Genomic DNA, 57,671 nt, shown 5'->3' on the forward strand with positions numbered 1-57,671 from the left:
GACTTGACCTCGACCGCGGGGCGGATGTTGTCCAGGGCCTTCTTGAGGGTCTGCACGGGATCAACGCCGGTCTTGGCCCGCGTCCCCTCCATGGCGCCGTAGACGATGTTCTGAGCGGTGGTCTTCTTGCCGTCGAGCAGGATCTTGCTGACGAGCTGGGAGACCAGCGGGGACCCGTAGACCGGGTCGACGACGATCGGCCGCTTCGGGGCCGGACCCTTGCGAGGCATTACTTCTCCTTCTTCGCGCCGTAGCGGCTGCGGGCCTGCTTGCGGTTCTTCACGCCCTGGGTGTCGAGCGCGCCGCGGATGATCTTGTAGCGCACACCCGGCAGGTCCTTCACACGACCGCCACGCACGAGCACCATGGAGTGCTCCTGCAGGTTGTGCCCCACGCCGGGGATGTACGCGGTGACCTCGATACCGGAGGACAGCCGGACGCGCGCCACCTTGCGGAGGGCGGAGTTCGGCTTCTTCGGGGTCGTGGTGTAGACACGCGTGCACACGCCGCGGCGCTGCGGGGAGCCCTTGAGGGCTGGCGTCTTGCTCTTGCTGGCCTTGTCAGTGCGGCCCTTGCGGACCAACTGCTGGATGGTGGGCACCGGCTGGTACTTCCTTCGTTTCGTGTTGACCCCTCGTCGGAGTCACGCTTGGGGCACGGGGAGGAAGTCACCGGGAAGCGCGGGGCCCCTGGCGCAACCGATCCTCGTGGGGATTGCGAGCCCGCACCGCGCACCGCGAAGGGCGCAGGGGCGAGCAGGGTTCGTTCGGTCACCCGAACACAACGACAAAGACTAGTGGTTAGGCCTGATCGCGGTCAAAATCTTGAACCGCCCCGAGCCATGACTAGCCGAAGAACGTTACCGTCCCACTGTACCCGCCCGGCGCGGCTGACCCAAACCCGCGGCGTCCGGGGAACGCGGGAGCGCCCCCGGGACGGATCCCGGGGGCGCTCTCGATCACGGAGACGATTCGACTCAGCTGAAGTCGCCGAGGTCGAAGTCGTCGTGCGGCAGCGCGGGAGCGGCGCCCGCGATGTCGTAGTCGTACGCGTCGTAGCTGAGGTCGTAGGCAGCAGCCCGCGCCTCCGCCGTCGGCTCGACCCGGATGTTGCGGTACCGGTCCAGGCCGGTGCCGGCCGGGATCAGCTTGCCGAGGATGACGTTCTCCTTCAGGCCGACCAGCGAGTCGGACTTGGCCTGGATGGCCGCGTCCGTCAGGACCTTGGTCGTCTCCTGGAAGGAGGCCGCCGACAGCCACGACTCGGTCGCCAGCGACGCCTTGGTGATGCCCATGAGCACCGGACGCCCCTGGGCCGGCGTGCGGCCCTCGGTGATCGCCTTGCGGTTCTCGGCCTCGAACAGGCTCCGGTCGACCAGGTCGCCCGGGAGGATGTTCGTGTCGCCCGACTCGATGACCGTCACGCGGCGCAGCATCTGCCGAATGATGATCTCGATGTGCTTGTCGTGGATCGGAGCGCCTTGGGTCCGGTACACCGCCTGCACCTCGTCGACCAGGTGCTCCTGGACCTTGCGCAGACCATTGACGCGCAGGATGTCCTGCGGGTCGAGCGTGCCCGCGTAGAGCTGCTCACCGGCCTCCACGTGGACGCCGTCCCCGATGGAGTGCTTGACCAGCTGCTGATCCTCCCACTCCAGGCGGACGCGGCGCGGCAGCACGTACTCGAGGTCCTCGTCGCCGTCGTCGCGCACGATGACGAGCTTCCGGTTCCGGTCGCCGTCCTCGATGCGGACGCGGCCGGCGGCCTCGGCGATCGGGGCCTTGCCCTTGGGGGTGCGGGCCTCGAAGAGCTCGCCGACGCGCGGCAGACCCTGGGTGATGTCGTCGCCGGCCACACCACCGGTGTGGAAGGTACGCATCGTCAGCTGGGTGCCGGGCTCGCCGATCGACTGGGCCGCGACGATGCCGACGGCCTCGCCGACATCGACGAGCTTGCCGGAAGCCAGCGAACGGCCGTAGCACATCGCGCAGGTGCCCAGCGCCGACTCGCAGGTCAGCACCGAACGGACCTTGACCTCCGTCACGCCGGCGGCGATCAGGGTGCGGATGATCTCGTCGCCGAGGTCGACGCCGGCGGGCGCCAGCACCTCACCCTTGGCGTCGGTGACGTCGGCGGCGAGCGTCCGGGCGTAGACCGAGGTCTCCGCGCTGGGCGAGGGCACCAGGTTGCCGTTGCGATCCGTCGCGACGATGGACTTGGTCAGGCCGCGCTCGGTCCCGCAGTCCTCCTCGCGGATGATCACGTCCTGCGACACGTCCACCAGACGACGGGTCAGGTAACCCGAGTCGGCGGTCCGCAGCGCGGTGTCCGCCTGGCCCTTACGACCACCGTGCGTGGAGATGAAGTACTCCAGAACCGACAGGCCCTCACGGAAGTTCGACTTGATCGGGCGGGCGATGATCTCGCCCTTCGGGTTGGCCACCAGGCCTCGCATGGCGGCGATCTGACGCATCTGCGTCATGTTCCCTCGGGCGCCCGAGTCGACCATCATGTAGATGGGGTTGTCGGTGGTGAAGTTCTCCTCCATCGCCGCGGTCAGCTCGGCGGTGGCGTCGGTCCACAGCTGGACGAGCTCCTGCTGGCGCTCCTCCTCCGTGACCTTACCGCGCTCGAACTGGCGGGTGATCTTGTTCGCCTTCGCGTCGTAGGTCGCCAGGATCTCCGGCTTGCTCGGCGGCGTCTGGATGTCGGAGATCGACACGGTGACGCCGGAGCGGGTGGCCCACTTGAAGCCGATGTCCTTGAGGCGATCCAGCGTGCGGGCGACGTCCACCTTCTGGTAGCGCTCCGCCAGCTCGTTCACGATCGCGCCCAGCTGCTTCTTCCCCACCGAGTTGTTGACGTAGGGGTAGTCCGCCGGCAGCGCCTCGTTGAACAGGGCGCGGCCGAGCGTCGTCTCCAGCAGGAACGAACCGTCCTCGCGGGTCTCCACCCCGACGGGCGGCGTGATGCCGCGCATCAGGATCTTGATCTGGGAGTTGACGGCGATCTCGTCCCGATCGAAGGCCATGTAGGCCTCGTCCTTGCTGGAGAAGGCGCGCCCCTCCCCCGGCTGCCCGGCGCGGGCGGTCGTGAGGAAGTAGTGGCCGATGATCATGTCCTGCGTGGGCAGGGTGACCGGACGGCCGTCGGCGGGCTTGAGGATGTTGTTCGTGGACAGCATCAGCACGCGCGCCTCGGCCTGGGCCTCGGCGGACAGCGGCAGGTGCACGGCCATCTGGTCGCCGTCGAAGTCGGCGTTGAAGGCGGTGCAGACCAGCGGGTGGAGCTGGATGGCCTTGCCCTCGATCAGCTGCGGCTCGAACGCCTGGATGCCCAGACGGTGCAGGGTGGGCGCACGGTTCAGCAGGACCGGGTGCTCCTGGATGACCTCTTCGAGGACGTCCCACACGACGGGACGCTGACGCTCGACCATCCGCTTGGCCGACTTGATGTTCTGGGCGAGGTTGAGGTCGTCCAGACGCTTCATCACGAACGGCTTGAACAGCTCCAGCGCCATGGTCTTCGGCAGGCCGGCCTGGTGCAGCTTGAGCTGCGGGCCGACGACGATGACCGAACGGCCCGAGTAGTCCACGCGCTTGCCGAGCAGGTTCTGACGGAACCGGCCCTGCTTGCCCTTGAGCATGTCGGAGATCGACTTGAGCGGACGGTTGCCCGGCCCGGTGACCGGGCGGCCGCGGCGGCCGTTGTCGAACAGCGAGTCGACGGCCTCCTGCAGCATCCGCTTCTCGTTGTTCACGATGATCTCGGGTGCGCCCAGGTCCAGCAGCCGCTTGAGGCGGTTGTTGCGGTTGATGACGCGGCGGTACAGGTCGTTGAGGTCGGAGGTCGCGAACCGGCCGCCGTCCAGCTGCACCATCGGGCGCAGGTCCGGCGGGATGACCGGGACGGCGTCCAGCACCATGCCGGTCGGGTCGTTGCCCGTGGTCAGGAACGCGGAGACGACCTTGAGGCGCTTGAGCGCGCGCGTCTTCCGCTGCCCCTTGCCGGTGGCGATGATCGTGCGCAGGTTCTCGGCCTCGGCCTTCAGGTCCATGTCGGCGAGGCGGCGCTTGATCGCCTCGGCACCCATGAAGCCGGCGAAGTACTTGCCGAAGCGGCTCTTCATCTCGCGGTAGAGGATCTCGTCGCCCTCGAGGTCCTGGACCTTCAGGGTCTTGAAGCGCTGCCACACCGCGTCGAGGCGGTCCAGCTCGCGCTGGCTGCGGTCGCGCAGCTGCTTGACCTCGCGCTCACCGGCGTCCCGGACGCGCTTGCGCACGTCCGCCTTGGCGCCCTCCTCCTCGAGCTGGGCGACGTCCTCCTCGATCTTGCGCATGCGCGTCTCGATGTCGGCGTCGCGGCGGGCCGCGATCTGCTTGCGCTCGACCTCGACCTTGGCCTCCAGCGACGGCAGGTCGCGGTGGCGCGCCTCCTCGTCGACCGAGGTGATCATGTACGCGGCGAAGTAGATGACCTTCTCGAGGTCCTTCGGCGCGATGTCGAGCAGGTAGCCCAGGCGGCTCGGGACGCCCTTGAAGTACCAGATGTGGGTCACGGGCGCGGCCAGCTCGATGTGGCCCATGCGCTCGCGGCGCACGTTGGAGCGGGTCACCTCGACGCCGCAGCGCTCGCAGATGATGCCCTTGAAGCGCACCCGCTTGTACTTGCCGCAGTAGCACTCCCAGTCCCGGGTGGGGCCGAAGATGCGCTCGCAGAAGAGTCCGTCACGCTCGGGCTTGAGCGTGCGGTAGTTGATCGTCTCAGGCTTCTTGACTTCGCCGTGGCTCCACTCGCGGATCTGGTCCGCGGTGGCCAGGCCGATACGCAACTCGTCGTAAGCGTTGACGTCCAGCACGTTACTTCCTTCTCTCCCCTACACCTTGGGGATTGTTGTTCGGACCGGTGGCCGCCGATCCGGACGACAGGACCGACCGGGGCCCCGGCCGGCTGGGAGCTGAACTCCCGATGGGGTGGTCGCGCCGAACCGCTCGCGGGTCCGGCGCGACCCTCAAAGAATCAGACTTCCTCGATGTCGGCGAACGAGTCGGCACCGGGGCGGCGGGACAGGTCGATCCCGAACTCCTCCGCGCGGTGGTAGTCGTCCTCGGAGTCACGCAGCTCGACGACCGTGCCGTCGGAGCTGAGCACCTCGACGTTCAGGCACAGCGACTTCATCTCCTTGACGAGCACCTTGAAGGACTCGGGGATGCCCGGCTCGGGGATGTTCTCGCCCTTGACGATCGCCTCGTACACCTTCACGCGGCCCGGCACGTCGTCGGACTTGATGGTGAGGAGCTCCTGCAGCGCCCAGGCGGCGCCGTAGGCCTCCATCGCCCACACCTCCATCTCACCGAAGCGCTGGCCACCGAACTGCGCCTTACCACCCAGCGGCTGCTGCGTGATCATCGAGTACGGGCCCGTGGAGCGCGCGTGGATCTTGTCGTCCACCAGGTGGTGAAGCTTCAGCATGTAGATGTAGCCGACGCCGACCTTCTCCGGGTACGGCTCGCCGGAGCGGCCGTCGAAGAGCTGGGCCTTGCCGCCCGAGTCCACCAGGCGCAGGCCGTCGCGCTGCGGCAGCCCGTTCTCCAGCAGACCGGCGATCTCGGCCTCGGTCGCGCCGTCGAACACCGGCGTGGCCAGGTTCGAGTCGCCCTCGACGTGCGTCAGGCCGACATCCTTGAGGCGCTCGGCCCACGGCGCGTCCACATCGGTGATGTCCCAGCCGCTGTGAGCGATCCAGCCCAGGTGCGTCTCCAGCACCTGGCCCACGTTCATGCGCGACGGCACACCGAGCGGGTTGAGCACGATGTCGACCGGGGTCCCGTCCTCGAGGAACGGCATGTCCTCCACGGGCAGGATCTTGCTGATGACGCCCTTGTTGCCGTGGCGGCCGGCGAGCTTGTCGCCGTCGGAGATCTTGCGCTTCTGCGCCACGTAGACGCGGACCAGCTGGTTCACGCCCGGGGCAGCTCGTCGCCCTCGTCGCGGTCGAACACCCGGACGCCGATGACCGTGCCGGTCTCGCCGTGCGGCACCTTCATCGAGGTGTCGCGCACCTCGCGGGCCTTCTCGCCGAAGATGGCGCGCAGCAGGCGCTCCTCCGGGGTCAGCTCGGTCTCGCCCTTCGGGTGACCTTGCCGACGAGGATGTCGCCGGTGCCGACCTCGGCGCCGATGCGGACGATGCCGCGCTCGTCCAGGTCGGCGAGCATGTCGTCGCCGACGTTGGGGATGTCGCGGGTGATCTCCTCGGCGCCCAGCTTGGTGTCGCGGGCGTCGATCTCGTGCTCCTCGATGTGGATCGAGGTCAGGACGTCGTCCTGCACCAGCCGCTGGCTGATGATGATCGCGTCCTCGTAGTTGTGGCCCTCCCACGGCATGAACGCGACCAGCAGGTTGCGGCCCAGCGCCATCTCGGCGTTGTCGGTGCTCGCACCGTCGGCCAGCGGGGTGCCGACCTCGACGCGATCGCCGTCGTGGACCAGCGGGCGCTGGTTGATGCACGTGGTCTGGTTCGAGCGCACGAACTTGGCCAGCCGGTAGCTGGTCTGGGTGCCGTCGTCGTTCATGACGTCGATCAGGTCGCCGGACACGCTCGTCACAACGCCGGCCTTCGCCGCCACCGTGACCTCGCCGGCGTCCACCGCGCCGCGGTACTCCATGCCCGTGCCCACGTACGGGGCCTGGTTGCGGAGCAGCGGGACGGCCTGACGCTGCATGTTGGCGCCCATCAGGGCGCGCGACGCGTCGTCGTGCTCGAGGAACGGGATCAGCGCGGTCGCGACCGACACCATCTGGCGCGGGGAGACGTCCATGTAGTGCACGTCGGCGGCCGGCACCTCGTCGGCGTCGCCGTGCTTGACCCGGACCAGCACGCGGTCCTCGGAGAAGCGGCCCTCGTCGTCCAGCTTGGCGTTGGCCTGCGCGACGATGTAGCGGTCCTCCTCGTCGGCGGTGAGGTAGTCGATCTGGTCGGTGACCTGGCCGTCGACGACCTTGCGGTACGGCGTCTCGATGAAGCCGAACGCGTTCACGCGGGCGAAGGACGCCAGCGAGCCGATCAGGCCGATGTTCGGGCCTTCAGGGGTCTCGATGGGGCACATGCGGCCGTAGTGCGACGGGTGGACGTCCCGGACCTCCATGCCGGCGCGGTCGCGGGACAGACCACCGGGGCCGAGCGCCGAGAGGCGACGCTTGTGCGTCAGTCCGGCGAGCGGGTTGTTCTGGTCCATGAACTGCGACAGCTGCGAGGTGCCGAAGAACTCCTTCAGCGCCGCCACGACGGGACGGATGTTGATCAGGGTCTGCGGCGTGATCGCCTCGATGTCCTGGGTCGTCATCCGGTCGCGGACGGTGCGCTCGAGGCGCCCCAGGCCGATGCGGAGCTGGTTCTGGATCAGCTCGCCGACCGTGCGGAGGCGACGGTTGCCGAAGTGATCGATGTCGTCGGTCTCGACGGGCAGATCACCCAGGGTCTCCTTGCCCTCGTGCAGCGCCACGACGTAGCGGATGGCCGAGACGATGTCCTCCATCGTCAGCACCTGCTGGTCGAACGGCTGCTCCAGGCCGAGCTTCTTGTTGATCTTGTACCGACCGACCTTGGCCAGGTCGTAGCGCTTCGGGTTGAAGTAGTAGTTCTCCAGCATCGCCTGCGCGGCCTCGCGCGTCGGCGGCTCGCCCGGACGCAGCTTGCGGTACAGGTCGAGCAGCGCCTCGTCGGTGTTGGCGGTGTTGTCCTTCTCCAGCGTGAGCCGGATGGACTCGTACTCGCCGAACTCCTCCAGGATCTGCTCGTTGGTCCACCCCAGCGCCTTGAGCAGGACGGTGACGTTCTGCTTGCGCTTGCGGTCGACGCGGACGCCGACCATGTCGCGCTTGTCGACCTCGAACTCGAGCCACGCACCGCGGCTGGGGATGATCTTGGCGGTGTAGATGTCCTTGTCGGACGTCTTGTCGGGGGTCTCCTCGAAGTACACGCCCGGGCTGCGGACGAGCTGGGAGACGACGACACGCTCGGTGCCGTTGATCACGAAGGTGCCCTGGGGCGTCATGAGCGGGAAATCGCCCATGAAGACCGTCTGGCTCTTGATCTCGCCGGTCTCGTTGTTCACGAACTCGGCGGTGACGAACAGCGGCGCCGAGTAGGTGACGTCGCGGTCCTTGCACTCTTCGACGGTGTACTTCGGGTCCTCGAAACGATGGTCGCGGAAGCTCAGCGACATCGTCTCGGAGAGGTCCTCGATCGGAGAGATCTCCTCGAAGATCTCCTCCAGTCCGGACTTCGTGTTGATGTCGGTCCGCCCCTGCTCGAGCGCGTCGGCAACCGACTGGCGCCACACGTCGTTGCCGACGAGCCAGTCGAAGGAGTCGATCTGCAGATCGAGGAGGTTGGGGACCTCCATGGGCTCATGGATCTTCGCGAACGAGATCCGGCCACTGGGGGAAATGACGTTGGTGTTCTTCGACGCAGCGCGCGAGACGGCCAAGACTATGGTCCTTCCAAGAAACCCGGCAGGGAGGTTCTTTGCATGCAAAACGCCCCGCGTCAAATCGCCACGGGTCGTCAAATGAGGCAAAGCATGAGTATAGTCCGCTTCCGCGCGCAACGCAACCGCCGCGTCGTGCGCCGCCTGGGTGCCCGGGCCACGCTGCCTCGGACGCGAGCAGCATAACCCCCGGGACCCCGCGATGCACGCACCCGTGCCTCATCGACCCGGGCGCGTCCCTGCGCCGCCGCCGCGCCCGCCGGGCGCCCCTGCCCCGCCGGCGGTCGCCTCGCCGGCGGTGACGCTCGTCGCGCCGGCGCCGACCGTGACCGCGTACACGGTGCCCGCCGTCATCCCGGGCGCGGAGTGGACGACGTTCGCGAACGCCTTGGGCGAGGTGAACCGGACCGGCTCGGCACCGTCGGCGGCGATGGTGATCGTGTCGCCGGCGACGCCGCCGATGGCCGCCTGCAGCCAGCCCTGCGGGGAGTCCGCGTCAGGGGTCTCGGCCATGCCCGCCGAGCCCGCGGCGAGCAGCGTTCCTCCGCTGAGGGTGAAGGCGCCGTTGACGTCCAGCGCCCCGTTGCCGGCCCCTGTCGGCCCCCACACGACCACCGTGCCGCCGGTGATGACGGCGTCGCCGTTGGAGTCCAGGCCGTCGCCCTCGGCGTCGATGGTCACGGTGCCGCCGCTGATGGTGAGCCGCCCGTCGATGACGGTCTCCCCTCCCCCGCCCGGCCCGCCGCCCGCGCCCCCGGACGCCGCGGCGCCCTCGGCGGCGGACACGTTGAGACCGTCGTCGCGGCTCGTCACCGCGATGGTGCCGCCCGACAGGGTGAGGTCGTTGCCCTCGATGCCCTCCTCGGAGCGGGTGATCGTCACGCTGCGGCCCGCGATGGTGACGTCGGCCTCGGCGTGGATGCCGTCGTCGCCGCCGGCCAGGAGGAGGGTGCCGTCGGCGATGGAGACCACGGAGTCGGAGTGCACGGCGTCGTCGGCCGCGTCGAGGGTGAGGCTGCCGCCCCCGATCACCACGTTGCTGCCCGCCTTGAGGCCCTTGGCCGAGGCGTCCGTGGCGAGAGGGGTGTCCGCGCCGCCGCCGGTCGTGGCCCGCAGCGCGCCCCCGGTGACGATGACGTCGGTGGTCGCGGCGAGGCCGTCGCCGTCGGCCGTCAGCGTGATGTCGCCGCCGGAGACCTGGATCCAGCCGGCGTCCGCGTCGGTGTCGTTGTCGGACTTCAGGGCGTCCCCGCCCGCGGTGACCGCGAGGGTGCCGCCGCTGATCACCAGCAGGTCTTTGCCGCGGAGGCCGTCGTCGGCCGCGTCCACGGTGAGGGTGCCGCCCGCGATGACGAGGTCGTCCTTGGAGGCGATGCCGTCGAGGCTGGGGGCGCTGACCGCCAGCGCCCCCGTGCCCCGATGGTCAGGTCGGCCATCGAGAACAGCGCCGCGTTCGGGGCGTCCTCGCCCGTGGCGGTGGCGTACTCGGCGGCGGAGGCCAGCGAGTTGCTGGTCCCGTCCGCGAGCACGACCGCCACCGCGTCCGCCTTCGACACCACCAGCGCGGCGCCGGTGGCGGAGGCGATCGAGGCGTCGGACAGCAGGAGCGTGACCTGGCCCTCGGCGTCCGCGGCCACGACGACCTGGCCGCTGAGCCGCCCGGTGAGGACGTACGTGCCGGGCGCCGTGATGGTCACGTTCGCGCCGTCGACGGTGACGCCCTCCCCGTCGGCGACGGCCGTGTCGCCGAGCAGGGTGATCCGGACGCCGCCGGTCGGGTCGGCGTCGAGCGCCGCCGAGGTGGGCCGCTTGTTGGCGGCGACCGCCTCGGCGACCGAGATGGCCGCCGTACCCGCGGCCGCCGAGGCGGCGTCGGGGACGGATGAGCCCGGGGCGGACGCGCCGGGCGCGGCGGAGCAGGCGGTGAGCGAGGCGACCACGGCGAGCGCGGCGAGGGAGGCAGACAGGCGGGAACGAGGGGTCATGGGGGTCTCCAGGATCAGGTGGTGGTTCAGGCGGCCAGGAGGCGGTGCCAGCGATTGCGGGCAGGTCGGGCCGCAGCAGGGCGAGCCCGCAGCCGTACTTGGACAGGGGGATGGGGCGATGGCCGGCGCGCCACAGCGCGCGCTCGACGTCACCCGCGGGGCCCGACGTCTTGGTCTCCACCACGATCGAATCGCGCCAGGCGAGGCCCCCGTCGCCCGCGGGCGGCGTCCAGGTCAGGTCGAGGTCGATGGTCAGTCGCGTGGGGCGTCCGGGAAGCAGGATCGTCGCCCGGCGGTAGCCGGTCCGCAGCTGCGGGGTCAGGCGTCGGACGTCCGGGGCGAGTCCGGTTTCGCGCAGGCACTGCTCGACGAAGTCCCCCACCGCGCCCTGCAGCGGCCCGCCCGGCCAGGGCAGTCGCCGCTTCCGGGTCAGCGAGCCGGATCGTGTCTTGACCTCCAGGAAGTGGAGGTCCGAGGCGACGTAGCTGCGCGTGCGAACCTTCCAGCGCCGCCCGCGGCGGAGCGCGGTGGCGAGGTAGGCGTCCAGATCGGGGGTGTCCAGGTAGACGGTGTCGTACAGCGGGGTCCGCTCCCCGTGGACCTCCAGCACCCGGCTCCCCGCGGGGAGCGCGCCCACCACCTCGTCGAGCGCGTGTGCCGGCAGCAGGTACTTGCGGTCGACGCGGGTCAGCAGCGAGGCGGTGGCGTTGAGCTCCTCCAGGCCGATCGTCGGCAGGTCGGTCAGGGCTCCGGGGGCGGCGAGAACCGTCATCGGACCGGCTCCGAGACACGGGCGCCGGGCAGGGCGCGGGCGCGCACCTCCACGGTCGTGGTGTCGTTGACGAGGTCGAGCCGCTGCACGGAGAATCCCAGGACGGTGGCTCCGAGCTGGGACTCCAGTCGGGCGCGCAGGGCGGTCGGGTCGGCGAGGGCACGGTCGAGCACCACCACCTGGCGGGTGTAGCCGCGCAGGACGCGGGGGTGGTCGATGACGGCCAGCGCACCGACCAGCGCAGCCATCAGGGCTGCGACCAGCGCCAGGTCGCCCCCCAGCCCGGCGATCAGGCCGAGGGCCAGGGCGGCGAAGTAGTAGGCCACCTCGCTCTGGGCGAGTTCGTCGGAGCGCAGCCGGATGATCGACAGGACGCCGAACAGCCCCAGTCCCAGGCCGGCCGCGACGGCCGACGTCTGCAGCGCGACGCTGACCGCGAGCACGCCGAGGTTGACGCCCAGATAGGCCACGGCGAGGTCGCGGCGGTGGTGGCGCGGGAAGTGGACGCCCAGGACCAGCACGAGGATCGCGACGAGATCGAGGGCCAGGAAGGGCAGCACGGCTGACATGGGGACTCCAGTTTCGGACGGGGACGTTCCCATTCAGTCCGAGTGGGCTGTGGCGTTCCTGTGACCGCTCCCGCGCCTTCCTGTGAACGCGTTCCGGCCGCCCGCACGCGGCCCCGTCCTCACCGCCGTACGGGACCTACGCGGCAGTGACCGCCCTCGTCAAGCGGGGTTCCCCGTCGTAGATTGGACGTCGGGAGGGACCATGTCTCGCGTACGCGTCCACAACTTCTCCGTCTCGCTCGACGGGTTCGGCGTCGGCGTCGGCCAGCGGCTGGAGGCCCCGTTCGGCCACGCGGGCGGCCGCCTGCTGGAGTGGGCGCTGCCGACCCGGACGTTCGCCGACATGGGGCTGCACGGCCCGGCCGAGGCGACCGTCGGCGTCGACGAGGCCTTCGCGTCGGGCTGGAACACCGGCATCGGCGCCGAGATCATGGGCCGGCACAAGTTCGCGCCGGCTGACGCGGCGTGGCCCGACGAGTCGTGGCACGGCTGGTGGGGCGACGACCCGCCGTTCCACACCCCCGTCGTGGTGCTGACGCACCACCCGCGCCCGCCGCTGCGCATGCAGGGCGGGACGACCTTCCACTTCGTGGACGCGGAGCCAGCCGCGGCGTTGACGCTCGCACGGGACCTGGCGGATGGCCGCGACGTCCGCATCGGCGGCGGGACGACCACCGTCCGGTCCTTCCTGGACGCCGACCTCATCGACGAGATGCACGTGGTGCTCGTCCCGATCCTGTTGGGACGCGGCGAGCGGCTCTGGGACGGCCTCGAGGGACTGGAGGAGCGCTTCCGTATCGAGGCCACCAGCTCGCCGAGCGGCGTGGTCCACCTGCGCTTCTGGCGGCGCACTCCCCCGGTGTGAGCGCGGCCGCGCAGCCCGTCGACCCCGGACGCAGGCGAAGGCCCGCAGGATCAGATCCTGCGGGCCTTCGTGGTTGCCGATCGTGATCGGCGGGGAGTCACTTGACGGTGACGGTGGCGCCGGCGGCCTCGAGGGCCTCCTTGGCCTTGGCGGCGGCGTCGCGCGCAACCTTCTCCAGGACGGGCTTGGGCGCACCCTCGACGAGGTCCTTGGCCTCCTTCAGGCCGAGGGAGGTCAGGGCGCGCACCTCCTTGATGACCTGGATCTTCTTCTCGCCCGCGGACTCGAGGATCACGTCGACCTCGGAGGACTCCTCCTCGGCCGGGGCCTCGCCGGCACCGGCCGGAGCGGCGGCGGCCGCGACGGCGACCGGGGCGGCGGCGGTGACGCCGAAGGCGTCCTCGAACTGCTTCACGAACTCGGAGAGCTCGATCAGGGTCATCTCCTTGAAGGCGTCAAGGAGCTCTTCGTTGGTGAGCTTCGCCATGTTGGGCGTTCCTTTCGTTATTCCGCAGCCTGCGGCGCGGCGTCGTCTGCCTCGGCAGCGGGCGCTGCGTCGGTTGCCGAGGCGTCCTCGGCGGTGTCGGGCTTCTGGTCCTCAGCGGGGGCGGCGACGCCGGCCCCACCGATGAGAGCCGGGTTCTCCTCGGCGGCACGCTCGAGCGCACCCAGGACGCGAGCGGCCTGGTTGAGCGGAGCGGCGAGGAGGTAGACGGCCTTGCTGAGGTTGGCCTGCATGCCGCCGGCCAGCTTGGCCAGCAGAACCTCGCGCGACTCGAGGTCGGCGAGCTTCTTCACCTCATCGGCGTCGAGGACGCGACCGTCCATGACGCCACCCTTGATGACCAGAAGCGGGTTGTCCTTCGCGAAGTCGCGCAGACCCTTCGCCACGGTGGCAACGTCACCGCGGATGAAAGCGATCGCCGTGGGGCCGGTGAGCTGGTCCTCGAGTCCATCGAGGCCGGCCTCGCGGGCGGCGATCAGGGTCAGAGTGTTCTTCGCGACGGCGTACGAGGCATCCTCGCCCAGGGAACGGCGCAGATCGCGCAGCCCCTTGACGGTGATCCCACGGTACTCGGTCAGAACAGCGGCGTTGCTGGAGGTGAAGGCTTCCTTCAGCTCCTCAACAGCGGCTGCCTTGTCCGGCCTCGCCATGAGTCTCCTTCCCACTTCTTCTCGTGAGCCCTGACATGAAAAAATCCCCGTGCGCCTGGCGCACGAGGAGAACACACGAGGTGTCGACGTGACGCCTGCGCGGGATTTGCACGATCCGGGAGGATCGACACCAGCGGTCTTGGGCTTCGGGGAACCACTCTACGGGACGCCGTGGGCCGTCCCCAAATCGGGGCGACCCGCCGCTCACCGCTTCCGGTACAGCCGCCGCGACTGGTAGATGGGGTCGCTGGTGACCTGGACGCCGAGGTTGCGGAAGATCCCCTCGTCCACCGACCCGAGGATGACCGTCGAGTGGACGTCGCAGCCCTCCAGCTCCTCCAGCTCGGCGAGCGCGCGCCGGGCGTTCTCGTCGGCGTTGGCGCTGACCGACAGGGCGATCAGGACCTCGTCGGTGTGCAGGCGGGGGTTGCGGCTGCCCAGGTGCTCGGTCTTGAGGCGCTGGATGGGCTGGATGGTCTCCTCCGACAGCAGCTTCACCTCGGGGTCGATGCCGGCCAGGGCCTTGAGGGCGTCCAGCAGCATCGCCGAGCAGGCGCCCAGCAGGGGCGACGTCTTCCCGGTCACGATCGTGCCGTCGGGCAGTTCGATGGCCGCGGCCGGCGCCTTCGTCCTGGTGGCCACCTGACGCGCCGGCAGGACGACCGGCCGGTCCTCCCCGGCCAGCCCGAGCTTGCCCAGCAGGAGGGCGATGCGGTCGGACTGGAGCGGGTCAGCCTCGTCCCGCTTCTCCTCCACCAGCGCCTTGTAGTAGCGCCGGATCACCTCCTGCCCGGCGGCCTCCCGGCAGACGGCGTCGTCGCTGATGCACAGCCCGGCCATGTTCACGCCCATGTCGGTGGGTGACTGGTACGGCGACGAGCCGACCAGCCGCTCGAACAGCAGGTTGAGGACCGGGAAGATCTCCACGTCGCGGTTGTAGTTGACCGCCTGCTCGCCGTAGGCGGCCAGGTGGAAGGGGTCGATCATGTTGATGTCGTCAAGGTCGACCGTGGCCGCCTCGTAGGCGACGTTGACGGGGTGGTCGAGCGGCAGGTTCCAGATCGGGAAGGTCTCGAACTTGGCGTACCCGGACGCGATGCCGCGCTGGTGGTCGTGGTACAGCTGCGACAGGCAGGTCGCCATCTTGCCGCTGCCCGGCCCGGGCGCCGTCACGATGACCAGGTCGCGCGACGTCTCGACGTATTCGTTCTTGCCGTAGCCGTGCTCGCTGACGATGAGGTTCGTGTCGTGCGGGTAGCCCTTGATCGGGTAGTGCCGGTAGACGGGGATCCCCGCCCGCTCCAGCTTCCGACGGAACGACTTGGCGTGCTTGTTGTCGTCGGTCCAGTGGGAGATCACCACGCTGCCCACCAGCAGCCCGTAGCTGCGGAACTCGTCGATCAGCCGCAGGACGTCCGCGTCGTAGGGGATGCCCAGGTCGGCACGGACCTTGTTGCGCGACAGGTCCAGCGCGCTGACCACGACCACGACCTCGACGTCGTCGACCATCGTCTCCAGCATCCGCACCTTGTTGTCGGGGGTGAACCCGGGCAGGACGCGCGAGGCGTGGAAGTCGTCGAACAGTTTGCCGCCGAACTCGAGGTAGAGCTTCCCCCCGAACTGCTGGCGGCGCTTCTCGATGTGCTCGGCCTGCAGCTTGAGGTACTTGTCCCGATCGAATCCGACTGCCTTCATCCCCACCCTCACGTTCGGCAACCTGACGATCATATCGGCCCAGCGGCGACGAGACGCCCGCCCCGAACCCTCGGACGCCGCCCCGCAGCCGGCCAGGACCCAAGGCCCCGCAGTTCCCCGGAGCAGCACCCACCGAAAGAGACGCACCACGAGCGCGCCGGCGCCCGGGCCGTCGAGACTCCCTCCCGACCCCCGGACCGGCATCAAGCACGACGGCGCCCGGACCGCCATACGTAATGTGCGTCCCAGCGCACATTCAGCAGGACGCACGTGTCACTCCTGGTTCACGGCGCGCTCGAACGCGAACGAGCGTTCCCGATGGTTCGGGAACGCTCGAAGAGTTGGTGTGGACGCCGCAGCTGCGGGAAAGCGGACCAGCGAGGGGGATCCTCATTGACCGTCGTTGGGTGGGGGTGGATATGGGTGTGCCCCCAAAACCATTGTCTGGTTTTGGGGCACTGTCACCCTTTGTCCTCAAACCGGTGAGGGTTTGGGGGGTGTGTTCGGCGGCGTCCTACTCTCCCACACACTCCCGTGTGCAGTACCATCGGCGCTGTGAGGCTTAGCTTCCGGGTTCGGAATGGGACCGGGCGTTTCCCTCACGCTATGACCACCGAAACAATCTTGAGTTGTCTTCCCACACCCGCGGGTGTGGGGGATCGTTCTGAACCTCAACCGCCTGGGTTGAAGCCCGGGTTGTTGTTTCAGATATCGTATAGTGGACGCGTAGTCATCGTAGATTTTTGCCCGTCTACACCGTTTTGTTTGGTGGTGTGACAAGCCCTCGGCCTATTAGTACCAGTCAGCTCCACACATTGCTGTGCTTCCACGTCTGGCCTATCAACCCCATGGTCTGTAGGGGGCCTTACCCACTCGAGGTGGTGAGAGTCCTCATCTTGAAGCGTGCTTCCCGCTTAGATGCTTTCAGCGGTTATCATTTCCCAACGTAGCCAACCAGCCGTGCTCTTGGCAGAACAACTGGCACACCAGAGGTTGGTCCGTCCCGGTCCTCTCGTACTAAGGACAGCCCTTCTCAAGACTCTAACGCGCGCAGCGGATAGGGACCGAACTGTCTCACGACGTTCTAAACCCAGCTCGCGTGCCGCTTTAATGGGCGAACAGCCCAACCCTTGGGACCGACTCCAGCCCCAGGATGCGACGAGCCGACATCGAGGTGCCAAACCATGCCGTCGCTATGGACGCTCGGGCAAGATCAGCCTGTTATCCCCGGGGTACCTTTTATCCGTTGAGTGACGGCGCTTCCACACGCCACCGTCAGATCACTAGTCCCGACTTTCGTCCCTGCTCGACCTGTCGGTCTCACAGTCAAGCTCCCTTGTGCACTTACACTCAACACCTGATTGCCAACCAGGCTGAGGGAACCTTTGGGCGCCTCCGTTACCTTTTGGGAGGCGACCGCCCCAGTCAAACTACCCATCAGGCACTGTCCCTGAACCAGATCATGGTCCGAGGTTAGATAACCAGAACGACCAGAGTGGTATTTCAACAATGACTCCACCCGAACTAGCGTCCGAGCTTCACAGTCTCCCACCTATCCTACACAAGTCGTACCGATCACCAATACCAAACTATAGTAAAGGTCCCGGGGTCTTTCCGTCCTGCTGCGCGTAACGAGCATCTTTACTCGTAATGCAATTTCGCCGAGTTCGTGGTGGAGACAGCGCCCAAATCGTTACTCCATTCGTGCAGGTCGGAACTTACCCGACAAGGAATTTCGCTACCTTAGGATGGTTATAGTTACCACCGCCGTTTACTGGGGCTTAAGTTCACCGCTTCGCCTTACGACTAACAGTTCCCCTTAACCTTCCAGCACCGGGCAGGAGTCAGTCCGTATACATCGTCTTACAACTTCGCACGGACCTGTGTTTTTAGTAAACAGTCGCTTGGGCCTGGTCTCTGCGACCCTCACCGCTTTCCACCGCAAGGATGGTCACGGATCAGGTCCCCCTTATCCCGAAGTTACGGGGGTATTTTGCCGAGTTCCTTCACCACGATTATCTCGATCGCCTTGGTATTCTCTACCTATCCACCAGTGTCGGTTTGGGGTACGGGCGGCTTAACAACTCGCTCACGAAGCTTTTCTAGGCAGCATAGGATCACCCACACCAACATCCGTAGATGCCAGTGCCATCAAGTCTCAGACATGGATCGTGCGGATTTGCCTACACGACGTCCTACACTCTTAGCCCACGACTACCATCGCGTGGGATGGGCTACCTTCCTGCGTCCCTCCGCAGCTTGTCTACTAACAGTTCAGGTCACAGACTCAACCAACCACGACCGGCAAAGCCGGCCGACGATTGATCTTGCGTGCTTAGTATCACTGTGCTCGACACGGGCGTTGTTACGCCGGTACCAGAATATCAACTGGTTGTCCATCGACTACGCCTGTCGGCCTCGCCTTAGGTCCCGACTTACCCAGGGCAGATTAGCTTGACCCTGGAACCCTTGGATATTCGGCGGACGGGTTTCTCACCCGTCTTTCGCTACTCATGCCTGCATTCTCACTCGTGTGCGCTCCACGGCTGGGTCACCCCGCCGCTTCACCGCACACACGACGCTCCCCTACCCATCCGCACACCTGGACCACAAGGGCCAAGTACACATGCGAATGTCACAGCTTCGGCGGACTGCTTGAGCCCCGCTACATTGTCGGCGCAGAATCACTTGACCAGTGAGCTATTACGCACTCTTTCAAGGGTGGCTGCTTCCAAGCCAACCTCCTGGTTGTCTTCGCAACTCCACATCCTTTTCCACTTAGCAGTCCCTTAGGGGCCTTAGCTGATGATCTGGGCTGTTTCCCTCTCGACTATGAAGCTTATCCCCCACAGTCTCACTGCCGTCCTCTCACTTACCGGCATTCGGAGTTTGGCTGATTTCGGTAAGCTTGTGGGCCCCCTAGACCATCCAGTGCTCTACCTCCGGTAAGAAACAGACGACGCTGCACCTAAATGCATTTCGGGGAGAACCAGCTATCACGAAGTTTGATTGGCCTTTCACCCCTATCCACAGCTCATCCCCTCGGTTTTCAACCCAAGTGGGTTCGGGCCTCCACGACGTCTTACCGTCGCTTCACCCTGGCCATGGATAGATCACTTCGCTTCGGGTCTAGAGCATGCGACTAAATCGCCCTATTCGGACTCGCTTTCGCTACGGCTTCCCCACACGGGTTAACCTCGCCACATACCACTAACTCGCAGGCTCATTCTTCAAAAGGCACGCCGTCACCCCACAAGAGGGCTCCGACGGATTGTAGGCGACCGGTTTCAGGTACTATTTCACTCCCCTCCCGGGGTACTTTTCACCTTTCCCTCACGGTACTTGTCCGCTATCGGTCATCAAGGAGTATTTAGGCTTAACGGGTGGTCCCGCCAGATTCACACAGAATTTCAGGAGTTCCGTGTTACTTGGGAATACACTCACGAGGGTTGCACATACGTTTACACGACTATCACGCACTATGGTCGGTCTTCCCAAACCGTTCAACTTCGCACAACCTTTATCACTCGTCGATCGATCAGCAGCCCGATCCGAATGCTCCCACAACCCCCAGCATGCAACGCCTGCCAGCTATCACACACGCCAGGTTTGGCCTCTTCCGCTTTCGCTCGCCACTACTCACGGAATCACTTTTGTTTTCTCTTCCTATGGGTACTGAGATGTTTCACTTCCCCACGTTCCCTCCAACACCCCTATACATTCAGGGTGAGGTCGCCGGACATAACTCCGGTATCTTCGAGGTTTCCCTATTCGGACATCCACGGATCAAAGCTCGTTTACCAGCTCCCCGTGGCTTATCGCAGGTTACAACGTCCTTCATCGGCTCTTGATGCCAAGGCATCCACCGATCGCCCTTAGTAGCTTGTCACCAAACAAAACGATCAACAACAAAAATCTACTTAAAGATGCTCGCGTCCACTATACAATTCTCAAACAACAACCCCGTCACCACCATCACCACCAACAACCGCCGGCGACGACCATGAGACAGAAAAACCCAGAAACCCCCACCCGGACACACAAAAAGAGTGCCCAGGGCCGGAAATTTCAGAACCCAACAACGTGCACACCCAAAACCCGCCTCCCCAACGCCCGCGTTTCACACCCCCAAGGGAGTAGTACTAGCCGGCGAGGACTCAACAAGCCTCGGACTCGATCAATGCTTCCACAAAATATCGCCTGGCATCCTGCGCACCACGAACGGGCACGAACAAGACAACAACCCCCCACCCCAGAAGGTGGTGGAGTGTACAGGCTCCCTAGAAAGGAGGTGATCCAGCCGCACCTTCCGGTACGGCTACCTTGTTACGACTTAGTCCTAATTACCGATCCCACCTTCGACGGCTCCCCCCACAAGGGTTAGGCCACCGGCTTCGGGTGTTACCGACTTTCATGACTTGACGGGCGGTGTGTACAAGGCCCGGGAACGTATTCACCGCAGCAATGCTGATCTGCGATTACTAGCGACTCCGACTTCATGGGGTCGAGTTGCAGACCCCAATCCGAACTGAGACTGGCTTTACGTGATTCGCTCACCCTCACGGGATCGCAACACTTTGTACCAGCCATTGTAGCATGCGTGAAGCCCTGGACATAAGGGGCATGATGACTTGACGTCATCCCCACCTTCCTCCGAGTTGACCCCGGCAGTCTCCCATGAGTTCCCGGCATAACCCGCTGGCAACATAGGACGAGGGTTGCGCTCGTTGCGGGACTTAACCCAACATCTCACGACACGAGCTGACGACAGCCATGCACCACCTGTAAACCGGCCAAAAAGGCACACCCATCTCTGAATGCTTCCGGCATATGTCAAACCCAGGTAAGGTTCTTCGCGTTGCATCGAATTAATCCGCATGCTCCGCCGCTTGTGCGGGCCCCCGTCAATTCCTTTGAGTTTTAGCCTTGCGGCCGTACTCCCCAGGCGGGGCACTTAATGCGTTAGCTACGGCACGGAGAACGTGGAATGTCCCCCACACCTAGTGCCCACCGTTTACGGCGTGGACTACCAGGGTATCTAAGCCTGTTTGCTCCCCACGCTTTCGCTCCTCAGCGTCAGGAAAGGTCCAGAGAACCGCCTTCGCCACTGGTGTTCCTCCTGATATCTGCGCATTCCACCGCTCCACCAGGAATTCCGTTCTCCCCTACCTTCCTCAAGTCTGCCCGTATCGAAAGCAAGCACAGAGTTAAGCCCTGTGTTTTCACTTCCGACGCAACAAACCACCTACGAGCTCTTTACGCCCAATAAATCCGGACAACGCTCGCACCCTACGTATCACCGCGGCTGCTGGCACGTAGTTAGCCGGTGCTTCTTCTCCAGGTACCGTCACATTCGCCCCTGGTGAAAGCGGTTTACAACCCGAAGGCCGTCATCCCGCACGCGGCGTTGCTGCATCAGGCTTTCGCCCATTGTGCAATATTCCCCACTGCTGCCTCCCGTAGGAGTCTGGGCCGTATCTCAGTCCCAGTGTGGCCGGTCGCCCTCTCAGGCCGGCTACCCGTCACCGCCTTGGTAGGCCATTACCCCACCAACAAGCTGATAGGCCGCGAGTCCATCCCCCACCAAAAAATCTTTCCAACAACCACCATGAGGTGAAAGCTGAATATCCGGTATTAGCTGAAGTTTCCCACAGTTATCCCGAAGTGGAGGGCAGGTTACTCACGTGTTACTCACCCGTTCGCCACTAATCACCCAACCGAAGAAGGGATCATCGTTCGACTTGCATGTGTTAAGCACGCCGCCAGCGTTCGTCCTGAGCCAGGATCAAACTCTCCATCGAAAAACGATGAGAGATGAAACCCAACCCTAAAAAAGGTTGTTACATCAATCTCAAAAGAAAACCAACCACAAGGGTTGGTCAACGAGGACACACAAACCATGAAGGTTGTGTGCAAAAAATATGAACCAAAACCACAACCCAGAAGGGTCGATCGTCTGGCCACTGGCATTGACCTAAGCACGCTGTTGAGTTCTCAAATTTCCGACACACACCGCCGGCTCCTCAAGTCCTTCGGACTTGAACCCCGGTGGGGCACTCGACCTACTCTACCAGACCCTCAGCCCCGGTGCAAACCGTGAACCCAACTGATCCGGCACACTCGGACGCGATCCCAACCTCCAAACGAAGGCCGAACTTAGTCCGTGTGACCCCCGGAACACCTCCGAACCGAAGTTCCTCAGTGCCCCGAGCGCTTGATGAACATTACACGAGGTCGCTGCCCGATCCAAACCGAGAGGTGTGCGCCAGGGGCTTACGCTCCATCACTAGGGGCAACGCTGTTGCCGTTGGCTCTTGACGCGCCCACCTCCGTGTGTTTGTCCGCCGGGAACCGCTCTCCGCCGTCTATCGGAGGGTGTCCTGGTCCGTCGGGCAGACCCAAACGGGCATCCGGATGGGTGCGTGCCTGTGGATATGTGACCGTCTCCGCGACCTCGCTCCCCCAGTTCGGTGGAGGTGAGTGCTGTCCACCTTCCAGGGTGGCCGCGACCTGGTGGCGCCTGCTCGGTGGAGGGGTGGGCGTCGCCTTCCTCCCTGGTCGATGAGACGGGGAACCGACCGGGCGGGCACCGCCGGACGCGCGAAAGGGCCCCCTCCCGGAGGAGGGGGCCCTTCTGTGCGCTGAGTCCGGCCGCGTGCGGCCGGCCGGGCGATCAGGCCTCGGCGCTGGCCGGCTTGGTGCGCCCGGCGTCGATCGAGACGCCCGGGCCCATCGTCGTCGACAGGGTGATCTTCTTCAGGTAGCGACCCTTCGCGGCCGACGGCTTCAGACGCAGGATCTCGTCCAGCGCGGCGAAGTAGTTCTGCGCCAGCTGGTCCTCGCTGAAGGACGCCTTGCCGATGATGAAGTGGAGGTTCGCGTGGCGATCGACGCGGAACTCGATCTTGCCACCCTTGATGTCGGTGACGGCCTTGGCGACGTCCATGGTCACCGTGCCCGTCTTCGGGTTGGGCATGAGGCCACGCGGGCCGAGGACGCGGCCCAGGCGGCCGACCTTGCCCATCATGTCCGGGGTGGCGACGACGGCGTCGAAGTCGAGGTAGCCGCCGGCGACCTTCTCGATGAGCTCGTCGGCACCGATCTCGTCCGCGCCCGCCTCCTCGGCGGCGGCGGCACGGTCACCGGTGGCGAAGACGAGGACCCTTGCCGTCTTGCCGGTGCCGTTGGGGAGATTCACGGTGCCACGAACCATCTGGTCGGCCTTGCGCGGGTCGACGCCGAGTCGCATGGCGACATCGATCGTCTCGTCGAACTTGGCCGTGGCCCCCTTCTTGGCCAGCGAGATGGCCTCTTCCGGGGAGTAGTTCTGCTCGGCGTCCGCCAGTGCTTCGGCGGCGCGGTAAGCCTTGCTGCGCTTCATGTCTGGTTCCTTCCTCGGCCCGAGGGCCTACCAGGGTGTGGTGCGGGCCGCGCAGGCCCTGCCACGTGAAAAGGGGGCTGTCAGCCTTCGACGGTGACGCCCATGGAGCGAGCGGTGCCCTCGACGATCTTCATCGCCGCGTCGACATCGTTCGCGTTCAGGTCGGGGAGCTTGGTGGTGGCGATCTCACGCACCTGGTCGCGCGTGATCTTGCCGACCTTGTCGCTGTGCGGCTTCGCGGAGCCCGACTTCAGGCCGGCAGCCTTCTTGATCAGCTCGGCGGCAGGCGGCGTCTTCGTGATGAAGGTGAACGTGCGATCCTCGTAGATGGTGATCTCGACGGGGATGACGTTGCCGCGCATGGGTTCGGTCTGGGCGTTGTACGCCTTGCAGAACTCCATGATGTTGACGCCGTGCGGACCGAGGGCGGTACCGACCGGAGGTGCAGGGGTTGCCGCGCCCGCGTTCAAGGCAACCTTGACGAGCGCCGCTACCTTCTTCTTGGGAGGCATGTTGGGTCCTTGCTACTTAGTGGCACAACCGGGACGTCGTGCCGTGTTGATGGCGGCCCGCACACGAGCGGGCCACGCGAACTCGAGCCTCAGACGTCCTTTTGGACCTGAGAGAACGTGAGGTCCACGGGGGTTTCCCGCCCCAGGATCTCGACCAGGGCCTTCAACCGCTGGTGGTTCGCGTTGATCTCGGTGATCGTGGCGTGGACGCCGGAGAACGGCCCCTGCACGACCATGACGGAGTCGCCCACCTTGAAGTCGGCGACCTCCACCTTGCGCTTCTTCGCCGCCACCGGGCCGGACGCCTCGGCGTTCGCCTTGGCCAGTGCGGCCGGGGCGAGCATCTTGACGACCTCGTCGATGGACAGCGGGACGGGCTGGCTCGCGTGCGCGACGAACCCGGTGACCGACGGCGTCTGCCGGACGGTCGACCAGGAGGCGTCGGTCAGGTCCATGCGGACCAGCACGTAGCCGGGGAGGACGGTCCGCGTCACGGTCTTGCGCGTGCCGTTGCGGATCTCGACGACGTCCTCGGTCGGGACGACCGACTCGAAGATGTAGTCCTCCATGCCCAGGGTCTGGATGCGGGCGTCCAGGTTCTGCTTCACCCGGTTCTCCATGCCCGAGTACGTGTGGATCACGTACCAGTCGCCGAACTGCCCCGACAGCTTGCTGCGGAGCTCCTCGAGGACGGCCTCCTCGTCGGTGTCCGACGCGGCGGGCTCGTCGGCGTCCTCCTCGTCGTCGTCACCGAGGTTCAGGACGATGTCGTCCTCGTCGTCGGTGTCGTCGCCGAAGTCGAGGTTCAGCTCCACCTCGGGCTCGGAGGTCTCCTCGATCGGACCCAGGTCGATCTCGACCTCGTCCATCGAGATGTCGTTCTCAGGCGTGTCAGCCATGGAAATCTTCTACCTTCCGTCTTCGATCAGCCGAACAGCTTCAGCAGCAGCGCGCCGAGGCCCAGATCGAGGAGGCTGACGTAGGCGATGATGACCAGCACGAAGACCAGAACCGCCCAGAAGTAGGACGACACCTGCTGCCACGTCGGCCATACGACCTTCTTCAGCTCGTCGACCGACTGCTCGGCGAACTTGATGGGGCCGACGCGCCCGCTGTCCTGCGCGCGGCGGTCGGGCCGCTTCGCGGTCGCCTTGCCCTTGCTCGGAGTCTCGGTCACCGCGGTGCGGCGGACCGGCCGGGAGCTGCGCGCCTGCTGGGCCACCGACTCGGCGGCGACCAGCTGGTCGGCGTCCTCGATCGGACCCTCGTCGGGGGCCGGCTCCTCGATCAGTTCCTCGGCCTCGGTCTCCTCGGCGGAGACCTCGTAGGGCTCGGGTTCGTTCAGGTCGTCGGCGAGGAACTCGCCGGGAAGGTCATCGCGGGCGGGTTCGTCAGGGGTCGCGGAGGAACCGTCGAACATGTCGCTCCTGGGTGCCACCTGCACGTCCTCACATCGCCGATCGATTCACCTTCCGGGCCACGACCGGCCCAGCAGGGCAAGAGGGACTTGAACCCCCAACCTGCGGTTTTGGAGACCGCTGCTCTGCCAATTGAGCTATTGCCCTTTGGTTCTCACCAAGGTGGTGACACCCATGCTAGCGGCCAGCCGGAAGGCTCGCTGCAGCGCGGTGAGTGCTACCAAGACGTCGAGTGTACGGGTTTTCTAGCCGCGCGTCGAACCGGGGCTCTCCAGGCTCACGCCCACGAAGACCGGCTCCGGCACCAGCCTCACCCCCAGGCTTCCTCGACGCCGTCGCGGATCTCCCGTGCCAGCGCGACGATGTCGGACGCCGACGCGCCGCCCCGGTTGGTCAGGGCCAGGACGTGCTTGGTGGACAGCGTGGCGGGCGGCGTCCCGTACCCCTTGGAGAAGCCGGCGTGATCGATCAGCCAGGCGGCGCTGCTCTTGACCAGGCCCTCGCCGGCCGGGAAGCGCGGCGCCTCCTCGGGCAGGCGGGCGGCGGCCTCGGCGTCCAGGATCGGGTTGGTGAAGAACGAGCCGGCGCTCCAGGTGTCGTGGTCGGCCGGGTCGAGCACCATGCCCTTGCCCCGGCGCAGGTCCAGCACCGTGTCGCGGACGTCGGCCAGCCCCGCCCGGACGCCGACCTCGACGCCCAGCCGGCGCGCCAGCTCGGCGTAGCGGACCTTCGCGCTGCGGGTGCCCTGGGTGAACTGGAAGGTCACGCCGAGCACGAGGTAGCGGTCGGGCTCGGCCTTGAACCGGCTCCATCGGTACCCGAAGCCGCAGTCGCCGTTGGCGAACACCCGGACGCGCCGCTCGCGGCGGTCCCAGGTGCGGACGTGCCACAGCGTCTGGGAGATGTCCTGGCCGTAGGCGCCGACGTTCTGGATCGGCGTGGAGCCGACCGCGCCGGGGATGCCGGCCAGCGCCTCGACGCCGACGAGTTCGTTCTCGACGGTCCAGTCGACGAAGTCCCCCCACGGCTCGCCCGCCGCCACCGTCACCATCACGCCGCCGCAGGAGGCGTCGGACAGGTCGCAGGACGAGCCCTCCGCCGTGACGCCGCGGGTCGCGACGTGCACGACGGTGCCGTCGAAGCCGCCGTCGGCGACCAGCACGTTCGACCCGCCCGAGAGCACCAGGACGGGCTCGCCCGCGGCGTCCGCCTCGGAGACGGCGGCGATCAGGGCCTCGTCGGTGTCCGCCTCGACCCAGCGCCGGGCGGGCCCGCCGACCCGCAGCGTGGTGTGGTCGGCCAGCAGCTCAGTCAACGCGCACCTCCGCCACGGCGGAGCCCAGCACCCGGGTCTCTCCGAGCAGGGCCTCGAGCGCGACCGTGGCCACCCCATCGGCCACCTGAGTGACCTTGGCGGTCACGACCACCTCCGCGCCCGCGTCGTCGTCGGGCACCGGGACGGGCTTGGTGAACCGCACCGCGTAGCTCCGGACACGGCCGGGGTCGCCCACCCAGTCGGTCACGACGCGCAGCGCGCGTCCCATCGTGAGCATGCCGTGGGCGATGACGCTGCCCAGCCCCAGCTCGGCGGCCCGCCGGTCGGACCAGTGGATCGGGTTGAAGTCGCCCGAGGCGCCCGCGTACCGGACGAGGTCCTCGCGGGTGAAGGTGAGCGTCAGGGGGGCCAGTTCCTGGCCGACCTCGGCGTCGATGCTCATGCGTCCTCCTTCGGCCAGGTGTGCAGCAGGGTCGAGGTGGCGGTCACGACGGGCTCCCCGCCGTGGTGTCCAGGGCGACCGAGACGGTGATGAACGCGGTGTTCGCCCTTGCGCGCACCTTGTCGATCGTGAGCGTCGCGATGACCTCGTCGCCGGCGCACAGCGGCCGGGTCCACGCGAAGCGCTGGTCGGCGTGGATGGTCCGGGCGAGCTGCAGGTCGAGCTCCGGGTCGGCGAACAGGCCTCCCCAGGCCTGGGCGGCCAGCACGGCGGCGAAGGTGGGCGGCGCCTGCGGGGCGTCCCCGGCGTAGGCCGGGTTGTCGTCGCCCAGGGCCGCGGCGAACTCCGCGATCTTCTCCCGGCTGACCCGGTAGGGCTGCGTGGCCGGGTAGCTCCGGCCCACGTGCGCGTCGGTGATCGGCATGCGGCACAGGCTACCGGTGCCGATAGGGTCGCGTCCGTGACGCTTCGGCTGCTGTTCGTGTCCATGCACACCTCCCCCGCTTCCGCCCCCGGTGCAGGCGACGCGGGCGGCATGAACGTGGTCGAACTGCACCAGGCGCGCGCGCTGGCCGACCTGGGCTACACCGTCGACATCGCGACCCGGCGGGCCGAGCCCGACGAACCCGACGTGACCGATCTGGGCGGCGGCGTCCGCCTGCTGCACGTGAACGCCGGCCCCACCTCCGACCTGGCCAAGAGCGCCATCGACGAGCACATCGGGGAGTTCTCCGCCGGCCTGGCCGCGCTGGAGCCCTACGACCTGATCCAGTCCCACCACTGGATGAGCGGGGTCGCGGCGCTGCCCGTCGCCCGCGCCTGGGACGTGCCGCACGTGCAGAGCTACCACTCGGTCGCCGCGCACCCCGGCTCGCCGCTGTCGGCGGGCGAGCCGCCCGAGTCGGACGCCCGGGTCGCGGGCGAGGCGCTCATCGCCCGGGAGTCGGACGCCATCGTCGCGGTGAGCACCGCCGAGGCCCGCACGATCATCGAGCGCTGCGGCGCCGACCCGCGGCGCGTGACCGTCATCCCGCCCGGCGTGGACCTGGCGATGTTCCGGCCGGCCGCCCCGAGCGATCGGCGTCCGGCCTGCCCGTGGTGCGGCTCGGAGGCCGGTTACGTGCTGATGGCGGCCCGGCTGCAGCCCCTCAAGGGCGGCGACCTGGCGATCCGCGCGATGGCCGAACTCCCCGAGGCGGTCCGCCCGGACCTGATGATCGCTGGCGACGTGTCGGCCGACTTCGCCGACTACCGCGCCGAGGTCGAGAAGCTCATCGACCGGCTCGGGATGCGCAACCACGTCCACTTCGTGGGGGCGCAGTCGCGCTCCGACCTGGCGGCGCTGATGCGGCACAGCCAGGCGCTGCTCGTGCCGTCGCACTCGGAGACGTTCGGGCTGGTGGCGCTGGAGGGGGCCGCCAGCGGCGTGCCGGTGCTGGCGTCCTCGACGGGTGGCCTGCGCGAGGTGGTCGTGCACGAGGAGACCGGGTACCTGATGCACGACCGCGACCCGGCGGCCTGGGGCGCCCGGCTGGCGTCCCTGCTGCGCGACGAGCCGTTGCGGACCCGGATGGGCGTCATCGCGCGGGTGCACGCCCGCCGCTTCGACTGGCCCGACATCGGCGTCCGGCTGGCCGCGGCCTACGAGCGGATCGCCGCCGCGCACGGCTCCTGAGCCACCGCCCCCACGGTGCCGTGGCTGCCCTGGCCTGCCGCGGCCCCGACGACGGCGTCCGGGCATGCGAAACGGGCCGCCCCCAGGGGGACGGCCCGTGACGTGCGGCTCAGATCAACGCGTCTCGCGGTGAGCGGTGTGCGTCTTGCAGTTGGGGCAGAACTTCTTCAGCTCAAGACGATCGGGGTCGTTGCGCTTGTTCTTCTTGGTGATGTAGTTCCGGTGCTTGCACTCGGTGCAGGCGAGGGTGATCTTCGGGCGGATGTCGCCAGACTTCTTGGCCATCTCAGCCACTCCATTCGTATATCCGTAGGTCGCCAGGTTGGTAGCGGGAACGGGACTTGAACCCGTGACACAGCGATTATGAGCCGCTTGCTCTACCGTCTGAGCTATCCCGCCTCACGCCCCCGGCCGTGACCGGAGACCCGAGCCCCCATGCGGAATCGAACCGCAGACCTTCTCCTTACCATGGAGACGCTCTGCCTACTGAGCTATAGGGGCAAGACCGCGGATCAACTTACCGCACACCGCACCACAATCCCAAATCGCCTGGGCCTCGTCGGCGACCCGGTTGCCGAGCGCCCCGGCACCCGCGCCGGAGGGCCCCAGCCGCGCCGCCGCTGCGGCGGCGACCCTGGGTGCGGAAACCGGGCTGTGACGAGGGAAGACGCCCGGGCGGCGGTCAGCTCGCGGCGGGCGGCGCCGTGGACTCCCGCACCACCAGCGCGGCCGCCGGCTCGACGGGCCGGCCGGGTCGGCGGAGCCAGGCGGGCGCCCGCCGATCAGACCCCGGTGCCCCGCTCGGCCGGCCCCGCACCGCCGCAGACACGGGGTCGCCGACGGGCCTCAGGCCTGCCGGGCGCGCCACCAGGCGACGGTCGCCGCGGCGGCGTCCGGCAGCGGGGTGGGACGCAGCCCCAGGTCCCGCTGCGAGCGGGTCGAGTCCAGGACGAACGGCGCGGTGAACTGGTAGGCGGTCTCGGCCAGTTCGCGCATGCTCGGCATGACCAGCCCCAGCGCGGTGAGCAGCGCGGCGGGCGTCCCCACCACGCGCGGCACCTCGACGCCCGCGGCCCGCGCGAACAGCGCGGCGAGTTCGGCCTGCGTGACCGGCGGGGCGGTGGGCGCGTGCCAGACCCGATCGCTCCCCTCCTGCGACGCCTCCGCGCGCAGGCGGTCGGCGACCGCCACCATGGCGGCCGCGAGATCGGGGACGTAGGTGAACGAGTGCGGCAGGTCCGGGCGCCCGATCACCTGGAGCGTGCGGCCGCCGAGGACCGCCGACAGCATGCGCTCGCCGCCGTGGGCCGACAGCACCCCGGGGCCGATGAAGTCGCCGGCCACCACGGACGCCGTCGCGGCCCGGTGCACGGCGCGTGCGGCCAGCAGCGCCGTCCGGACGCCGCGTTTGCCCCCGCGACGTCCCGGGGGCCGTCCTCGTCCATCACGAGGTCGGGGCGCGAGTAGGAGTAGAGGCTCTCGGGGAAGACGACCGGCGCCCCGGCGTCGGCGGCGGCGTCGAGGACCACCCGCTCGGCCGCCGGCAGGTCGCGGGCCCACACCTTGGCCGAGTACGCGGCGTGGGCGCAGTGGAAGACGGCGTCCGCGCCCGCGACTTGCTCGGCCACGGCGCCGGCGTCGCGGGCGTCCACCCGGTGTCGCTCGGTCCCCTCGGGGCCGGAGCCGGAGCGCGTCAGGACGCGGACCCGGGCGCCGCGGTCCCGCAGCAGCTCCGCGACGGTGGTGCCGACCGGGCCGGCCCCGGTGACGATGAACAGATCGGACATGAGTACCTCCGTGAGGGTGGAGCTCCCGACGGTTCGAGAGCACTGCTCTCCAAAGCATGGCCGACCCGGAGGCCCCGCGTCAAGAGCACTGCTCTCTTTCTTGACCAGCGCTCTCGGATCGGGCAGGGTCGCCCCATGAGCGATACGCCGCGCCAACGCGCCCGGGCCCGCACCATGGACGACATCGTGCGGATCGGACGCGCGCACCTCGCCACCGAGGGCGCGGCGGCACTGTCGCTGCGCGCGGTGGCCCGCGACCTGGGGGTGGTGTCGTCGGCCGTCTACCGGTACGTCGCCAACCGCGACGAACTGCTGACCCTGCTCGTGGTGGACGCCTACACCGAACTCGCCGACGCCGTCGACGCCGCGGTCGCCGCCGCGGCATCCGAGGGCGACCTCGGCGCCCTGGCCGAGTTCGGGGTGCTGGCGCGCGCCGTGCGGGCGTGGGCGCTGGCCGAGCCTGCCCGCTACGCCCTGCTCTACGGCAGCCCCGTGCCGGGCTACCACGCGCCCGCGGAGCGCACCGCCGAGCCGGGGACGCGCGTCCTGCAACGCCTCGTCGCGATCCTCGGCACCGCACAGCCGCGCGGGGGCGACGGGGAGGATCCGGGGCACGCGGCGTCCGGCGTCCTGGCCGACGACCTCGCCTCGATCGGCCGGGCGGCCGGCGTGCCGCTGTCGCCCGCCGCCGCCGCGACCGGCGTGCTGGCCTGGAACGCGGTTCTGGGCGCGATCAGCGCCGAGGTGTTCGGCTGGTACGGCGACACGTTCGACGCGTCCGCGGCGGCGCTCTTCGAGCAGCAGCTCGCGCTGATCGCCGACCTGCTGCGTCGCGTCGGCGTGGCGGAGTCCTGAACACGGAACGAGCGGCCTCCGACGTGGCTTTCGCCTTGTCAGAGGCCGCTCGCTGCGGGGTGGCAGGTGTAGGATTCGAACCTACGTAGGCGTTGCCGACGGTTTTACAGACCGCTCCCTTTGGCCGCTCGGGCAACCTGCCATGCTGATGTCTCAGCGGGAAAGTACTCTAGCAACTCATCGCCCGCGCGCCCAATCGAGAGAGGACAGCCCCGATGGCAGCCGACAGCTCCTTCGACATCGTCAGCAAGGTCGACCGGCAGGAGGTCGACAACGCGCTCAACATGGCCGCCAAGGAGGTGCGCCAACGCTTCGACTTCAAGGGCACCGACGCCGACATCCGGTGGTCGGGCGAGGCCATCGAGATGGAGGCCAACGGCGAGGAGCGCGTCAAGGCGATCCTGGACGTCTTCCAGGGCAAGCTCATCAAGCGCGGCATCTCGCTCAAGGCGCTGGACGCCGGCGAGCCCCGCCTGTCGGGCAAGCAGTGGAAGATCACCGCGACCATGGAGCAGGGCATCTCGCAGGAGAACGCCAAGAAGATCTCCAAGCTGATCCGCGACGAGGGCCCCAAGGGCGTCAAGTCGCAGATCCAGGGCGACGAGCTGCGGGTGAGCAGCAAGTCCCGCAACGACCTGCAGGCCGTGCAGCAGATGATCCGGGACGCCGACTACGAGTTCGCCGTCCAGTTCGTCAACTACCGCTGAGAGGGCCGCGCCATGATCGACCGCAAGGACGCCCCGCTCGCCGCCGCCCTGGGGGCGGCCTCGTTCACGTGGTACGCCATGCCCGACGTCGTGCGCTCGCGCGGCGTCCGGACGCTGCTCAAGGGCCTGCTGCTGGCCAAGATGGCCGCCCTGTACGCCCTGACGCGCCCGCCGCGTCCGGAGACGAACGGCCCGGACGCCGTCGACGAACTCCTCAGCGCCGCCAACGAGGCGCCCGGCAGGGCGCTAGCGGTCGGGGGATCGCGTTGGGCGTGGGGGTCGGGCTGACGGTGCTCGGCGAGAAGGCCGTGTTCGGCTTCGGCGAGCGGCGGCGGCGCCGCGGCGTCCGGGGCGCGCACGCCGTCCCGGCGCTGGTGCTCGCCGCGCTGGGCGGGCTCGGCGCCCTCCTGGAGCCCCCGCCCCGGCGGTGAACCGGCACCGCCGGGCGTCGGCCGACCGTCAGTGGTGCCGGAGCCGTTCGATCAGCTCGGCCTTGCTGAGCTTGGAGTAGCCGGTCATCCCGAGCTCCTTCGCGCGCCGGCGCAGCTCCGGGACGGTGCGGTCCTCGTAGTCCTCGGCCTTCGCGCCGCGGCGCCCCACGGTGCTGCGTCCCTGCGCCGCGGCCGCGTTCGAAATCCGCGCGGCCTTCTCCTTGGACGCGCCCTCGTCGCGCAGCTTCTCGTACAGTTCCTCGTCCTTGATGGATCCGGGCATCGCCGGCCTCCTTGGGTCCGCGGCGACACCGGGGGCGGCGCCGCCTGTCCCCCTCCACGGTACGCCGGTCCCGCGTCGCGGACGCCGGCGTTCGGCGCGCCCGGTCGCAGGCCCTCGGGCCGCGGCGGCTCAGGCGAACAGCGGCGCCCCGACGAACGACCCCTGCGCCGCGCCGGGCGGGATCGCCCACAGCCCCGAGCCCAGGTGCTTGAGGTACTCGTTCATCGCGTCGGTGGACAGCGAGCGCTGCACGGCGATGAAGTCCTCGGGGCGGCGCTGGTAGGACAGGAAGAACAGGCCGGCGTCCAGCTTGCCCAGCGCGGTGTTGCCGTCGACGTAGTTGTAGCCGCGGCGCAGGAGCTGGATGCCGCCGTTCTGGTCGGGGTGCGCGAGCCGGACGTGGCTGGCGACGTCGATCGCGGGCTTCCCGGACGCGCCGAGCGCCGCGAAGTCGGGGGGGTCGCCCTCGCGTCCGGCGGGGGCGGAGAGTGGGGCGCCCTCCCCCTTCGTGCGCCCGATGATCCGGTCCTGCTCCTCGAGCCGGACGCGGTCCCAGCTCTCGATGATCATCGCGATCTTGCGCGCCACCAGGTAGGACCCGCCGCGCAGCCAGGGCTGATCGTCGGCGCCGACCCAGACGTGGGCGTCGAGGGCGGCGGTGTCGTCGGCCAGGATGTTCGCCGTGCCGTCCTTGTAGCCGAACAGGTTCCGCGGGGTCTGCTGGTCGGCGGTCGTCCGGGACGTCCGCCCGAACCCGAGCTGGCTCCAGCGCAGCCGCGCGCGTCCGAAGGCGATCCGGGACAGGTTGCGGATGGCGTGCACGGCGACCTGGGGGTCGTCGGCGCAGGCCTGGACGCACAGGTCGCCGTCCGAGAGGGCCGGCTGCAGGTCCTCGCCCAGGAAGGCGGGGAGCCGGACCAGGCCGGCTGGCCGCTGCGCGGCGATCCCGTACCGGTCGACCCCGTCCGCCTCGAACAGCGTGGGCCCGAACCCGAACGTGATGGTCAGGCCCGCGGCGGGAAGCCCCAGCGCCTCCCCGGTGTCGTCGGGCGGGGCCTGCGGCGATCCGCCGACCGCGCCCTTGACGCTCACCTCCAGCCCGGCGACCATCCGGGCGGCCGCGTACGACCAGTCCTGCAGCAGCGAGATCAGGTCGTCGCGGTCGGTCCGGGCCATCATGTCGAACGCGGCGAAGTGCAGGTGGTCCTGCACCGGGGTGGTGATGCCGGCCTGGTGCGTCCCGGAGAACGGGTGGGTGCGCGCCTGCTCGACGGCGCCCGCCCGCGTCACCCCGAGCGTGCCGCCGATGCCCGCGCCCGCGCCGACCGCGCCCGCCCCGACGAGTCCGAGCATGCCGCGCCGCGACAGTCCGCGGCGCGGAGCCTGACCCACACCCGCGGACGCGGCGGGCGCGCCGGCGTCCGCGGAGGCCGACCGCGCGGGTGTCGGCGTCGGCCCGGGGGCGGTGGGGCCCTGCGGGCCGGACGCGGTGGCGAGACGTTCGTCGGGGTGACGCGGATCGGTCACGGGGATCACTCCAGGATGGTGGTGGTGAGCTGGGACAGCGGCTCGGCCAGGGCGTTGATCTCGTCGATCAGGGCGCGCTTGTCGGCGTCGGTGAGCGTCGAGAAGGCCGCATAGCCCTGCTCCGGCGACCCGTGCTCGGCCAGCGACGCCTCGAGCGCGGCGTAGCCCCGGTCGATGGCGGCGACGAGCTTGGTGCCCTCCTCGCCCTTGCCGGACGCGAAGTCGCGCACGAGCGAGAACGCCATCTTCGAGCCCTCGACGTTGGCGGCGAAGTCGTAGAGGTCGGTGCCGCTCCACCAGTCCTCCTCGCCGGTGATCTTGCCGGTGGCGACCTCGTCCAGCAGCGCGATCGCGCCGTTGGACAGCCCGGCGACGCCCTGCTCCTTGAGCGCGGCGGCGAACTCGTCGCCGTGCACGTAGTCGTACAGCTCCTGGACGTCGGCGACGAGCTGCGCGCCGAACGCGGCCCGCTCCGCGGGCGTGGAGGGCTTCCAGTCCTTCCAGGCCGGCTCGCCGTCGGAGTTGAGGGCGTCCTGGGCGGGCTGCCACAGGTCCTTCTCGATGCGGTGGAACCCGGTCCAGTCCAGCTCTTCGGCCACCGCGTCCACCTCGCGGTAGTCGATGCGCGGGTCGAGGGTGCCCAGCGCCTCGGCGACCGGCTCGATGCGCTCGTAGTAGGCGCGCACCTTCGGGAACGCCGCCTTGGCCTCGTCGTCGCGCCCGGCCGCGTAGGCGTCGGCGAACGACTGCACCTGGGGCAGCAGCTGGGAGACCTGGTCCTTGACGAAGGCGCCGTACAGGTCGACGGCCTGCTGCTTGCGCTCGGCGTCCTCGCCGGTGACCGCGACGGCGTCACCGGTCACGGTGAAGGCCGCCCGGCCGACGCCGGCGCCGACCATGCCCGGCTTGCACAGCGTGAAGTACTCCCCGGGCTGGGCCACGACGGTCAGCGTCCGGGACGCGCCGGGCGCGATGTTCTCCACCTCTCCGACGATGCGCAGGCCGTCGTCCGCGAGCAGGTAGAACTCGGTGATCTGGTCGCCGCCGTTGGTGACCTGGAAGGCCAGCGTCCCGCTGGGCGCCCGGTTCGCGGAGACGGCGCACGCGGCGGCGTCCGAGGTGACGGTGAGCGGGCCGCCCGCGGCGGCCACGTCGGCCTTGGCGACGCAGCCGGACAGGGCGACCGCGAGGGTCGGGACCGCGAGCAGGGCGGTCAGGGACGGACGGTTCACGAGGCTCCTTGAGCGAGAGAGGGGGACGGCTGCGGCGCGGGACGTGGCCGGCGCTGCACCCGGGACAGGAAGCGGCCGCCGACGACGGCCAGGTAGAGCGCCCAGCCCAGGACCTGGACCCAGGTCATGGCGGGCATGAAGCCGACGGTGGCCTGGAGCAGGGTGGCGAGCGTGCCGCCGGGCGCGACCGTCGCGGAGACGTCGAAGGCGTAGCCGAACGGGAAGCCGGCCGCCCCGATCCCGACCGCGCCGGTGGCGGGGTCGAGCGTGGCCAGCGCGCTGAAGGGGCCGGGCAGGACGCCGGCCTCCTGCAGGTCGTGCAGGCCGTAGGCGAGCACGCCGGCCGCCACGACGATGAGCAGCCCGCCGGTCCAGGTGAAGAACGTACCGAGGTTGAGCCTCACCATGCCGCGGGCGATCAGCCAGCCCAGGCACACCGAGATCGCCAGGCCGAGCAGCGCGCCGGCCAGCGCCTGCGGCGCCGCCCCCGCGGACTCGACCATCGACCACAGCAGCAGCGCCGTCTCGATGCCCTCGCGGGCCACCGACACGAAGCCGACGATCACGATCCCCCACAGCGAGCCGAGGGCCAGCGCCTTGTCGAGCTCGCCCTCCAGGGTGCGCTTGAGGTTGCGCGCCGCCTTCTGCATCCAGAAGATCATCCAGGTCACCAGGCCGACGGCCAGCAGCGACAGGACGCCGCCGATGATCTCCTGCGCCTGGGTCGTGAGGGCGTACGCGCCGAACGTCAGCACCGCGCCGACGGCGACCGCCAGCGCGACCGCCAACCCGATGCCCAGCCACAGCCGGGGCAGGACGTCGCGGCGTCCGAGCTTGGTCAGGTACGACACCAGGATGCCCACGACCAGGGCGGCCTCGAGGCCTTCGCGCAGGCCGATCAGGAATGCACCGAGCACGGGTACCCCTGTCCTTCACTTCGGGTTGGCCGCGGCGTGCGGTCAGGTAAGGCTTGCCTTACCGAGGATCGATGCTAGCCGATTCTCGACCCGCCGCGTCAATTCCGCACCGTTTTGGTCACCTAATTCATCGGCGGGCGGCGGCGTGGTGGCCTAGCCTGGCCGCGTGCTCCGGATCGCCTCCTTCAACGTGAACGGGATCCGCGCCGCCCAGCGGCGCGGCATCGACGCCTGGCTGGACGACGCCCGGCCCGACATCGTGGCGGTCCAGGAGATGCGCTCCCCGGCCGCCGCCGTCCCCGAGAAGGTGTTCGGCGACCATCACCTGTGCTACCACGAGGGCAACCTGGCCGGCCGCAACGGGGTCGCGCTGGCGAGCAGGGTGCCGCCGTCCGCCGTCCGCCACGGCTTCGGCCACCGCGCCTCGGACGCCGAGGGCCGCTACATCGAGGCCGACTACGAGGTCGACGGCTTCGGGGTGACGGTCGGGTCGGTCTACGTGCCCAAGGGGGCCACCTGGGCCGGGCCGGACGCCGACCCGGCGAAGTACCGGCGCAAGATGCGCTTCCTGGCCTCGTTCCGCGCCTACCTGACCCGGGCGCGGCGCGACGCGGCGCGTGCGGGCCGGGAGTTCCTCGTGATGGGCGACTTCAACATCGCCCACACCACCGCGGACCTGAAGGCCTGGAGGACCAACCAGCGCTCGGAGGGGTTCCTGCCCGAGGAGCGGGCGTGGTTCACCTCGATCCTGGGGCCACGCACGCTCGTCGACGTCGTCCGCGGCCTGCACCCCGACGCCGAGGGCCCCTACTCGTGGTGGAGCTGGCGGGGCCAGTCGTTCACCAACGACGCCGGCTGGCGCATCGACTACCACCTGGCCAGCCCCGGGCTGGCGGCGCGCGCGGTCGCGGGCGGGACGCACCGGGCCCCCACCTACGAGGCACGGATCAGCGACCACGCCCCCGTCGTGGTCGACTACGAGGTGTGACTCTCAGCGGAAGCAGGCCTCCACCTCGGCGCGGGTGACGTCCTCGATGCGGGCGTGCGACCAGCGCGGCCGCTTGTCCTTGTCGACGAGCTGCGCCCGGACGCCCTCGGCGAAGTCGGGGCTGCCGATCATGTGCTCGGCGAGCCGGCGGTCCTGGTCGAGGACGTCGGCGACGCCCGTCATCCCCGGCACGCGCCGCAGCGCCTCCAGCGTGACCGCGACGCTGAGCGGGCTGCGGAGCCGCAGATCGGCCCCGGCGGCCCGGGCGCGCGGGTCGGGGTGGTTCTCCAGCGCGGCGATCACCTGCGCCGCGTCCTCGAACGCGTAGCAGGCGTCGATCCACTCCCGGTCAGCCTCCAGGGTGCCGGGGGCGGCGTCGCCCTCGACCTCGTCGGCCAGCCCCAGCGCGACGCCGTCGCGCGCTCCCACCGTCGCCCCGGTGAGCGCCACGTGCGTGCCGGTCTGCCCGGGGGCGTGGGCCAGGAACCAGGCGATGCCGACGTCGGGGGTGAACCCGATGATCGTCTCGGGCATCGCGAACGCGGTGTCGGGGTAGGCGATCCGCCGCGAGCCGTGCGCCGAGACGCCCAGCCCGCCGCCCATCGTGATGCCGCGCTGGTGCGCCACGTACGGCTTGGGGTAGTCGGCGATCATCAGGTCCAGCCCGTACTCCAGGTCGAAGAACTCCCCGTAGTCGCGGCCCTGGAGCACGGCGTCGCGCAGCGCCCGGACGTCGGCGCCGGCGCACAGCCCGCGCTCCCCCGCCCCCGACAGCTCCACGCTCGTGACGGCGTCGTCGTCCGCCCACGCCGCCAGCGTGTCGCGCATGCCGTGCATCATCGCCACGGTGAGCGCGTTGATGGCGCGCGGCCGGTTCAGCGTCAGGTACCCGACGCCGTCGCGCACCTCGGTCAACAGTTCCGCTTCGGACATGGCGCTCCTCCTCGAGCCTCGGGGTCAGACGATGGCGTTCGCCCGTGCGCGGCGGCGCAGGACGAGCCAGATGGCGGCGGCGGCCACCGCCGCCAGGGCGAGCGCGATGCTCGCGTTGCGCCAGGCAAGGTTGCCGGCGCCGTAGACCAGCAGGACGGACGTGACCGCCGCGGCGGTCCGCAGGACGCGATCGCTCACGCGCGCGAGCGGCAGGAACAGTGCCCCCCACAGCAGGTACCAGGTGTGCAGCGCCGGGCCGAACACGGCGAAGGCCAGGTACGCCCACGCCAGGAAGGTGATCGGCTCGGTGCGGGCGTACTTGATGCCCAGCCAGCCCATGAGCCCGATCGCGATCGCGAGGCTCACCGACTGCAGCAGCGGCGGCGCGGCCGCGCCGACCGCCTCCATGCCCAGCAGCGTGAAGCCCTGCTCGGCGAGCCAGCCCAGGATGCTGAACGGGGCGAGCGTCACGATCATGCCGGGCACGCCCACCGCGTTGAGCCAGCCGAACCCCAGCCCGGTGGCGAGCGAGATCGCGGCGAAGATGATCAGGACGCCGACCAAGGTCACCAGCGCCCGCGGCAGGAACCGCACGAGGTCGCGCCACCGCCACGACTCCCAGTTCGATCCGATGACGGCGACCGGGACCGCCGCGAGCAGCGCGGGCTGCTTCACCGCCATGCCCACGCCGACGGCGACGACGGCGGGCCAGTACCAGCCCCGGTAGGCCAGCCAGACGGCGAGCGCGACCAGGCCGAGCATCAGGGCGTCGTTGTGCGCGCCGCCGATCAGGTCGATCACCAGCAGCGGGTTGATGGTGGAGAACCAGGCGGTCTGCCGCGGGTCGAGCCCCAGCTGGCGCGCGATCCGGGGCAGGAAGTGCACCAGCAGCGCGACGCCGACCAGCGCCGGGATCCGCTGCGCCACCGCGGAGTAGTAGGGGTTGAAGCCGGCCAGCATGTCGAGCCAGTGCGCCATCGTGAGCGCCAGCGGTCCGTACGGCGCCGGGGTGTAGCGCCACAGCCACGCGACCTGGTCGGCGAAGGTGCCCGGCAGGACGCTGGGCGAGACCTCGTAGGGGTTGAGGTTGTTCTGGATCAGCCAGCCCTGCGCGGCGTAGGAGTAGGCGTCGTGGCTGAAGATCGGCGGGGCGATCAGCAGCGGCAGGGCCCACCAGCACAGGATCGCCCAGGGCTTGACGTCGGCGTACACCGCCGGACGCAGCCGGTACCAGGCCAGGATCAGCAGCCCCACCGCGCCGATCACGAGCGCCGTCGCGGCGACCCGGGCGACCTCGTTGTCCAGGCCGAGCGCGCGCATCACCGGCCAGTACGGGCTGGCCTGGGGCAGGTAGGCCGGCGACAGCGATCCCAGCACCAGCAGGACCGTCCCCAGCAGCCCGAGGCGCACCGGACCCAGGCGGATGGCGGCCAGGAGGTCCTGCCACCGACCGGCGAGCCCGCTGACCACGGCCGTCCTCCTGCCCTCGACGAATCGAACGCCAGCCTAGCCAACCGCGCTGTGGCAATCTGGGGCGGTGCGCTACTACGACTGGTTCGGGGACGGTGTTCTGACCGTCGGGGTGATCCCGCTGGCGTGCTGCGTCCTCGAGGTCGAGGCGGCCGTCGCCGGGCGCGCCGCGCTGCCGGAGCCGCCGCCCGGCTCGGCGGTGGTGCTGCTCGTGGCCGGGACGGTCACCGACGCCGTCGCCCCGGCGGTCGCCGCCGCGGTGGCCGCGCATCCCGGCGCGCGCGTGGTCGCGTTCGGGGCGTGCGCGAGCGCGGGCGGCCCGTACTGGGACTCCCCCGTGGTGACCAAGGGCGTGGACCAGCTCGTCGCCGTCGACCGCTACGTCCCCGGCTGCCCGCCGACTCCCGAGGCGCTGGAGCTGCTGCTGACCAGGGGGTACGCCGATGCCTGACGCCGTGCGGCGCGTCCCGCCGCAGGAGTGGCGCGCGGCGGTCGCCGCCGCCCTGGCGTCCGGGAACACCTGGTTCGACTGGCTGGGCGCCACCGACGAGATCGGCCGCGAGGACGCCTTCCGCGTCCTCATCCGGCTCGCGCCGACCCCGGACGCCGACGGCGTCCGGCTCGAGACGCTCACCGCCGGGCGCGAGGACCCCCACCTGCCGAGCCTGCGCGACCTCATCGCCGGCGCCGCCTGGCACGAGCGCGAGGTCCGCGACTTCTTCGGCATCACGTTCGACGGCGGCGACAACCGGCCGCTGTTGTTGCGCCCGGACGCCGTGGGGCACCCGCTGCGCCGCGACGCCGTGCTCGCGGCCCGGGTCGCGCGGCCCTGGCCGGGCGGCAAGGAGCCCGGCGAGGCCGCCTCGGCCGCCCGGCGCCGGATGGTGCCGCCCGGCGTCCCCGACCCCGACGTGTGGGGCGAGCGGGAGGGTGAACCGGCCGCGCCCGAGGAGGTCGCGGCGTCGCTGCAGGGCGGCCGGGTCCGGAGGCGGCGATGACGCACCGTTCCATCGCCCTGATCGCGGACCGCTGCACCTCCTGCATGATCTGCGCGCGGGAGTGCCCCACGTGGTGCATCTCCCTGGCCAGCCACTCCGAGCCCCTGCCCGACTCCCCGCCGGGGCCGCGGCAGCGCACCCGGCTGGTCCTGGACGCCTTCGCGATCGACTGGTCGCTGTGCCTGTACTGCGGCATCTGCATCGAGGAGTGCCCCTTCGACGCCCTCGAGTGGCGCGACGCTCCGCCGCCGGCGTCCACCTCGGTGGCGGCGATGGCGCCCGACCTGATGCCCGACGCCGCGCAGCGGACCCCCGCGGGTTGACAGGCGAGACGTCCCGGGCGTCCCCGGCCGCGTGGTTGAGGAAGCTACTACTGTTGGGAGTCGAGTCATCATCAGAAAGAGGCCCTCAGCCGTGACCGATGTCCAATCCCTCGACCGCGTCGTGATTCGCTTCGCCGGTGACTCCGGCGACGGGATGCAGCTCACGGGCGATCGATTCACCTCCGACACCGCGAGTCTGGGCAACGACTTCGCCACCCTGCCCAACTTCCCCGCCGAGATCCGGGCCCCCAGGGCACCGTGGCGGGCGTGTCGAGCTTCCAGCTGCACTTCGCCGACACCGACATCAAGACGCCGGGCGACCGCCCCGACGTCCTGGTGGCGATGAACCCGGCGGCGCTCAAGGCGAACCTCGCCGACCTCAAGCGCGGCGGCGTCGTCATCGCCGACTCCCACGAGTTCACCAAGCGCAACCTCGCGAAGGTCGGCTACGAGGCCGACCCGCTCGTCGACGGCTCGCTGACCGACTACCAACTGCACGCGATCGACCTCACCGGGCTGACCGTCGGGTCGGTGGAGCGGTTCAAGCTGGGCCGCAAGGAGGCCTCGCGCGCGAAGAACATGTTCGCGCTCGGCCTGCTGACCTGGCTGTTCACCCGCCCCGTCGGCCACACGCTGGAGTTCCTCGACCACAAGTTCGGCGCACGTCCGGAGATCCGCGACTCCAACAAGGCCGCGTTCCTCGCCGGGCACGCGTTCGGGGAGACCACGGAGACGTTCGCCGTCCGCTACGAGATCGCGGCCGCCCCCGTGCCGCCGGGCACGTACCGGCAGATCACCGGCAACAAGGCGCTCGCGCTGGGCCTGATCGCCGGCTCGGTGGCCGCCGACCTGCCGCTGTTCCTGGGTGCCTACCCGATCACGCCGGCCTCGGACGTGCTGCACGAGCTCAGCAAGGCCAAGGAGCACGGCGTCACCACCTTCCAGGCCGAGGACGAGATCGCGGCCGTCGGCGCCGCCCTGGGCGCCTCCTACGCGGGGATGCTGGGCGTCACCTCGACGTCCGGCCCCGGCATGGCGCTCAAGAGCGAGACCATATCGCTGGCCGTGATGCTGGAGCAGCCGCTGGTGATCTGCGACATCCAGCGCGCCGGCCCCGCCACCGGCATGCCGACCAAGACCGAGCAGGCCGACCTGCTGCAGTCCATGTACGGCCGCCACGGCGAGGCTCCGCTCCCGGTGATCGCCGCCCAGTCCCCGGCGGACTGCTTCGACGCGGCCATCGAGGCCGTCCGGATCGCGCTGACCTACCGGACGCCGGTGATCCTGCTGTCGGACGGCTACCTCGCCAACGGCGCGGAGCCGTGGCTGATCCCCGATGTGGCGGCGCTGCCCCGCATCGATCCGGCGTTCGCGACCGAGCCCAACGGGCCCGACGGGGAGTTCCTGCCCTACCTGCGCGACGAGAAGGGCGCCCGCCCGCTCGCCGTGCCGGGGACGCCGGGGCTGGAGCACCGCATCGGCGGCATCGAGAAGGCCGACAAGACCGGCAACGTCAGCTACGCCCCCGACAACCACGCGTTCATGGTGGCGGCCCGACAGGCGAAGATCGACGGGATCGTCGCCGACCTGCCCGACCTGACGGTCGACGACCCCGACGGCGACGCCGAGGTGCTCGTGCTGGGCTGGGGCTCCACGTGGGGACCCATCGCGGCCGGCGCCCGCCGCGTCCGCGAGGCCGGCCGCAAGGTCGCCACCGCGCACCTGCGGCACCTCAACCCCATGCCCGCCAACACCGGCGACGTGCTGCGCGCGTACAAGCGCGTCATCGTGCCGGAGATGAACTCGGGCCAGCTCGCGCTGCTGCTGCGGGCCCGCTACCTCGTGGACGTGCAGTCCTACAGCCGCGTGCGGGGGTTGCCGATCAGCCCCGCCGAACTGGCTCCGCACCTGATCGACGTCATCGACACCCTGGAGGCATGATGAGCACCGGACTCGCCGGCGTTCCTCTCTCGCTCACGCCGCTCAACCGCAAGGAGTTCGTCTCCGACCAGGAGGTGCGCTGGTGCCCCGGCTGCGGCGACTACGCCGTGCTGGCCGCGTTCCAGTCGCTGATGCCGCAACTCGGCGTCCGGCGCGAGAACACGGTCATCGTGTCGGGCATCGGCTGCAGCTCGCGGTTCCCCTACTACCTGGACACCTACGGCCTGCACTCGATCCACGGCCGCGCCCCGGCGATCGCCACCGGCGTCGCGATGTCGCGTCCGGACCTGGCCGTGTGGGTGGTCACCGGCGACGGCGACGCGCTCAGCATCGGCGGCAACCACCTGATCCACGCGCTGCGCCGCAACGTGAACATCACGATCATGCTGTTCAACAACCGGATCTACGGCCTGACCAAGGGCCAGTTCTCGCCCACCTCGGAGACCGGCAAGGTCACCAAGTCGTCGCCGGCCGGCTCGGTCGACCACCCGTTCAACCCGCTGACGCTCGCGCTGGGCGCCGACGCCACGTTCGTCGCACGCGCCATCGACTCCGACCGCAAGAACCTGACCGACGTGCTCACCGCGGCGGTGAACCACCGCGGCGCGTCCATCGTGGAGATCTACCAGAACTGCCCGATCTTCAACGACGACGCCTTCGAGGGCCTCAAGTCCCCCGACTCCCCGGCGGTCATCCCGCTGGTGCACGGCGAGCCGATCACCTTCGCGGGCGGCGAACTGGGCGTGGTGCGCAAGCCCGACGGCTCGCTCGGGATCACCGCGGTCAGCGACGTGGACCCGGCCGACCTGCTCGTCCACGACGCGCACAACCCGGACGCCACGCAGGCCTTCCAGCTCTCGCAGCTCACCGACACCCAGGGGCTGTCGGTGTCCCCCATCGGGATCCTGCGCGACGTCGACCGCCCCGTGTTCGACGACGAGGCCCGCAAGCAGGTCCACATGCCCGCCGACCGGACGGCCGAGCTGGCCAAGCTGGTCGCCGGGCCCGACACCTGGACGGTGCTGTGACGTCACGGCGCCGCCGCTGACCGGCGGCTCCCCGCCGGGGGCTACGCGTCCCCGGCGTCCGGGGCCGCGGGAAGCCGGAGCGGCCGGGAGCCGGGGACCGGCTGCAGGAGCCCGTCCAAGGCGTCGGCGGCGCGGATCAGGCCCAGGTGGCTGAACGCCTGCGGGTAGTTCCCGGCCAGGCGTCCCCCGGTCACGTCGTACTCCTCGGCCAGCAGGCCGACATCGTTGGCGCACGCGACCAGGCGCGCCATCAGCGCCTCTGCGTCGGCGCGGCGTCCCGTCATCGCGTGCTGCTCGACCAGCCAGAACGAGCAGATCAGGAACGCGTACTCGTCGCCGGGCAGGCCGTCGACGTCGGTCTCGGTGCGGTAGCGGCGCAGCAGGCCGCCCGGCCCGCTCAGGTCGCGCTCGATCGCGGCGACCGTGCCGAGCATCGCCGGGTCGTCGTAGCCGACGAACCCGGTCTGCGGCAGCTGCAGCAGTGACGCGTCCACCTCGGTTCCGCCGTAGGCCTGGGTGAAAGTATTCAACTCCCGGTCGAAGCCGTGGGCCCAGATCTCGTCGTGCAGCCGGGCGCGGCACGCGCGCCACTCCTCGACGGGGCCGGGTAGCCCGTACCGCTCGACAGCCTTGATCCCCTGGTCGAACGCCGCCCACATCATGACCCGGCCGTGGGTGAAGTGTTGCGGCTCGCCGCGCATCTCCCAGATGCCGTTGTCGGGTCGCTCGATGTTCTCGATGCAGTACTCGATCAGGTTGCGCTGCATCCGCCACGAGTACTCGGCGTCGTAGCCGCGGGCCTCACGCAACTGCGCCAGGGCGAGCATCACCTCGCCCGCGACGTCGGCCTGGTACTGCTCGGCGGCCGCGTTCCCGATGCGGACCGGGAGCGAGTCGGCGTAGCCGGACAGCCCGGCGAGCTCGCGCTCGGGCAGGTGCTTCTCGCCGCCGAGCCCGTACATGATCTGGAGCTGGTTCGGCTCGCCGGCGATGGCGCGCAGCAGCCAGTCGCGCCACACCTCGGCGCCCTCGGGGTAGCCGTGGGCGATCATGGCCTCGATGGTGAAGGCCGCGTCCCGCAGCCACGTGTAGCGGTAGTCCCAGTTCCGCGAGCCGCCGAACTCCTCGGGCAGCGACGTGGTGGGGGCCGCCACGATGCCGCCGGTCCGCGAGTCCGTCAGCGCCCGCAGCACCAGCAGCGAGCGCATCACCTCCGCGGCGTGCTCGCGCCGCTCGCCCGGGTCGGGCGCCACCCGTTCGGCCCAGGCGTTCCAGAACGCGAGGGTCTCGGCGAGCAGCTCCTCCGGGTCGCCGGGCTGCGGCATGGGCACGAACGACCGCGCCCAGGTCATGACCCAGCACGCCGTCTCGCCGGCGGACAGCTCGTGCTGGCCCGTGAGCCGCCCCGTGGCCGCGCCCGCCTCGGCGTTCGCCTCCTCGCACTCCTGCCCGGCCCACAGCGTCGGCCCATGCACCTCGACGGCGTGGGGGCCGGCCACCGCGAGCAGCGCGTCGACCTCGCCGTGGCGCACGAGCCGCACCCACGGCGTCCGGCTGCCGTACTCGAACCGGAACTCGATGTCGTTCTCGACCTCGACGCGGCCCTCGAGGCACTCGACCCGGCGGATCAGGTCGGCGTGGTCGGTGCCGGGGGCATGAAGTCGGTGACGCGCGCGCGGCCGTGCGGGCCCTCCCAGATGGTTTCGAGCACGAAGGTGTCGCCGACGTAGCCGCGCGACGCGACGGTCGCGTCGCAGATCCCCAGCCGCCAGTAGCCGTTCTCGGGGCCGCCGAGCAGCGCGCAGAACACCGCCTCGGAGTCGAAGCGGGGCACGCAGAACCAGTCGATGCTCCCCTCGCGGCTGACCAGCGGGGCGGTGTGCAGGTCGGACAGCAGGGCGTAGTCCTCGATCGGCCGGCTCACTGCGTCGCGCGCTCCTCGATCAGCGCCTGGAGCGCGCCGACGTCGTTGGGCAGGTCGACGACGTGCCGGGGCAGGTCCTCCAGGCCGGCGAACCGCTCCGGACGCGGCACGTCCCGGCCCAGGGCCTCCACGATCGTCTCGGAGAACTTCACCGGCAGCGCCGTCTCCAGCACGATCACCGGCGCGGACGCCTGCCCCGCGGCCAGCAGCGTCCGGGCCACGTGGACGCCGTCGGCGGTGTGCGGGTCGATCACGACGCCGCTGCGCGCGTGCTCGGCCCGGATCGCCGCCACCCGGTCGGCGTGCGTCGAGGAGCCGGCCACGAAGCCGTAGCGGTCCCGGACCCCGGCGAACGCCTCCTCGCCGGCGAGGCCGAAAGCGCGCTCGGTGGCCAGCGTCGGGCCGAAGAGTTCGGCGACGCGGGCGCCGTCGCGCCCGAGCAGGTCGGCGACGAACCGCTCGACGTTGGATGCCTTGGAGATGTCCATCGACGGGCTGGAGGTGGCGTGCGTCTCGGCCGCCCCCGGACGCGGTAGGTGCCGGTGGCGAAGAACTCCGCCAGCACGTTGTTCTCGTTGGTGGCCAGGATCAGGTCGGCGATCGGGAGCCCCATGCTGCGCGCGACGTGGCCGGCGCAGATGTTGCCGAAGTTCCCGCTGGGCACCGCGAAGCTGACCCGCTGCCCCGGGCCGTCCGTGGCCTGCAGGGTGAGCGCCACGTAGTACACGATCTGCGCGACCACCCGGCCCCAGTTCATCGAGTTGACCGCGCCGATGCGGTGGGCTGCCTTGAACCCTGCGTCGGCGTTGACCGCCTTGACCAGATCCTGGCAGTCGTCGAAGACGCCCTCGACGGCGACGTTGACGATCGCCGGGTCGTCGATGCTGAACATCTGCGCCTGCTGGAACGGGGTCATGCGTCCGGCGGGGGTGAGCATGAACACCGTGACCCGGTCCTTGCCGAGCATCGCGTGCTCGGCGGCCGAGCCGGTGTCGCCGCTGGTCGCCCCGAGGATCGTCAGCGTCTGGTCGCGGCGCTCGAGCTCGTACTCGAAGAGCTCGCCCAGCAGCTGCATCGCCATGTCCTTGAACGCGGCGGTCGGCCCCTGGGACAGGTGGCCGAGCAGCAGGCCGTCGCCCAGGTCGGTCAGCCCGACGACGCCGTCGAGGTCGAAGCGGTCGGGGCCGTAGGCGCGCTCGCACAGCCGGCGCAGGTCGGCCGGGTCGATGTCGTCGACGAACAGCTCCAGGACGCGGGCGGCCAGCGCTGCGTACCCCTCCTCGGCCAGCACCGCGCGCCACGCCTCGAGCGTCTCGGCGTCGACGTGCGGGTAGGCCTGCGGCACGTAGAGCCCGCCGTCGGGCGCCAGGCCCTCCAGCAGGATGTCGCAGAAGGGCCGGGCGTCGGCGTCCGTGACGGCGCGGGTCGAGACGTATTTCACGGACGCCAGCCTAGCCAGCGCGCGGGATGGCCGTCCGCGGCGCTCACGCGGGGAGGCGTCCCAGGGCGGCGGCGTCGAGCATCCGGGAGGCGGCCTGCAGGTAGGCGACCTGGTCGAAGTCGGGGATCATGGTGCGCTGCGCGAGCAGCCCCATCATCTGCCCCATGGTGAGCACGGCCAGCAGGTTGGCCCGCAGCTCCGCGTCGGCGACCCCCTGCTCGCGCAGGTAGGTGACGAGCCCCGCGGTGGCGCGGCGGCGCACCCCCTCCATCTGCTCGCGCACGATGAGGCCAAGCTGGGGCTCGTCGGCCGCACCCGCCCACAGCTGCACGATCAGGGAGGAGTCGACCGTCCCGTCGACGACCGCGCCGGACAGCAGCCGCAGCAGCGTGCCCGGCGACAGCGCCTGGCCCTCCTGGGCGGCCAGCGTCGCCTCCAGCGGCTCCACCAGGGCCTTGCGGGCGACGGCGAGGACGATCTCGTTCTTGTTGGCGAAGTGGTGGTAGACGCTGCCGGCAGAGCTCTCGGAGGCGGCGATGATCTTCGCGATGGAGGCCGCGCGAACCCCATCGCGCCTGATCAGCGCGGTGGCGGCGTCGACGATGTGGTCGCGCTTGCTGGCCCGCATCCCTGCAACTCCCTTCCGTGGAGCACCGATGAACACTACGCTACGTAGTAACCAGAACGATCGTTCTGTTCGGAGGACCACACATGGAACAGCAACCGCTCACCCTCGGCCTGGACATCGGGTCGACGACGGTCAAGGCCGTCCTGTTGGACGCCGACCACGTGGTCTACTCCGATTATCGCCGCCATAACGCCGATGCGCGAGGCGAGGTGCGGCGATTGATCGCCGAGATCGCCGAGCGCTGGTCGCAGATCACCGTGCGGGCGGCCGTCACCGGCTCGGGCGGCCTCCACGTCGCCGACCTGCTCGGCGTCGACTTCGTGCAGGAGGTCATCGCCGGCACCGAGGCCGTCGAGCGATTCCACCCCGAGGCCGACGTGGTGATCGAGCTGGGTGGCGAGGACGCGAAGATCACCTACCTCAAGCCGTCGCCCGAGCAGCGGATGAACGGCACCTGCGCGGGCGGCACCGGCGCGTTCATCGACCAGATGGCGACGCTGCTGCGCACCGACGCGGCGGGGCTGAACGAGCTCGCCGCGCGCCACACGACGCTCTACCCCATCGCGTCGCGGTGCGGCGTGTTCGCCAAATCCGACGTCCAGCCGCTGCTCAACCAGGGCGCGGCGCACGCCGACATCGCCGCGTCGGTGTTCCAGGCGGTCGCGACCCAGACGATCTCCGGGCTGGCGTGCGGCCGCCCCATCCGCGGGAACCTGGTGTTCCTGGGTGGGCCGCTGCACTTCCTGCCCGAACTGCGCGAGGCCTACCGCCGCACGCTGGCCGAGCAGGTCGACAGCTTCACCACGCCCCCGGACGCGCAGCTCTACGTCGCGCGCGGCGCCGCCCTGCTCGCCGGCGGCGAGGCCAAGCCACTGTCCGCGCTGCTGGCCGGCCTGGACGCCGGGGCGAGCTCCTCGGTGGGACACACCGCGACGCTGCGTCCGCTCTTCGCCGACGCCGCCGAGCGCGCCGCCTTCGAGGCGCGGCACGCGGCGGCCACCGTCCCGCAGGGGCGCCTCGAGGACGCCCGCGGGCCGCTCTTCCTCGGCCTGGACGCGGGATCGACCACCATCAAGTGCGTCGTCATGGACGCCTCCGGCACCATCGTCCACAGCCACTACGCGGGCAACGGCGGCAACCCGGTCGCCGCGGCGATCGACATCGTCCGCGAGGTGCGCGAACGCCTGCCGGCCGAGGCCGAGCTGGCCCGCTGCTGCGTGACGGGGTACGGCGAGGGACTCGTCCAGGCCGCGCTGCGGATCGACCAGGGCGAGATCGAGACGATGGCCCACTACCGGGCCGCGGACCGGCTCTCCCCCGGCGTCACGAGCGTCATCGACATCGGCGGCCAGGACATGAAGTACCTGCGCGTCCGGGGCGGCGCGCTGGACTCGATCGCCGTGAACGAGGCCTGCAGCTCGGGCTGCGGCTCGTTCCTGCAGACGTTCGCCGAGACGATGGGCACCGACGTGCGCGCGTTCGCCGCGTCCGCCCTGGCCGCGCAGCAGCCGGTCGACCTCGGCTCGCGCTGCACCGTGTTCATGAACAGCTCGGTCAAGCAGGCGCAGAAGGAGGGGGCCTCGGTGGGCGACATCGCCGCCGGCCTGTCCTACTCGGTGGTCCGCAACGCGCTGTACAAGGTCATCAAGCTCCGCGACGCCGACGCCCTCGGCGAGCGGGTCGTCGTCCAGGGCGGTACGTTCCTCAACGACGCCGTGCTGCGCGCCTTCGAGCTGCTGACCGGGCGCGAGGTCGTCCGGCCCGACGTCGCCGGGCTCATGGGCGCCTACGGCGCCGCGCTCACCGCGCAGCGGGCGTGGGAACCCGGCACCGTCACGTCGCTGCTCGAGCTCGACGAACTGGACGACTTCGCCGTGGAGACCACCCGGCGCACCTGCAAGCTGTGCCAGAACCACTGCGGGCTGACGATCAGCAGCTTCCCCGACGGCAGCCGGCACGTCTCGGGCAACCGGTGCGAGCGAGGCGCCTCGCTGGAGGACAAGCCGCAGCGCACCGAGATCCCCAACCTGCACGACTTCAAGTACCGACGGCTGTTCGCCTACCGGCGGCTCACCGACGCCCAGGCGACCCGCGGCGCGATCGGCATCCCGCGCGTGCTCAACATGTACGAGAACTACCCGCTGTGGTTCACGATCCTGACCGCGCTGGGGTACAAGGTCATGCTGTCGGGTCGCTCCAACCACGACCTGTTCGCCGACGGCATGGAGACGATCCCGTCGGAGAACGTCTGCTACCCCGCCAAGCTCGCGCACGGCCACATCGAGTGGCTGCTCGACCGCGGCGTCACCACGATCTTCTACCCGTGCGTCAGCCTGGAGCAGCCCGCCTTCGAGGCGTCCGACCACAACTTCAACTGCCCGGTGGTGGCTTTCTACCCCCAGGTGCTGGCCAAGAACATCGACCGGCTGCGTGAGCCCGGGGTGAAGCTGCTCGACCCGTTCGTGAACCTGGCCGACCCCGACAAGCTCGCGCAGCGGCTGGCCGAGGTCTTCGAGGGCGACGGCGTCACCCTTGAGGAGGCCCGCGCGGCCGTCGAGGCGGGGTACGCCGAGGACGCCGCCTACAAGGCCGACGTGCTGGCCGAGGGACGCCGCGCGCTGGAGTACGCCGCGGAGCACGGCCGCAAGGGCATCGTGCTCGCCGGGCGTCCGTACCACGTCGACCCGGAGATCCACCACGGCATCCCCGAGATGATCAACCAGCTCGGCATGGTCGTCCTGACCGAGGACGCCGTCGCCGACGCCCCGCGCCTGGAGCGGCCGCTGCGCGTCCGCGACCAGTGGACCTACCACTCGCGGCTCTACGAGGCGGCGGCCCGCGTCCGGACCGAACCCGAGCTGCAGCTGGTGCAGCTGAACTCTTTCGGCTGCGGCCTGGACGCCGTCACGACCGACCAGGTCCAGGAGATCCTGGAGACGGCCGGCGACGTCTACACCGTGCTGAAGATCGACGAGGTCTCCAACCTCGGGGCCGCGACCATCCGGCTGCGCTCGCTCAAGGCGGCGACCGCGGAGCGCCGCCCCCGCTCGGCCGAGGTCGTCACGTACGACGCGGCCGCCAAGGAGGGCCTGGGGCACCCGGTGTTCACCAAGGACGCCCGGCGCACGCACACCATCTACGCGCCCCAGATGGCGCCCATCCACTTCCGGCTGATCGTGCCCGTGCTGCGCAAGGTCGGCTACGACGTCAAGCTGCTGGAGCACGCGTCCCGCGACGACGTCGAGGTGGGGCTGCGCTACGTCAACAACGACGTCTGCTACCCGGCGATCATGGTGGTGGGGCAGCTCATCAACGCGTTCATCGCCGGCGGCGCGGACCCCGACAACAGCTCGGTGATCATCACGCAGACCGGTGGGATGTGCCGGGCCACCAACTACGCCGGCATGCTCCGCAAGGGGCTGGCCGACGCGGGGTTCGCGCAGGTCCCGGTGCTGGCGATCAGCGCCCAGGGCCTCGAGGAGAGCCCCGGGTTCAAGCTGACGCCGGCGCTGCTGCACCGCGCGATCCAGGCCATCGTCGTCGGCGACGTGCTGCAGAACGTCCTGCTGCGGACGCGTCCGTACGAGGCCGAGGTCGGGGCCGCCGACGCCCTGTACCGGCACTGGGACGCCGTCGCGTCGGAGTTCTTCACCACGGGCGGCTGGTCGGCGACCCTGAAGCGCCGGGTCAGCTACCGCTGGCTGATCGAGCGGATCGTGCGCGACTTCGACCGGCTGCCGCTGGCCGACGTGCCGCGGCGTCCGCGCGTGGGGTTGGTGGGCGAGATCCTGGTGAAGTTCTCCCCCGACGCCAACAACGACGCGGTCCGGGTGATCGAGTCCGAGGGCTGCGAGGCCGTGCTGCCCGACCTGCTCCCGTTCTTCATGATGAGCATGCACACCGCCGGCTGGAAGCTGGACCACCTGGGCGTCGGGACGCCCCGCGGCGTCCGGCTGCAGCAGGGCGCGGCCTGGCTGATCGAGCAGTACCAGCGGCCCGCGCGGCGCGCGCTGGCCGCGGCCACCCGGGACTTCGTCGTGGCGCAGCCGCTGACCGAGGTCGCGCGCCGCGCCGAGTCGATCGTCTCGCTCGGGACCACCGCGGGCGAGGGCTGGCTGCTCGTCGGGGAGATGATGGAGCTCATCGAGGACGGCTGCCCCAACATCGTGGTGGCCCAGCCGTTCGCGTGCCTGCCGAACCACGTGGTCGGCAAGGGCGTGTTCCGCGAACTGCGGCGCCTCTACCCCGAGGCGAACGTGGTCGCCATCGACTACGACCCGGGGGCCTCCGAGGTGAACCAGCTGAACCGGATCAAGCTGATGGTCGCCACCGCGCACAAGAACGCGGGACGCATCCAAGCCGAGAAGCTGGGCCCGCGTCCGCTGAGCATCACCCCGGTGTCCTCGACGCTGGGGGTCTGACCGGAGCCTCGCTGCGGCCGGTCGGCGGCGGGCTTGCCGGGTGCGCCACGGACGCCTCCGGCGCCGCGCGTCCCGGCGGTGAGCCCGGCTGAGCACCCCGACAGACAACTCCAACCGATGCGCGCGTTTCGGCGTCGGCCGGCGTCGCCTCCAACGGTGTCAGGAACACTCGCGGATGTCCTTCCGTCCCGCGCCCGCACCGGAGGGCGGCGCCAGGAAGCGAAGGGAATCCGCGTCAGGGTGCAGAAGTCCCCCGTGTCAGGAGGCGCTGAGCCCCGGAGGCAGCAGCGGCCAGGGGTGCGCGGCCTCGAGCGCGGCGGCCAGGGCGAGCAGGTCGGCGTCCCGGCCGCGGATGCCGGTGAGCATGACGCCGATGGGGAGTTCGACGCCGTCGACCTCGGCGCGGACCAGCGGGAGGCTGATCGCGGGGCGTCCGGTGAGGTTCGCGACGGACGTCCAGGGGGTGTAGTCGATCTGGGCGGCGAAGTCGGCCGCCGGGTCGGCGTCGTCGCGCAGGGCCCCCACCTTCGCGGGGGGCTGGGCCAGCGTGGGGGTCAGGACGGCGTCCAGGTCGCGCCAGGCGTCGTTCACCTCCGACTCGAGCCACTGGATGGCGCTCAGGGCACCGGCGTACTCGACGCCGGTCACAGCGCGCCCGCGGCCGCGGAGCCACTGGGTCATCGGGGTGAGGGCCGGTTCGGCCTCGGGCGGCAGCGGGATGGACGCCGCGCCGGTCGTCCAGACGGCGTCGAAGGCGGCCCAGCGCTCGGCGGGGAACGCGCGGGGGCGTCGACGAGGTCGTGACCCAGCGCGTCCAGCCAGCAGGCCACGGCCTCGACCGCCGCGACGACGCCCGGGTGGACCGTGGCGGTGTCGGAGATGACCGGCGTCGTGGTGACCCCGATCCGGAGCCGCTTGGGGGCGTGGGCGAGGCCCGAGAGGAAGCCGTTGCCCGGTGCCAGCACGTCCAGCCCGAGGGCGGTGTCGGCCACCGACCGGCTCAGGACGCCGTCGCTCACCAGGCCGGGCCCGGGCACGCGTGTCGGGAGGGTGCTGACCAGGCCGCGGGAGGGCTTGTGCCCGACGATGCCGCAGCCGGCCGCGGGGATGCGGATCGAGCCGCCGCCGTCCGAGGCGTGCGCGATCGGGGTGATGCCCGCGGCCACCGCGGCCGCCGCGCCCCCGGAGGAGCCGCCCGCTCCCCTGCTGCGATCCCAGGGCGTCACCGCGGGCGGGCCGATCAGCGTCTCGGTGTAAGCGGGGAAGCCGAACTCGGGGGCGGCCGTCTTGCCGATCGTCAGGCCACCGGCGTCGATGAGTCGCTGGGCGACGGCGTCGGTGACCTGCGAGACGTTGCCCCGCAGCACCGCGCTGCCCGCCTCGAACGGCAGGCCGGCGACCTCGACCAGGTCCTTGATCGGCACCGGGACGCCGACCAGCGGACCGACGGGCCTGCCCGCCGCGATCGCCGCGTCGAGACCCTCGGCCTGCTCGCGGGCCCGGTCCCCCGTGAGGTGGGCGAAAGCCCCCAGGTCGGCCAACTCCTGCGCGCGGGCCAGGGAAGCCTCCGCGACGCCGAGGGCCGTCCACTCCCCGGAGCGGACGCGATTGGCGGTCTCAGCGGCGCCTGCGGCGGGATCCCAGTGCATGCCTCGAGGCTACCCCCGAAGCCAGCCGGGCATCAGGCGGGCTCCAAGCTGCTCGTCGCCCGGTGGATTGTCACCCCAGCCCGTCCGTGCGGCGGCGGCGTCCCACGGTCTGTGCGGTGGGCTGCACAGCCAACTTGTCCTCCGCGGCACAGACAGCACGTGCGGCGGGCGGCACGGCCCACTGCTGCGCGACACATCCGGCCCGTGCGGCGGGTGACACAGTCAGTCCGTGCAGTGGGCGGCGCCGCCAGTCGGTGCGGCGGGCGGCATGGCCAGCCAAAGCAGTCGTGGCACAGCCAACCCGTGCAAGGGCGCGGCACAGCCTGTCCGTGCTGTGCGCGGCACAGGAATTTCGTGCGAGGACAGCACAAGTCCGTGCGGGGCAGCGCGGCCAGTCCGAACGAGGGGCATCACGACCAGTTCGGGCGGGGGCAGCACACGTCCGTGCGCGGGGCAGCGGCCAGTCCGGGCGCAGCACAAGTCCGTGCGGGGGCAGCGCGGCCAATCCGGGCGGAGCGTCCAGTCCACGGAGGCAGCCCGGCCAGTCAGTGCGGGGAACGCCGCCCGCACCGACCCAGCCGCCACTCCACGGGAGCAGCCCGGCCAGTCAGTTCGGGGAACGCCGCCGGCACCCGACCCGGCCGCCACTCCACGGAGGCAGTGCGGCCAGTCCGGGGCATTTTTGCGGCCAGTCGGTGCGGGGCAACGCCGCCCGCACCCACCCAGCCGCCAGTCCACGGGAGCAGCCCGGCCAGTCCGGGCTGGAAGGTCGGTCCGGGGCACTGCGCCGGTCGGTGCGGGGCGACGCGCCCGGCACCCGACCCGGCGGCGGAACGCGGAGGCAATGCGGCCAGTCGATGCAGCGCGACGCGGCCGCATGCGACCCGGTGGCCAGTCCCGGAGTTCACGGACACATCTCACGCGGCCCGCTTCACCCCAGCATTCGAACCAGCCCAGGCCCCAATCCCAAGACCCGTCCGCCTCAACCGAAGCCCCCGCGCCCCATCCCTATCGTCCTGCGATCTGTGTGGCTCAATTTTCACGCAGTCACCGAGGTCCGGGAAGGCATCACCCCTTGTCGGCACTCCCGCGTTCAGGCGTGACTGCGCAATCCTTGATTTCCTCGACGCGAACCCACCGGCGATCAAAGAAGACACCCTTCTCCGGGCCACACGTCCGCCGAAAATGTCAGAGGCGACTCGTACAGTGTTTTCATGGAGACGTTGATCCGGACGCAGAGTGAGGCATTCCTGGCGAATGTCCTCACCGGTCTGGACGACCTCGACCCCAACGGTCTGGACCGCACGCTGCTCACCGATGCCGAACGCGTCACTCTCGCCGAGCAGGCACTGTCGGCCGCGGGCAGGCTGCAAGCCCTGGCCGGGGTGTTGGTTGCTGAGGCCGATCGGGTCGCGGCTCCCCAGACTGTGGTGGGGTGGGCACACTGTCGTGGCTGCACGACGCCCAGCGGATGACCCGACGCGAAGCCGGCCGACTGCTGGCCGGAGCCCAGGAACTGGCCAGCCGGCCGGTCCTGCGGGAAGCGACGCTCACCGGTGCGGCCACACCGCTGCAGGCCCGCGCGGTCGCCCGGGTGCTGGCCCAGTTGCCGGAGGATCTGCCCGACCAGAAGGTGCGTGAGGCGGAAACCATGATGGTGGGGTTCTGCGCTCAGTTCGACTCCCACGAACTGGGGCGGCTGGCCCGGCATCTGCTCGAAGTCATCGCCCCCGAGGTCGCTGAGGAGTCGTTGGAGCGCCGGCTGGAGCGGGAGGCGCGGCACGCCCAGGCGGTGCGGCATCTCTCCTTCACCCCTGATGGGATGGGGTCGGTCCTGATCAAAGGCAGCCTGCCGACAGTTGAAGCCGAACTGTTGCGGGCGCAGGTCGAGGCGATCGCGCACCTGCACCACCGCCGCGCCCTCGACTGCGCCGACCCGCTCGTCGAGAAGGCCACCCCGACCCAGCGCCGAGCTGATGCGCTGGTCGAACTCGCCCGCGCCGCCGCGGTGCACCAGGACGCCCCGAACCATGGCGGCGATCGGCCGCGGATCATGGTGCTGATCGACCACGATCGGCTGGTCGACGACTGCCGACGAGCACAGTTGCTCGATTCGGGTGCGGATCTGACGCCCACGCAGTTGCGGGTGTTGGCCTGCGACGCCGGCATCCTGCCCGTGGTCATGAACGGCGCCGGGGAAGTGCTGGACGTGGGACGAGCCAACCGGCTCGTCACCCCCGCCATCCGCGCCGCGCTCGTCGCCCGCGATCGCGGGTGCGTGTTCCCCGGGTGTGATCGCACCGCGGCCGCGTGTGATGCCCACCACATCACTCCCTGGCAACGCGGCGGACCCACCTCGCTTCCCAATCTCGTGCTCCTGTGCCGGCACCATCACAACACGGTCGAACCCGACCACCGCCATCCCGACACCCACTGGCAGATCAGACTCGACCACGGCGTACCGGTCGTGATCCCACCGACCAGAGTCGACCCGCAACAACGGCCCCGCCGCAACCACCGCCACCGACCCCGATCACAAACCGCGGACCCGGCATCTGGAGACGCTTCGGGAAGCTGACTGCGGGCGACATGTTGTTCCAGGTGGCCGCCCGAGAGAGTGCGCCGAACCGCCCTTGGGGCGCCCGCCGAGGCGTCTGCGACCCGCCGGTGGGATGCCGACCGACCCGAACCCGATCGCCTGGACGGTGCCGCCGCCCGAGAAGGTCCGCCGAACCGCCCTTGGGGCGCCCGCCGAGGCGTCTGCGACCCGCCGGTGGGATGCTGACCGACCCGAACCCGATCGCCTGGGCCGCCCAACGGTGCCGCGGCTGGTCCGAAGCAGCAGCGTCGTCCCGTCCGCGGTAGGCCACCGCGCACGGCGGTCACGCACACAACGGGTGCACGAGACAACCCCAGACGCCGCCGGCCCCTCGCTGGCGGAACGCTGGTCCATCCCCCCGACAACCGTGCAGTGCACGGCGCGTGATCGCCGAAGCGAAGACGGTGGGGCGAAGGTCCCGGCGATCGCGGCTGACAGGTCTGTCGGCGCGCCACGTGCCGCCTCGTCCGAGTAACACGCAGGTGATGGGCGACGACCGGGGTGATGGGCGACGCTCCCGACTGGCTCGCAGTCACGGCCCTCCGGGCCTTCGAACCACGTCGCCTGGGCGCCTACCGCGTGAACCCACGCCCGCCGCCCAGCGCAGACGCCGCCATGGGGAACAGAACCGTCGGCGTCCTGATCGGTGAGGTCTTCGCCCTGCCCCTGCACTCCTGCCGTGGATCTTCCGGCCCCGGCTGACCGGACGCGACGTGAACCTGGACATCGCCTCCAAGGCGGAGCGACGGGCGGGCTGACCTCGTGATGCGAAGGCCAACCTCAGCGCCCCCTCAGGACCACGCTTGACGCTCTCAGAGACGAGCCGGATGGGCGCGCTCCCATCAACCGCGTACACGGATCTTCCTCGCGGCGCTCCCCGGAAAGCTCCTGCGCACCCCAGGAATCCTCGTCTGCACGGCGCGGTGGTCGCGTTGGACGTGCTGTGGTCCAACGCGGCGGAGGACGGCCGGACAGCGGCTCGGTGGAGATCGCGGCTGCCCGGGTCGGCGCTGCTCCGCGCAGCAGTCGGGACACGAGGACAAAGATCGGACAGCGGTGATGTCTGCCCCGCTGGCAGAGGCGATCGACATGCGCGGACAGGTTCCCCGGTGAAGGCGCTCGGACCGCGCCATCCGCCCCACCACCGGACACGTGAGGCCGGGTCCCCGGACGTCGCTCGCCGAGCCGCCCGCCCTCACGCGCCAAGAAGCCGAGGACCACGCTCCGATGAAGGGGCGTGGTCCTCGGCGGTGCTCCGGATCGGCTCAGGTGTTGCGGAACGCCACCTGGTCGCATAGGGCCGACAGCGCCTCTCGGGCGGGGCCCTCCGGCAGCCGCGAGAGGTAGCCACGC

Annotated in this window: 45 protein-coding genes, 4 tRNA genes, 3 rRNA genes and 5 pseudogenes (2 of these 57 running past the window's edge); 15 read left to right on the forward strand and 42 right to left on the reverse strand. The window is 69.8% G+C overall.

What is annotated here, in order from left to right; translation table 11 throughout:
- The 8 genes and pseudogenes from rpsG to G7070_RS03065 all read right to left on the reverse strand — a co-directional run.
- On the reverse strand, positions 1-230 hold the start of the coding sequence (rpsG, locus tag G7070_RS03035) for a 30S ribosomal protein S7 (RefSeq protein ID WP_166231881.1). Its footprint begins 241 nt before the window's first position; only the first 230 of its 471 coding nucleotides appear in the window; it begins with the start codon at positions 228-230; its stop codon lies off the left edge, out of view.
- Positions 230-601 (reverse strand): 30S ribosomal protein S12, encoded by a 372-nt coding sequence (gene rpsL / locus G7070_RS03040; protein WP_166231883.1) that lies wholly within the window; start codon positions 599-601, stop codon positions 230-232. The genes rpsG and rpsL overlap by 1 nt, the downstream gene beginning before the upstream one ends.
- Before the next feature lie 375 nt (positions 602-976).
- The gene (locus tag G7070_RS03045; protein WP_166231885.1) at positions 977-4,858 is read right to left on the reverse strand and encodes a DNA-directed RNA polymerase subunit beta'; all 3,882 of its coding nucleotides are present in this window, start codon (positions 4,856-4,858) and stop codon (positions 977-979) included.
- A 161-nt stretch (positions 4,859-5,019) separates the two neighbouring features.
- A pseudogene (rpoB, locus tag G7070_RS03050) lies at positions 5,020-8,491 on the reverse strand (DNA-directed RNA polymerase subunit beta).
- 219 nt (positions 8,492-8,710) lie between these two features.
- Complete coding sequence (locus G7070_RS18285; protein WP_431977928.1) at positions 8,711-9,478, reverse strand: carbohydrate-binding domain-containing protein; 768 nt, start codon at positions 9,476-9,478, stop codon at positions 8,711-8,713.
- A pseudogene (locus G7070_RS18290) lies at positions 9,473-10,476 on the reverse strand (carbohydrate-binding domain-containing protein); the annotation flags it as partial. The gene G7070_RS18285 and the pseudogene G7070_RS18290, both read right to left, overlap by 6 nt.
- A gap of 85 nt (positions 10,477-10,561) precedes the next feature.
- Positions 10,562-11,248, reverse strand: a pseudogene (locus tag G7070_RS19735) (polyphosphate polymerase domain-containing protein); the annotation flags it as partial.
- The gene (locus G7070_RS03065) at positions 11,245-11,817 is read right to left on the reverse strand and encodes a DUF4956 domain-containing protein (protein WP_166231887.1); all 573 of its coding nucleotides are present in this window, start codon (positions 11,815-11,817) and stop codon (positions 11,245-11,247) included. The gene G7070_RS03065 and the pseudogene G7070_RS19735, both read right to left, overlap by 4 nt.
- Positions 11,818-12,019: 202 nt before the next feature.
- Here G7070_RS03065 and G7070_RS03070 point away from each other — a divergent pair, with 202 nt between their 5' ends.
- Positions 12,020-12,682: a dihydrofolate reductase family protein gene (locus G7070_RS03070; RefSeq protein ID WP_166231889.1), complete on the forward strand. Its 663-nt coding sequence runs from the start codon at positions 12,020-12,022 to the stop codon at positions 12,680-12,682.
- Positions 12,683-12,779: 97 nt separating this feature from the next.
- Here the strand turns inward: G7070_RS03070 and rplL are convergent, their stop codons facing one another.
- The 14 genes and pseudogenes from rplL to G7070_RS03140 all read right to left on the reverse strand — a co-directional run bounded on the left by rplL (position 12,780) and on the right by G7070_RS03140 (position 26,985).
- A complete protein-coding gene (gene rplL / locus G7070_RS03075; protein WP_166231891.1) occupies positions 12,780-13,169 on the reverse strand; it encodes a 50S ribosomal protein L7/L12 in 390 nt (129 codons plus the stop codon).
- 17 nt (positions 13,170-13,186) lie between these two features.
- Complete coding sequence (gene rplJ / locus G7070_RS03080; RefSeq protein WP_166231893.1) at positions 13,187-13,837, reverse strand: 50S ribosomal protein L10; 651 nt, start codon at positions 13,835-13,837, stop codon at positions 13,187-13,189.
- A gap of 204 nt (positions 13,838-14,041) precedes the next feature.
- Positions 14,042-15,532 (reverse strand): DUF1846 domain-containing protein, encoded by a 1,491-nt coding sequence (locus G7070_RS03085; RefSeq protein WP_166231895.1) that lies wholly within the window; start codon positions 15,530-15,532, stop codon positions 14,042-14,044.
- 501 nt (positions 15,533-16,033) lie between these two features.
- A 5S ribosomal RNA gene (gene rrf / locus G7070_RS03090) occupies positions 16,034-16,150 on the reverse strand.
- 154 nt (positions 16,151-16,304) lie between these two features.
- Positions 16,305-19,421, reverse strand: a 23S ribosomal RNA gene (locus G7070_RS03095).
- Between the two features lie 395 nt (positions 19,422-19,816).
- A 16S ribosomal RNA gene (locus G7070_RS03100) occupies positions 19,817-21,333 on the reverse strand.
- The 16S, 23S and 5S rRNA genes sit together here, the layout of an rRNA operon.
- Positions 21,334-22,205: 872 nt before the next feature.
- The gene (gene rplA / locus G7070_RS03105) at positions 22,206-22,913 is read right to left on the reverse strand and encodes a 50S ribosomal protein L1 (protein WP_166231897.1); all 708 of its coding nucleotides are present in this window, start codon (positions 22,911-22,913) and stop codon (positions 22,206-22,208) included.
- An 80-nt stretch (positions 22,914-22,993) separates the two neighbouring features.
- Positions 22,994-23,425: a 50S ribosomal protein L11 gene (gene rplK, locus G7070_RS03110; protein ID WP_166231899.1), complete on the reverse strand. Its 432-nt coding sequence runs from the start codon at positions 23,423-23,425 to the stop codon at positions 22,994-22,996.
- Between the two features lie 89 nt (positions 23,426-23,514).
- Positions 23,515-24,324 (reverse strand): transcription termination/antitermination protein NusG, encoded by an 810-nt coding sequence (nusG, locus tag G7070_RS03115; protein ID WP_166231901.1) that lies wholly within the window; start codon positions 24,322-24,324, stop codon positions 23,515-23,517.
- A 26-nt stretch (positions 24,325-24,350) separates the two neighbouring features.
- Positions 24,351-24,845 carry a preprotein translocase subunit SecE gene (gene secE, locus G7070_RS03120; RefSeq protein WP_166231903.1) on the reverse strand — a complete coding sequence of 165 codons (495 nt, stop codon included), beginning with the start codon at positions 24,843-24,845 and terminating at the stop codon, positions 24,351-24,353.
- A gap of 72 nt (positions 24,846-24,917) precedes the next feature.
- Positions 24,918-24,990: transfer RNA gene (locus G7070_RS03125), tRNA-Trp, on the reverse strand.
- A 98-nt stretch (positions 24,991-25,088) separates the two neighbouring features.
- A pseudogene (locus tag G7070_RS03130) lies at positions 25,089-26,236 on the reverse strand (UDP-N-acetylmuramate dehydrogenase).
- Entirely contained in the window at positions 26,151-26,561 is a 411-nt protein-coding gene (locus tag G7070_RS03135) for a MaoC family dehydratase (RefSeq protein WP_166231905.1), read from the reverse strand. The pseudogene G7070_RS03130 and the gene G7070_RS03135 overlap by 86 nt, the downstream one beginning before the upstream one ends.
- A gap of 43 nt (positions 26,562-26,604) precedes the next feature.
- On the reverse strand, positions 26,605-26,985 hold the full coding sequence (locus G7070_RS03140) for an FAS1-like dehydratase domain-containing protein (RefSeq protein ID WP_431977916.1): 381 nt from the start codon (positions 26,983-26,985) through the stop codon (positions 26,605-26,607).
- Positions 26,986-27,021: 36 nt separating this feature from the next.
- Between G7070_RS03140 and G7070_RS03145 the strand changes: the two genes are divergently transcribed.
- Positions 27,022-28,236, forward strand: coding sequence for a glycosyltransferase (locus G7070_RS03145; protein WP_206079909.1), 1,215 nt, complete (start codon positions 27,022-27,024; stop codon positions 28,234-28,236).
- A gap of 114 nt (positions 28,237-28,350) precedes the next feature.
- On the opposite strand, the gene rpmG is transcribed toward G7070_RS03145, so the two are convergent.
- From rpmG to G7070_RS17515, 5 genes are all read right to left on the reverse strand, one after another.
- A complete protein-coding gene (rpmG, locus tag G7070_RS03150; RefSeq protein ID WP_166231907.1) occupies positions 28,351-28,521 on the reverse strand; it encodes a 50S ribosomal protein L33 in 171 nt (56 codons plus the stop codon).
- Positions 28,522-28,559: 38 nt separating this feature from the next.
- Positions 28,560-28,635 (reverse strand) — tRNA-Met (locus G7070_RS03155).
- 29 nt (positions 28,636-28,664) lie between these two features.
- Positions 28,665-28,737: transfer RNA gene (locus tag G7070_RS03160), tRNA-Thr, on the reverse strand.
- Positions 28,738-29,082: 345 nt separating this feature from the next.
- Positions 29,083-29,526 (reverse strand): Rossmann-fold NAD(P)-binding domain-containing protein, encoded by a 444-nt coding sequence (locus G7070_RS17510; protein WP_206079910.1) that lies wholly within the window; start codon positions 29,524-29,526, stop codon positions 29,083-29,085.
- Positions 29,487-30,023 (reverse strand): NAD-dependent epimerase/dehydratase family protein, encoded by a 537-nt coding sequence (locus G7070_RS17515; protein ID WP_206079911.1) that lies wholly within the window; start codon positions 30,021-30,023, stop codon positions 29,487-29,489. The genes G7070_RS17510 and G7070_RS17515 overlap by 40 nt, the downstream gene beginning before the upstream one ends.
- Positions 30,024-30,158: 135 nt before the next feature.
- Here G7070_RS17515 and G7070_RS03170 point away from each other — a divergent pair, with 135 nt between their 5' ends.
- A complete protein-coding gene (locus tag G7070_RS03170; RefSeq protein WP_166231909.1) occupies positions 30,159-30,878 on the forward strand; it encodes a TetR/AcrR family transcriptional regulator in 720 nt (239 codons plus the stop codon).
- Positions 30,879-30,938: 60 nt separating this feature from the next.
- On the opposite strand, the gene G7070_RS03175 is transcribed toward G7070_RS03170, so the two are convergent.
- Positions 30,939-31,020, reverse strand: a tRNA-Tyr gene (locus tag G7070_RS03175).
- Between the two features lie 73 nt (positions 31,021-31,093).
- Here G7070_RS03175 and G7070_RS03180 point away from each other — a divergent pair.
- The 3 genes from G7070_RS03180 to G7070_RS03190 are packed head-to-tail and all read left to right on the forward strand — an operon-like array spanning position 31,094 to position 32,016.
- Complete coding sequence (locus tag G7070_RS03180) at positions 31,094-31,585, forward strand: YajQ family cyclic di-GMP-binding protein (protein WP_166231911.1); 492 nt, start codon at positions 31,094-31,096, stop codon at positions 31,583-31,585.
- 12 nt (positions 31,586-31,597) lie between these two features.
- Positions 31,598-31,873: a hypothetical protein gene (locus tag G7070_RS03185; protein ID WP_166231913.1), complete on the forward strand. Its 276-nt coding sequence runs from the start codon at positions 31,598-31,600 to the stop codon at positions 31,871-31,873.
- A complete protein-coding gene (locus G7070_RS03190) occupies positions 31,858-32,016 on the forward strand; it encodes a hypothetical protein (RefSeq protein WP_166231915.1) in 159 nt (52 codons plus the stop codon). The genes G7070_RS03185 and G7070_RS03190 overlap by 16 nt, the downstream gene beginning before the upstream one ends.
- A gap of 28 nt (positions 32,017-32,044) precedes the next feature.
- On the opposite strand, the gene G7070_RS03195 is transcribed toward G7070_RS03190, so the two are convergent.
- From G7070_RS03195 to efeU, 4 genes are all read right to left on the reverse strand, one after another.
- Positions 32,045-32,299 (reverse strand): DUF7218 family protein, encoded by a 255-nt coding sequence (locus tag G7070_RS03195; RefSeq protein WP_166231917.1) that lies wholly within the window; start codon positions 32,297-32,299, stop codon positions 32,045-32,047.
- Positions 32,300-32,428: 129 nt separating this feature from the next.
- The gene (gene efeB / locus G7070_RS03200; protein WP_166231919.1) at positions 32,429-33,826 is read right to left on the reverse strand and encodes an iron uptake transporter deferrochelatase/peroxidase subunit; all 1,398 of its coding nucleotides are present in this window, start codon (positions 33,824-33,826) and stop codon (positions 32,429-32,431) included.
- Between the two features lie 5 nt (positions 33,827-33,831).
- Positions 33,832-35,058: an iron uptake system protein EfeO gene (gene efeO, locus G7070_RS03205; RefSeq protein ID WP_166231921.1), complete on the reverse strand. Its 1,227-nt coding sequence runs from the start codon at positions 35,056-35,058 to the stop codon at positions 33,832-33,834.
- Positions 35,055-35,975 (reverse strand): iron uptake transporter permease EfeU, encoded by a 921-nt coding sequence (gene efeU, locus G7070_RS03210; protein WP_166231923.1) that lies wholly within the window; start codon positions 35,973-35,975, stop codon positions 35,055-35,057. Before efeU ends, efeO begins: the two co-directional genes overlap by 4 nt.
- Positions 35,976-36,141: 166 nt before the next feature.
- Between efeU and G7070_RS03215 the strand changes: the two genes are divergently transcribed.
- Positions 36,142-36,963 (forward strand): exodeoxyribonuclease III, encoded by an 822-nt coding sequence (locus tag G7070_RS03215; protein ID WP_166231925.1) that lies wholly within the window; start codon positions 36,142-36,144, stop codon positions 36,961-36,963.
- A gap of 3 nt (positions 36,964-36,966) precedes the next feature.
- On the opposite strand, the gene G7070_RS03220 is transcribed toward G7070_RS03215, so the two are convergent.
- Both G7070_RS03220 and mptB read right to left on the reverse strand, forming a co-directional pair.
- Positions 36,967-37,896: an enoyl-CoA hydratase/isomerase family protein gene (locus G7070_RS03220; RefSeq protein WP_166231927.1), complete on the reverse strand. Its 930-nt coding sequence runs from the start codon at positions 37,894-37,896 to the stop codon at positions 36,967-36,969.
- A gap of 24 nt (positions 37,897-37,920) precedes the next feature.
- Positions 37,921-39,366 (reverse strand): polyprenol phosphomannose-dependent alpha 1,6 mannosyltransferase MptB, encoded by a 1,446-nt coding sequence (gene mptB / locus G7070_RS03225; RefSeq protein WP_166231929.1) that lies wholly within the window; start codon positions 39,364-39,366, stop codon positions 37,921-37,923.
- Between the two features lie 67 nt (positions 39,367-39,433).
- Here mptB and G7070_RS03230 point away from each other — a divergent pair, with 67 nt between their 5' ends.
- From G7070_RS03230 to G7070_RS03250, 5 genes and pseudogenes are all read left to right on the forward strand, one after another.
- Entirely contained in the window at positions 39,434-39,817 is a 384-nt protein-coding gene (locus G7070_RS03230; RefSeq protein WP_166231931.1) for an NADH-quinone oxidoreductase subunit B family protein, read from the forward strand.
- On the forward strand, positions 39,810-40,364 hold the full coding sequence (locus G7070_RS03235; RefSeq protein WP_166231933.1) for an NADH-quinone oxidoreductase subunit C: 555 nt from the start codon (positions 39,810-39,812) through the stop codon (positions 40,362-40,364). Before G7070_RS03230 ends, G7070_RS03235 begins: the two co-directional genes overlap by 8 nt.
- Positions 40,361-40,687: an NADH-quinone oxidoreductase subunit I gene (locus G7070_RS03240; protein ID WP_166231935.1), complete on the forward strand. Its 327-nt coding sequence runs from the start codon at positions 40,361-40,363 to the stop codon at positions 40,685-40,687. The genes G7070_RS03235 and G7070_RS03240 overlap by 4 nt, the downstream gene beginning before the upstream one ends.
- A gap of 91 nt (positions 40,688-40,778) precedes the next feature.
- Positions 40,779-42,628, forward strand: a pseudogene (locus tag G7070_RS03245) (2-oxoacid:acceptor oxidoreductase subunit alpha).
- Positions 42,625-43,656, forward strand: a complete 1,032-nt coding sequence (locus tag G7070_RS03250; protein WP_166231937.1) for a 2-oxoacid:ferredoxin oxidoreductase subunit beta — start codon at positions 42,625-42,627, stop codon at positions 43,654-43,656. The pseudogene G7070_RS03245 and the gene G7070_RS03250 overlap by 4 nt, the downstream one beginning before the upstream one ends.
- Positions 43,657-43,697: 41 nt before the next feature.
- Here G7070_RS03250 and G7070_RS03255 read toward each other — a convergent pair whose 3' ends face one another.
- The 5 genes from G7070_RS03255 to G7070_RS03265 form a co-directional block, all read right to left on the reverse strand.
- The gene (locus G7070_RS03255; protein ID WP_246227258.1) at positions 43,698-45,188 is read right to left on the reverse strand and encodes a glycoside hydrolase family 15 protein; all 1,491 of its coding nucleotides are present in this window, start codon (positions 45,186-45,188) and stop codon (positions 43,698-43,700) included.
- Positions 45,189-45,283: 95 nt separating this feature from the next.
- Positions 45,284-45,580, reverse strand: coding sequence for a trehalase-like domain-containing protein (locus G7070_RS18295; protein ID WP_246227259.1), 297 nt, complete (start codon positions 45,578-45,580; stop codon positions 45,284-45,286).
- On the reverse strand, positions 45,577-45,873 hold the full coding sequence (locus G7070_RS18300; protein ID WP_246227261.1) for a hypothetical protein: 297 nt from the start codon (positions 45,871-45,873) through the stop codon (positions 45,577-45,579). Before G7070_RS18300 ends, G7070_RS18295 begins: the two co-directional genes overlap by 4 nt.
- The gene (locus G7070_RS03260) at positions 45,831-47,021 is read right to left on the reverse strand and encodes a pyridoxal-phosphate dependent enzyme (protein WP_246227263.1); all 1,191 of its coding nucleotides are present in this window, start codon (positions 47,019-47,021) and stop codon (positions 45,831-45,833) included. Before G7070_RS03260 ends, G7070_RS18300 begins: the two co-directional genes overlap by 43 nt.
- Before the next feature lie 43 nt (positions 47,022-47,064).
- The gene (locus G7070_RS03265) at positions 47,065-47,649 is read right to left on the reverse strand and encodes a TetR/AcrR family transcriptional regulator (protein ID WP_166231939.1); all 585 of its coding nucleotides are present in this window, start codon (positions 47,647-47,649) and stop codon (positions 47,065-47,067) included.
- Positions 47,650-47,732: 83 nt separating this feature from the next.
- Here G7070_RS03265 and G7070_RS03270 point away from each other — a divergent pair, with 83 nt between their 5' ends.
- Positions 47,733-52,070, forward strand: a complete 4,338-nt coding sequence (locus G7070_RS03270) for an acyl-CoA dehydratase activase-related protein (protein WP_166231940.1) — start codon at positions 47,733-47,735, stop codon at positions 52,068-52,070.
- Between the two features lie 258 nt (positions 52,071-52,328).
- Here the strand turns inward: G7070_RS03270 and G7070_RS19515 are convergent, their stop codons facing one another.
- A complete protein-coding gene (locus G7070_RS19515; protein ID WP_206080171.1) occupies positions 52,329-52,751 on the reverse strand; it encodes an amidase family protein in 423 nt (140 codons plus the stop codon).
- Complete coding sequence (locus tag G7070_RS03275; RefSeq protein ID WP_206079912.1) at positions 52,748-53,719, reverse strand: amidase family protein; 972 nt, start codon at positions 53,717-53,719, stop codon at positions 52,748-52,750. Before G7070_RS03275 ends, G7070_RS19515 begins: the two co-directional genes overlap by 4 nt.
- A gap of 1,214 nt (positions 53,720-54,933) precedes the next feature.
- On the opposite strand from G7070_RS03275, the gene G7070_RS03280 reads away from it, so the two are divergent.
- Together G7070_RS03280 and G7070_RS03285 are read left to right on the forward strand one after the other, a co-directional pair.
- Positions 54,934-55,194 (forward strand): hypothetical protein, encoded by a 261-nt coding sequence (locus G7070_RS03280; protein WP_166231941.1) that lies wholly within the window; start codon positions 54,934-54,936, stop codon positions 55,192-55,194.
- Positions 55,155-56,297 carry an HNH endonuclease signature motif containing protein gene (locus tag G7070_RS03285; protein ID WP_166231942.1) on the forward strand — a complete coding sequence of 381 codons (1,143 nt, stop codon included), beginning with the start codon at positions 55,155-55,157 and terminating at the stop codon, positions 56,295-56,297. Before G7070_RS03280 ends, G7070_RS03285 begins: the two co-directional genes overlap by 40 nt.
- Positions 56,298-57,583: 1,286 nt before the next feature.
- Here the strand turns inward: G7070_RS03285 and G7070_RS03290 are convergent.
- A protein-coding gene (locus G7070_RS03290; protein ID WP_246227601.1) for a polyprenyl synthetase family protein crosses the window boundary here: on the reverse strand, positions 57,584-57,671 show its final stretch. The gene runs 890 nt beyond the window's last position; 88 of the gene's 978 nt are visible here — the last part of the coding sequence; its start codon lies off the right edge, out of view; its stop codon occupies positions 57,584-57,586.

The organism is Propioniciclava coleopterorum, assembly GCF_011393335.1.
In the GTDB taxonomy this organism is placed as follows: domain Bacteria; phylum Actinomycetota; class Actinomycetes; order Propionibacteriales; family Propionibacteriaceae; genus Propioniciclava; species Propioniciclava coleopterorum.

Coding starts and splice junctions, on each gene's coding strand:
- G7070_RS03240 (WP_166231935.1), top strand. CDS start 40,361: ATGACGCACCGTTCCATCGCCCTGATCGCGGACCGCTGCACCTCCTGC.
- G7070_RS03250 (WP_166231937.1), top strand. CDS start 42,625: ATGATGAGCACCGGACTCGCCGGCGTTCCTCTCTCGCTCACGCCGCTC.
- G7070_RS03280 (WP_166231941.1), top strand. CDS start 54,934: ATGGAGACGTTGATCCGGACGCAGAGTGAGGCATTCCTGGCGAATGTC.
- G7070_RS03220 (WP_166231927.1), bottom strand. CDS start 37,896: ATGTCCGAAGCGGAACTGTTGACCGAGGTGCGCGACGGCGTCGGGTAC.
- G7070_RS03135 (WP_166231905.1), bottom strand. CDS start 26,561: ATGAGCATCGACGCCGAGGTCGGCCAGGAACTGGCCCCCCTGACGCTC.
- G7070_RS03275 (WP_206079912.1), bottom strand. CDS start 53,719: ATGCACTGGGATCCCGCCGCAGGCGCCGCTGAGACCGCCAATCGCGTC.
- G7070_RS03270 (WP_166231940.1), top strand. CDS start 47,733: ATGGAACAGCAACCGCTCACCCTCGGCCTGGACATCGGGTCGACGACG.
- rplK (WP_166231899.1), bottom strand. CDS start 23,425: ATGCCTCCCAAGAAGAAGGTAGCGGCGCTCGTCAAGGTTGCCTTGAAC.
- G7070_RS17510 (WP_206079910.1), bottom strand. CDS start 29,526: ATGCTGTCGGCGGTCCTCGGCGGCCGCACGCTCCAGGTGATCGGGCGC.
- G7070_RS03085 (WP_166231895.1), bottom strand. CDS start 15,532: ATGAAGGCAGTCGGATTCGATCGGGACAAGTACCTCAAGCTGCAGGCC.
- rplA (WP_166231897.1), bottom strand. CDS start 22,913: ATGAAGCGCAGCAAGGCTTACCGCGCCGCCGAAGCACTGGCGGACGCC.
- G7070_RS03185 (WP_166231913.1), top strand. CDS start 31,598: ATGATCGACCGCAAGGACGCCCCGCTCGCCGCCGCCCTGGGGGCGGCC.
- G7070_RS03180 (WP_166231911.1), top strand. CDS start 31,094: ATGGCAGCCGACAGCTCCTTCGACATCGTCAGCAAGGTCGACCGGCAG.
- G7070_RS03235 (WP_166231933.1), top strand. CDS start 39,810: ATGCCTGACGCCGTGCGGCGCGTCCCGCCGCAGGAGTGGCGCGCGGCG.
- G7070_RS03140 (WP_431977916.1), bottom strand. CDS start 26,985: ATGCCGATCACCGACGCGCACGTGGGCCGGAGCTACCCGGCCACGCAG.
- G7070_RS17515 (WP_206079911.1), bottom strand. CDS start 30,023: ATGTCCGATCTGTTCATCGTCACCGGGGCCGGCCCGGTCGGCACCACC.
- G7070_RS03065 (WP_166231887.1), bottom strand. CDS start 11,817: ATGTCAGCCGTGCTGCCCTTCCTGGCCCTCGATCTCGTCGCGATCCTC.
- G7070_RS03195 (WP_166231917.1), bottom strand. CDS start 32,299: ATGCCCGGATCCATCAAGGACGAGGAACTGTACGAGAAGCTGCGCGAC.
- rplL (WP_166231891.1), bottom strand. CDS start 13,169: ATGGCGAAGCTCACCAACGAAGAGCTCCTTGACGCCTTCAAGGAGATG.
- secE (WP_166231903.1), bottom strand. CDS start 24,845: ATGTTCGACGGTTCCTCCGCGACCCCTGACGAACCCGCCCGCGATGAC.
- G7070_RS03265 (WP_166231939.1), bottom strand. CDS start 47,649: ATGCGGGCCAGCAAGCGCGACCACATCGTCGACGCCGCCACCGCGCTG.
- nusG (WP_166231901.1), bottom strand. CDS start 24,324: ATGGCTGACACGCCTGAGAACGACATCTCGATGGACGAGGTCGAGATC.
- G7070_RS19515 (WP_206080171.1), bottom strand. CDS start 52,751: ATGACCCAGTGGCTCCGCGGCCGCGGGCGCGCTGTGACCGGCGTCGAG.
- rplJ (WP_166231893.1), bottom strand. CDS start 13,837: ATGGCGAGGCCGGACAAGGCAGCCGCTGTTGAGGAGCTGAAGGAAGCC.
- G7070_RS03070 (WP_166231889.1), top strand. CDS start 12,020: ATGTCTCGCGTACGCGTCCACAACTTCTCCGTCTCGCTCGACGGGTTC.
- rpmG (WP_166231907.1), bottom strand. CDS start 28,521: ATGGCCAAGAAGTCTGGCGACATCCGCCCGAAGATCACCCTCGCCTGC.
- G7070_RS03170 (WP_166231909.1), top strand. CDS start 30,159: ATGAGCGATACGCCGCGCCAACGCGCCCGGGCCCGCACCATGGACGAC.